At 56.5% G+C, this 56,528-nt stretch carries 55 protein-coding genes and 1 riboswitch (2 of these 56 only partly in view); of the genes, 29 read left to right on the top strand and 26 right to left on the bottom strand.

Going from position 1 to position 56,528, the window contains the following annotated elements:
• Together ACOTXR_RS01150 and mntR are read right to left on the bottom strand one after the other, a co-directional pair.
• Positions 1-1,071, bottom strand: partial view of an anion transporter gene (locus tag ACOTXR_RS01150; protein ID WP_023332471.1) — the 5' portion only. 39 nt of this gene lie to the left of the window's left edge; 1,071 of the gene's 1,110 nt are visible here — the first part of the coding sequence; the start codon lies at positions 1,069-1,071; its stop codon lies off the left edge, out of view.
• Positions 1,068-1,541 carry a manganese-binding transcriptional regulator MntR gene (gene mntR / locus ACOTXR_RS01145; RefSeq protein ID WP_014169260.1) on the bottom strand — a complete coding sequence of 158 codons (474 nt, stop codon included), beginning with the start codon at positions 1,539-1,541 and terminating at the stop codon, positions 1,068-1,070. The genes ACOTXR_RS01150 and mntR overlap by 4 nt, the downstream gene beginning before the upstream one ends.
• 183 nt (positions 1,542-1,724) lie before the next feature.
• Between mntR and mntS the strand changes: the two genes are divergently transcribed.
• Entirely contained in the window at positions 1,725-1,853 is a 129-nt protein-coding gene (gene mntS, locus ACOTXR_RS01140; RefSeq protein WP_014831181.1) for a manganase accumulation protein MntS, read from the top strand.
• Between the two features lie 283 nt (positions 1,854-2,136).
• Positions 2,137-3,720: a phosphoethanolamine transferase gene (locus tag ACOTXR_RS01135; RefSeq protein WP_058690453.1), complete on the top strand. Its 1,584-nt coding sequence runs from the start codon at positions 2,137-2,139 to the stop codon at positions 3,718-3,720.
• 111 nt (positions 3,721-3,831) lie between these two features.
• On the opposite strand, the gene ompX is transcribed toward ACOTXR_RS01135, so the two are convergent.
• Positions 3,832-4,350, bottom strand: coding sequence for an outer membrane protein OmpX (gene ompX, locus ACOTXR_RS01130; protein ID WP_421766969.1), 519 nt, complete (start codon positions 4,348-4,350; stop codon positions 3,832-3,834).
• 355 nt (positions 4,351-4,705) lie between these two features.
• Here ompX and rhtA point away from each other — a divergent pair, with 355 nt between their 5' ends.
• The 6 genes from rhtA to ybiO all read left to right on the top strand — a co-directional run bounded on the left by rhtA (position 4,706) and on the right by ybiO (position 11,311).
• Positions 4,706-5,593 carry a threonine/homoserine exporter RhtA gene (gene rhtA, locus ACOTXR_RS01125; RefSeq protein ID WP_014883109.1) on the top strand — a complete coding sequence of 296 codons (888 nt, stop codon included), beginning with the start codon at positions 4,706-4,708 and terminating at the stop codon, positions 5,591-5,593.
• Between the two features lie 299 nt (positions 5,594-5,892).
• On the top strand, positions 5,893-6,396 hold the full coding sequence (dps, locus tag ACOTXR_RS01120; protein WP_058690454.1) for a DNA starvation/stationary phase protection protein Dps: 504 nt from the start codon (positions 5,893-5,895) through the stop codon (positions 6,394-6,396).
• A gap of 362 nt (positions 6,397-6,758) precedes the next feature.
• Positions 6,759-7,502: a glutamine ABC transporter substrate-binding protein GlnH gene (gene glnH, locus ACOTXR_RS01115; RefSeq protein WP_014883108.1), complete on the top strand. Its 744-nt coding sequence runs from the start codon at positions 6,759-6,761 to the stop codon at positions 7,500-7,502.
• A 93-nt stretch (positions 7,503-7,595) separates the two neighbouring features.
• A complete protein-coding gene (gene glnP / locus ACOTXR_RS01110; RefSeq protein ID WP_003858462.1) occupies positions 7,596-8,255 on the top strand; it encodes a glutamine ABC transporter permease GlnP in 660 nt (219 codons plus the stop codon).
• Entirely contained in the window at positions 8,252-8,974 is a 723-nt protein-coding gene (glnQ, locus tag ACOTXR_RS01105; RefSeq protein WP_058690455.1) for a glutamine ABC transporter ATP-binding protein GlnQ, read from the top strand. The genes glnP and glnQ overlap by 4 nt, the downstream gene beginning before the upstream one ends.
• 123 nt (positions 8,975-9,097) lie before the next feature.
• Positions 9,098-11,311 (top strand): mechanosensitive channel protein, encoded by a 2,214-nt coding sequence (gene ybiO / locus ACOTXR_RS01100; RefSeq protein ID WP_058690456.1) that lies wholly within the window; start codon positions 9,098-9,100, stop codon positions 11,309-11,311.
• A 47-nt stretch (positions 11,312-11,358) separates the two neighbouring features.
• Here the strand turns inward: ybiO and rlmF are convergent, their stop codons facing one another.
• Complete coding sequence (gene rlmF, locus ACOTXR_RS01095; protein ID WP_014883105.1) at positions 11,359-12,270, bottom strand: 23S rRNA (adenine(1618)-N(6))-methyltransferase RlmF; 912 nt, start codon at positions 12,268-12,270, stop codon at positions 11,359-11,361.
• A gap of 243 nt (positions 12,271-12,513) precedes the next feature.
• Between rlmF and mcbA the strand changes: the two genes are divergently transcribed.
• The 3 genes from mcbA to ybiJ all read left to right on the top strand — a co-directional run bounded on the left by mcbA (position 12,514) and on the right by ybiJ (position 13,716).
• On the top strand, positions 12,514-12,780 hold the full coding sequence (mcbA, locus tag ACOTXR_RS01090; RefSeq protein WP_014883104.1) for a DUF1471 family periplasmic protein McbA: 267 nt from the start codon (positions 12,514-12,516) through the stop codon (positions 12,778-12,780).
• A 123-nt stretch (positions 12,781-12,903) separates the two neighbouring features.
• Positions 12,904-13,170 (top strand): DksA/TraR family C4-type zinc finger protein, encoded by a 267-nt coding sequence (locus ACOTXR_RS01085; RefSeq protein WP_014883103.1) that lies wholly within the window; start codon positions 12,904-12,906, stop codon positions 13,168-13,170.
• Between the two features lie 285 nt (positions 13,171-13,455).
• Entirely contained in the window at positions 13,456-13,716 is a 261-nt protein-coding gene (gene ybiJ / locus ACOTXR_RS01080; protein WP_014883102.1) for a DUF1471 family protein YbiJ, read from the top strand.
• Between the two features lie 118 nt (positions 13,717-13,834).
• Here ybiJ and ybiB read toward each other — a convergent pair whose 3' ends face one another.
• On the bottom strand, positions 13,835-14,797 hold the full coding sequence (gene ybiB / locus ACOTXR_RS01075) for a DNA-binding protein YbiB (RefSeq protein ID WP_014883101.1): 963 nt from the start codon (positions 14,795-14,797) through the stop codon (positions 13,835-13,837).
• A gap of 252 nt (positions 14,798-15,049) precedes the next feature.
• Between ybiB and ACOTXR_RS01070 the strand changes: the two genes are divergently transcribed.
• The 5 genes from ACOTXR_RS01070 to ACOTXR_RS01050 all read left to right on the top strand — a co-directional run bounded on the left by ACOTXR_RS01070 (position 15,050) and on the right by ACOTXR_RS01050 (position 20,441).
• On the top strand, positions 15,050-15,586 hold the full coding sequence (locus ACOTXR_RS01070) for a fimbrial protein (RefSeq protein ID WP_023338176.1): 537 nt from the start codon (positions 15,050-15,052) through the stop codon (positions 15,584-15,586).
• Positions 15,587-15,653: 67 nt separating this feature from the next.
• Complete coding sequence (locus ACOTXR_RS01065; RefSeq protein ID WP_047026667.1) at positions 15,654-16,328, top strand: fimbrial biogenesis chaperone; 675 nt, start codon at positions 15,654-15,656, stop codon at positions 16,326-16,328.
• Between the two features lie 74 nt (positions 16,329-16,402).
• Complete coding sequence (locus ACOTXR_RS01060; protein WP_058690458.1) at positions 16,403-18,913, top strand: fimbria/pilus outer membrane usher protein; 2,511 nt, start codon at positions 16,403-16,405, stop codon at positions 18,911-18,913.
• A 20-nt stretch (positions 18,914-18,933) separates the two neighbouring features.
• Positions 18,934-19,923: a fimbrial protein gene (locus tag ACOTXR_RS01055; protein WP_058690459.1), complete on the top strand. Its 990-nt coding sequence runs from the start codon at positions 18,934-18,936 to the stop codon at positions 19,921-19,923.
• Positions 19,924-19,928: 5 nt separating this feature from the next.
• On the top strand, positions 19,929-20,441 hold the full coding sequence (locus tag ACOTXR_RS01050) for a fimbrial protein (RefSeq protein ID WP_078309776.1): 513 nt from the start codon (positions 19,929-19,931) through the stop codon (positions 20,439-20,441).
• On the opposite strand, the gene dinG is transcribed toward ACOTXR_RS01050, so the two are convergent.
• Complete coding sequence (gene dinG, locus ACOTXR_RS01045) at positions 20,428-22,605, bottom strand: ATP-dependent DNA helicase DinG (protein WP_058690460.1); 2,178 nt, start codon at positions 22,603-22,605, stop codon at positions 20,428-20,430. The genes ACOTXR_RS01050 and dinG overlap by 14 nt on opposite strands.
• Positions 22,606-22,702: 97 nt before the next feature.
• On the bottom strand, positions 22,703-24,085 hold the full coding sequence (gene rhlE / locus ACOTXR_RS01040; protein WP_058690461.1) for an ATP-dependent RNA helicase RhlE: 1,383 nt from the start codon (positions 24,083-24,085) through the stop codon (positions 22,703-22,705).
• Between the two features lie 208 nt (positions 24,086-24,293).
• On the opposite strand from rhlE, the gene cecR reads away from it, so the two are divergent.
• From cecR to ACOTXR_RS01015, 5 genes are read left to right on the top strand one after another with little or no spacing between them, the layout of a single operon-like run.
• Positions 24,294-24,971 (top strand): transcriptional regulator CecR, encoded by a 678-nt coding sequence (gene cecR, locus ACOTXR_RS01035; RefSeq protein WP_200923848.1) that lies wholly within the window; start codon positions 24,294-24,296, stop codon positions 24,969-24,971.
• Positions 24,968-25,963 carry a secretion protein HlyD gene (gene hlyD / locus ACOTXR_RS01030; protein ID WP_058690463.1) on the top strand — a complete coding sequence of 332 codons (996 nt, stop codon included), beginning with the start codon at positions 24,968-24,970 and terminating at the stop codon, positions 25,961-25,963. Before cecR ends, hlyD begins: the two co-directional genes overlap by 4 nt.
• Positions 25,956-27,695, top strand: coding sequence for an ATP-binding cassette domain-containing protein (locus tag ACOTXR_RS01025; RefSeq protein WP_058690464.1), 1,740 nt, complete (start codon positions 25,956-25,958; stop codon positions 27,693-27,695). The genes hlyD and ACOTXR_RS01025 overlap by 8 nt, the downstream gene beginning before the upstream one ends.
• Positions 27,685-28,818 carry an ABC transporter permease gene (locus ACOTXR_RS01020; protein WP_014883090.1) on the top strand — a complete coding sequence of 378 codons (1,134 nt, stop codon included), beginning with the start codon at positions 27,685-27,687 and terminating at the stop codon, positions 28,816-28,818. Before ACOTXR_RS01025 ends, ACOTXR_RS01020 begins: the two co-directional genes overlap by 11 nt.
• 9 nt (positions 28,819-28,827) lie before the next feature.
• On the top strand, positions 28,828-29,934 hold the full coding sequence (locus tag ACOTXR_RS01015) for an ABC transporter permease (protein WP_023332455.1): 1,107 nt from the start codon (positions 28,828-28,830) through the stop codon (positions 29,932-29,934).
• Here ACOTXR_RS01015 and ACOTXR_RS01010 read toward each other — a convergent pair.
• Positions 29,896-30,306 (bottom strand): YbhQ family protein, encoded by a 411-nt coding sequence (locus ACOTXR_RS01010; protein WP_014883088.1) that lies wholly within the window; start codon positions 30,304-30,306, stop codon positions 29,896-29,898. The genes ACOTXR_RS01015 and ACOTXR_RS01010 overlap by 39 nt on opposite strands.
• A gap of 133 nt (positions 30,307-30,439) precedes the next feature.
• Here ACOTXR_RS01010 and ACOTXR_RS01005 point away from each other — a divergent pair, with 133 nt between their 5' ends.
• The 3 genes from ACOTXR_RS01005 to ACOTXR_RS00995 are packed head-to-tail and all read left to right on the top strand — an operon-like array spanning position 30,440 to position 33,398.
• On the top strand, positions 30,440-31,201 hold the full coding sequence (locus tag ACOTXR_RS01005; protein ID WP_058690465.1) for an endonuclease/exonuclease/phosphatase family protein: 762 nt from the start codon (positions 30,440-30,442) through the stop codon (positions 31,199-31,201).
• Entirely contained in the window at positions 31,198-32,436 is a 1,239-nt protein-coding gene (gene clsB, locus ACOTXR_RS01000; RefSeq protein ID WP_014883086.1) for a cardiolipin synthase ClsB, read from the top strand. Before ACOTXR_RS01005 ends, clsB begins: the two co-directional genes overlap by 4 nt.
• On the top strand, positions 32,436-33,398 hold the full coding sequence (locus ACOTXR_RS00995; RefSeq protein WP_014883085.1) for a lysylphosphatidylglycerol synthase transmembrane domain-containing protein: 963 nt from the start codon (positions 32,436-32,438) through the stop codon (positions 33,396-33,398). The genes clsB and ACOTXR_RS00995 overlap by 1 nt, the downstream gene beginning before the upstream one ends.
• 89 nt (positions 33,399-33,487) lie before the next feature.
• On the opposite strand, the gene ACOTXR_RS00990 is transcribed toward ACOTXR_RS00995, so the two are convergent.
• The 6 genes from ACOTXR_RS00990 to moaA all read right to left on the bottom strand — a co-directional run bounded on the left by ACOTXR_RS00990 (position 33,488) and on the right by moaA (position 36,967).
• Positions 33,488-34,195: a Bax inhibitor-1/YccA family protein gene (locus ACOTXR_RS00990; protein ID WP_014883084.1), complete on the bottom strand. Its 708-nt coding sequence runs from the start codon at positions 34,193-34,195 to the stop codon at positions 33,488-33,490.
• Positions 34,196-34,259: 64 nt separating this feature from the next.
• Positions 34,260-34,712, bottom strand: coding sequence for a molybdopterin synthase catalytic subunit MoaE (gene moaE, locus ACOTXR_RS00985; protein ID WP_058689832.1), 453 nt, complete (start codon positions 34,710-34,712; stop codon positions 34,260-34,262).
• A gap of 1 nt (position 34,713) precedes the next feature.
• Positions 34,714-34,959, bottom strand: a complete 246-nt coding sequence (gene moaD, locus ACOTXR_RS00980) for a molybdopterin synthase sulfur carrier subunit (protein WP_014883082.1) — start codon at positions 34,957-34,959, stop codon at positions 34,714-34,716.
• Positions 34,952-35,437 (bottom strand): cyclic pyranopterin monophosphate synthase MoaC, encoded by a 486-nt coding sequence (moaC, locus tag ACOTXR_RS00975; RefSeq protein ID WP_023336948.1) that lies wholly within the window; start codon positions 35,435-35,437, stop codon positions 34,952-34,954. The genes moaD and moaC overlap by 8 nt, the downstream gene beginning before the upstream one ends.
• Positions 35,438-35,440: 3 nt before the next feature.
• A complete protein-coding gene (moaB, locus tag ACOTXR_RS00970; protein ID WP_032637144.1) occupies positions 35,441-35,953 on the bottom strand; it encodes a molybdenum cofactor biosynthesis protein B in 513 nt (170 codons plus the stop codon).
• A gap of 24 nt (positions 35,954-35,977) precedes the next feature.
• On the bottom strand, positions 35,978-36,967 hold the full coding sequence (gene moaA, locus ACOTXR_RS00965) for a GTP 3',8-cyclase MoaA (RefSeq protein WP_058689831.1): 990 nt from the start codon (positions 36,965-36,967) through the stop codon (positions 35,978-35,980).
• Positions 36,955-37,089, bottom strand: a riboswitch (molybdenum cofactor riboswitch). (Overlaps the previous gene by 13 nt.)
• Positions 37,090-37,315: 226 nt before the next feature.
• Here moaA and yvcK point away from each other — a divergent pair.
• Positions 37,316-38,224 carry a uridine diphosphate-N-acetylglucosamine-binding protein YvcK gene (gene yvcK / locus ACOTXR_RS00960; RefSeq protein WP_014883078.1) on the top strand — a complete coding sequence of 303 codons (909 nt, stop codon included), beginning with the start codon at positions 37,316-37,318 and terminating at the stop codon, positions 38,222-38,224.
• Positions 38,225-38,297: 73 nt separating this feature from the next.
• Here yvcK and uvrB read toward each other — a convergent pair whose 3' ends face one another.
• A complete protein-coding gene (gene uvrB, locus ACOTXR_RS00955) occupies positions 38,298-40,313 on the bottom strand; it encodes an excinuclease ABC subunit UvrB (RefSeq protein ID WP_014883077.1) in 2,016 nt (671 codons plus the stop codon).
• A gap of 750 nt (positions 40,314-41,063) precedes the next feature.
• On the opposite strand from uvrB, the gene ACOTXR_RS00950 reads away from it, so the two are divergent.
• Positions 41,064-41,786 (top strand): ABC transporter ATP-binding protein, encoded by a 723-nt coding sequence (locus ACOTXR_RS00950; RefSeq protein WP_023332449.1) that lies wholly within the window; start codon positions 41,064-41,066, stop codon positions 41,784-41,786.
• On the opposite strand, the gene bioD is transcribed toward ACOTXR_RS00950, so the two are convergent.
• Genes bioD through bioB form a run of 4 tightly spaced genes read right to left on the bottom strand, consistent with a single transcriptional unit; the run spans position 41,749 to position 45,376 of the window.
• Positions 41,749-42,450, bottom strand: a complete 702-nt coding sequence (bioD, locus tag ACOTXR_RS00945; RefSeq protein ID WP_058689830.1) for a dethiobiotin synthase — start codon at positions 42,448-42,450, stop codon at positions 41,749-41,751. The two genes, ACOTXR_RS00950 and bioD, sit on opposite strands and share 38 nt — an antisense overlap.
• Positions 42,443-43,198, bottom strand: coding sequence for a malonyl-ACP O-methyltransferase BioC (gene bioC / locus ACOTXR_RS00940; protein ID WP_050861546.1), 756 nt, complete (start codon positions 43,196-43,198; stop codon positions 42,443-42,445). Before bioC ends, bioD begins: the two co-directional genes overlap by 8 nt.
• A complete protein-coding gene (gene bioF / locus ACOTXR_RS00935) occupies positions 43,182-44,339 on the bottom strand; it encodes an 8-amino-7-oxononanoate synthase (protein WP_014883073.1) in 1,158 nt (385 codons plus the stop codon). Before bioF ends, bioC begins: the two co-directional genes overlap by 17 nt.
• Positions 44,336-45,376: a biotin synthase BioB gene (gene bioB, locus ACOTXR_RS00930; RefSeq protein ID WP_008501133.1), complete on the bottom strand. Its 1,041-nt coding sequence runs from the start codon at positions 45,374-45,376 to the stop codon at positions 44,336-44,338. Before bioB ends, bioF begins: the two co-directional genes overlap by 4 nt.
• Positions 45,377-45,462: 86 nt before the next feature.
• Between bioB and bioA the strand changes: the two genes are divergently transcribed.
• Both bioA and ACOTXR_RS00920 read left to right on the top strand, forming a co-directional pair.
• Positions 45,463-46,752 carry an adenosylmethionine--8-amino-7-oxononanoate transaminase gene (bioA, locus tag ACOTXR_RS00925; RefSeq protein WP_072205277.1) on the top strand — a complete coding sequence of 430 codons (1,290 nt, stop codon included), beginning with the start codon at positions 45,463-45,465 and terminating at the stop codon, positions 46,750-46,752.
• 48 nt (positions 46,753-46,800) lie between these two features.
• Positions 46,801-47,277 carry a kinase inhibitor gene (locus ACOTXR_RS00920; protein ID WP_058689828.1) on the top strand — a complete coding sequence of 159 codons (477 nt, stop codon included), beginning with the start codon at positions 46,801-46,803 and terminating at the stop codon, positions 47,275-47,277.
• Between the two features lie 83 nt (positions 47,278-47,360).
• On the opposite strand, the gene hutH is transcribed toward ACOTXR_RS00920, so the two are convergent.
• From hutH to hutI, 5 genes are all read right to left on the bottom strand, one after another.
• Positions 47,361-48,881, bottom strand: a complete 1,521-nt coding sequence (gene hutH / locus ACOTXR_RS00915; RefSeq protein ID WP_045281106.1) for a histidine ammonia-lyase — start codon at positions 48,879-48,881, stop codon at positions 47,361-47,363.
• On the bottom strand, positions 48,878-50,566 hold the full coding sequence (hutU, locus tag ACOTXR_RS00910) for a urocanate hydratase (RefSeq protein WP_014883069.1): 1,689 nt from the start codon (positions 50,564-50,566) through the stop codon (positions 48,878-48,880). Before hutU ends, hutH begins: the two co-directional genes overlap by 4 nt.
• A 127-nt stretch (positions 50,567-50,693) precedes the next feature.
• On the bottom strand, positions 50,694-51,428 hold the full coding sequence (locus tag ACOTXR_RS00905; protein WP_014883068.1) for a histidine utilization repressor: 735 nt from the start codon (positions 51,426-51,428) through the stop codon (positions 50,694-50,696).
• Positions 51,429-51,447: 19 nt separating this feature from the next.
• A complete protein-coding gene (hutG, locus tag ACOTXR_RS00900) occupies positions 51,448-52,386 on the bottom strand; it encodes a formimidoylglutamase (protein ID WP_200923846.1) in 939 nt (312 codons plus the stop codon).
• Positions 52,383-53,603, bottom strand: a complete 1,221-nt coding sequence (hutI, locus tag ACOTXR_RS00895; protein ID WP_045281108.1) for an imidazolonepropionase — start codon at positions 53,601-53,603, stop codon at positions 52,383-52,385. The genes hutG and hutI overlap by 4 nt, the downstream gene beginning before the upstream one ends.
• Positions 53,604-53,828: 225 nt before the next feature.
• On the opposite strand from hutI, the gene ACOTXR_RS00890 reads away from it, so the two are divergent.
• A complete protein-coding gene (locus ACOTXR_RS00890; RefSeq protein WP_032637155.1) occupies positions 53,829-55,112 on the top strand; it encodes a putative acyl-CoA thioester hydrolase in 1,284 nt (427 codons plus the stop codon).
• A gap of 52 nt (positions 55,113-55,164) precedes the next feature.
• On the opposite strand, the gene tisB is transcribed toward ACOTXR_RS00890, so the two are convergent.
• Both tisB and pgl read right to left on the bottom strand, forming a co-directional pair.
• Positions 55,165-55,254, bottom strand: coding sequence for a type I toxin-antitoxin system toxin TisB (gene tisB / locus ACOTXR_RS00885; RefSeq protein ID WP_023332440.1), 90 nt, complete (start codon positions 55,252-55,254; stop codon positions 55,165-55,167).
• A gap of 444 nt (positions 55,255-55,698) precedes the next feature.
• A protein-coding gene (pgl, locus tag ACOTXR_RS00880) for a 6-phosphogluconolactonase (protein WP_058689826.1) crosses the window boundary here: on the bottom strand, positions 55,699-56,528 show its 3' portion. The gene runs 166 nt beyond the window's last position; the window shows 830 of its 996 coding nt (coding positions 167-996); its start codon lies beyond the right edge, outside the window — the gene reads right to left on this strand; its stop codon occupies positions 55,699-55,701.

Below are 56,528 nucleotides of genomic sequence, written 5' to 3'. Positions count from 1 at the left end.
CCACACCAGCATGGGGAGGGACCAGAGATGGAAGCGCCACCAGATACGACGATCGCTGGCCATACGCAGGGCAATGAGGTTTGCCAGCGAGCCGGGCAGCAGCCCAAACCCGCCAATGTTCACCGCCCAGGCCAGAAGGGTGTCAGGCGGAACATAGTTGAGCAGCAGAATGGTGGAAGGCACGTTGCTGATAAACTGCGACAGGCCAATGGCCGTCAGCCACAGACCCGGCTGAGACAGCGTGCTGACGCTGTGCAACACGTTTTGCAGCACCGGAAGCTGGATAAGAAGATGCACATCAATAAACATCGCCATAAAGACCAGCAGCAGCGTCCAGTCCACGCTCACCAGCACCCGGCGTGCCAGCACGACAAAGCCTGCGGCGACCAGCAGCACACCCGCCAGCTCAACCTTCAGTTCCAGCGCGATGAGAAAGACGATGTACAACCCGAGGCAGCTCCAGACCAGACGCGGCTGCCACTGCGGGCCCGCGGTTCCGCTATGGTACTGCAGTTTTTTATCCGGAAAAGCAAACCAGCATACCGCCAGTAGCGACAGCATCATCACCAGTGCCAGCGGGGCCATCTGCCAGGTAAAGGCGGCAAACGACAGGCCGGACCGCCCCCAGAGCAGGATATTTTGCGGGTTGCCGATAGGGGTCAACAGAGAACCGGCGTTCACGGCCAGCGCTTCAAAGATGATCAGCCGGCTGACCGGGATCTCGCAAAGCCTGCGTAGCGTCAGCGTGAGGGGCACGATGATAAACAGTGCCACATCGTTGGTCAGAAACGTCGACAGCACCGCAGCGGAGAAGACCATAAACAGCGCCAGCCTGCGCTCGGTGGCAAAACGGCGCACCATTTTACGGCCCAGCACGTCAAAATAGCCGCTCAGCTCAACCCCTTTGGTCAGCATCATTAACCCACTCAGGGTAATGATGGTGCGCCAGTCAATGGCGGCAACCCAGGCGCGGGGCGCAAACGGCACAAAGAGGCTTAACCCTGCGCCAATGATTAATAAGAGATGGAAGAAACGATCGCGTGCCAGGGCATGCAGTCCGGGGATTTTCATTCAGCGGAGGGACCGTATTTAAGGGTAAATTCACGAAACTTCACCAGCGTCTCTTCACTTACGTGGTGCTCCATTCCTTCCGCATCCCGGCGGGCAATCTCCGGGCTAACGCCCAGTACCAGTAAAAAGTTCTCGACCAACTGGTGACGCTCGCGGCTCTCCTGCGCAAGCTTCTCCCCTTCCGGCGTCAGAAATACACCGCGCCAGGGGATCATTTCAATTAAGCCCACCGAAGCCAGACGTTTTAACATTTTAGCCACTGTCGGCTGTGATACCCCCAGTCTGGCGGCCATATCGACCTGCCGCGCTTCCCCGACTTCACGGATCAGATCGGAAATCAGCTCAACATAGTCATCAATCAGTTCACGACGGTGCGCTTCACGGACCTGGCGAAACCCTTCGACATGTTCTTCAACATTCACCAGCTGCGTCGTTTTTCTGATTGTTGGCTTACCTGCGCGACGGTTCATTGTACTTCCTCAGTGGGGTGACGCTTCCAGCGCCCGGTATCGAGAGCGCACATTGTAAACCATCCCTCTGCAAGCACAAAAAATTAACGAAATAGCCATAGCTATACAATATAGCCTGTGCTATATCTGTATGTAATGCAGTCACCCTTCACGGATCGAAGGGATCAAAAATCAGGAGGTCTTATGAACGAATTCAAGAGGTGTATGACCGTGTTTACCCACTCTCCCTTTAAAGTGCGCTTGATGCTGTTGAACATGCTGTGCGATATGTTTAACAACAAACCGCATCAGGACGACAAACCTTCCCACTAAGCGGCGTTGCGGTACGCCGCTTCATCTCTGCGTCACATTCCTGCTGTAAACTGGCTTCCGGCCGCCCTATTCCCGATCTTTTTTACGGATTTGCAATCCTCTTCGCAAAACATCTGTTGAGCAACTGTTGCTATTATTTTGCGCTCGCACTATCTTCTTGCAGCCCTGCACTATTTGCGGCTCGCTGAAGCGGACCCTCATTCCCTTTCTACGCACTGTCAGGCAGGTTATGACCCTTGACGCCAGGGTGAGCACATGGCGTTTTTATCCATGATAGTGACCTATGAATTTAACCCTGATAGATTCTGTCGTTACCCGTAGCCGGGCCTTAAGCCCGTGGACGGCGTTTTATTTTTTGCAGTCATTGCTGATTAACTTTGCACTCGGCTATCCCTTCAGCCTGCTGTATGCGGTGGCGTTCACCTGCATTCTGCATGTGCTGTGGCGGGCCGCTCCGCGCGTGCAAAAAACGCTGATTGGAATCTGTTCGCTGGTCGCTGCCCTCTATTTCCCGTTTGGCCAGGCTTATGGCTCGCCAAACTTTAATACCCTGCTCGCGCTACACTCGACCAATATGGAAGAGTCGACGGAGATCCTGACCATCTTCCCGTGGTACAGTTACGTGGTAGGGCTCTTTATCTTCGCGCTGGGGATTATTGCCCTCCGCCGTCAGTCAGTTGAGGAAAAATCCTGGGGCAAGATCGAAATTCTCTGTCTGGTATTCAGTATTGCCGTGGCGTTCGTCGCCCCCATCCAGAATATTCCCTGGGACGGTAAGTTAAGGCTCATTAACGTAGGCTATCCGGTTTTCCGCTTCGTGAAAGACGTTGTCGTGAATAACAGAGAAGTGCTCGACGAGCAGGCCCGCATGGCTGAACTTTCCAATAAGAAAGACACCTGGAACGTGCTGGCGGTGAAGCCGAAATACCATACCTACGTGGTAGTGATCGGCGAGAGTGCCCGTCGCGACGCAATGGGCGCATTCGGCGGACACTGGAATAACACGCCGTTTGCCAGCTCGGTCAATGGCACCCTGTTTACTGATTATGTCGCGGCCAGTGGCTCGACGCAGAAATCGCTGGGTCTGACGCTAAACCGTGTGGTAGAGGGCAAACCCCAGTACCAGGATAACTTTGTTACCCTGGCAAACCGCGCAGGTTTCCAGACATGGTGGTTCTCTAATCAGGGGCAAATTGGCGAATACGATACGGCCATCGCCAGTATCGCGAAGCGTGCTGACGAAGTGCAGTTCCTGAAGAGCGGTGACTTTGAGGCCGACAAAAATACGAAAGACGAAGCGTTGCTGAAAATGACGGCGCAGGTGTTTGCCACCCCACGCACCCAGCCTCAGCTGATTGTCCTTCACCTGATGGGCTCACACCCCCAGGCCTGCGATCGCACTGACGGGAAATACGCGGATTTCGTGCAGTCCAAAGAGACCTCTTGTTATCTCTACACCATGACGCAAACCGACGACCTGCTCAGCAAGCTGTACGATCAGCTGCGCAATACGGGCGACAGTTTCTCTGTGGTCTATTTCTCGGATCACGGGCTGGCGTTTAAAGAGCGTGGCAAAGAAGTGCAATACCTGGCCCATGACGACAAGTTCCAGCAGAACTTCCAGGTACCGTTTATGGTGCTGTCGAGTGATGATAAAACGCATCGCGTGATTAAAGCGCGCCGTTCGGCGAATGATTTCCTGCAGTTCTTCTCTCAGTGGACGGGGATTAAAGCCGAAGAGATAAAAAATGCGTATCCGTTTATCTCCAACAAGAAAGCGCCCCCAGTGTACGTTACCAACTTCAAGTTACAGAAAGTTGACTATAACCATCTGGGTACGGATATTTTTGATATTAAGAGTAAGTGATTTCTGCCGTCAGACTGATGCCCTCACCCTCACCCTCTCCCACATGGAGAGGGAACAAACAAAAAAAAATCCGCCACATTGGGCGGATTTTTTATTCGATCACCGGAGTGATTAGAAGCGGTAACCTACGCCCGCGATCCAGGTGCCAACGTCAACGTTGCGGATACGGCTCTGCTCATAGGAGAAGTCCAGAGCAACGTCCTGGATTGGGTTGATCTGCAGGCCTGCGCCATAGGAGAAGCCGTAGTCGCTGGTGCTTGCAGTGCGGTTCAGACCCTGGTTTTCGGTCTGCTGGAATTTACCGTAGCCAACACCTACAACACCGTAGATGCTTGCCCAGTCATTCAGACGGTAAGCTGGACCAGCAGTGATACCGTAGTACTGGCCTTTGTTGTACGCGCCGTTTTCAGTACGATCTTTCTCGGTGTAGGTGAAAGAACCGATCACGCCCAGCGGGTTGTTATCCTGCTCGTAACGATACTTCAGGTTGAAACCGTTAGTTTTGTTCATTACGCCCTGCATATCGCTCTGAGCGTAACCACCGGTTACAGTAGAAGTAGCCGCTACAGCGGTACCTGCGGAAACAGCCAGTACAGCGGCCAGTGCTGAAAGACATGCAATTTTTTTCATAACCACCTCAAATGTGCTTCAAGTAAGTCCGTAAGTTTTAAATATATCAAAAAATTTTGCGAAACTCTTTGTGATTCGTGATGTCTAACGAGGTCTTTCCTGTAACAGAACGTTTCCAACCTCAGCTAACTCTTTCAAATCACATGCGATTTTTCCTACAAAACGCCCATATTGCGCGTCTGTGCTGTTACATTCATCCAGATTATTCCTAATCTTTAAGACGATTAATCCAGCAGTAGTTAACCATTTTACGGATTTCATGGGGCTTTTTTTTCAACAGAGTCTCAACCGTCGCTGTATATTTCCTTTACACTGCAACCTTTACTTCATTTGACAGAAGCTGACAGGAGAAAGGATGCCTGGGTTATCCCGCACGTCGTCGGTCTGGTTGCCGGTAGCAGTCATACTCATTGCCATGTTGTCCATTCAAAGCGGTGCCTCGCTGGCAAAATCGCTCTTTCCACTGGTAGGGGCACCCGGGGTGACGGCCCTGCGTATCGTGCTGGGCACGGCGATACTGGTTGCCATTTTCAAACCCTGGCGTCTGCGCTTCAAAAAAGAGCAACGTCTCCCCCTGCTGTTTTATGGTCTGTCCCTTGGGGCGATGAACTATATGTTCTACCTCTCCATCCAGACCATCCCCCTCGGGATCGCCGTCGCACTGGAGTTTACCGGTCCGCTGGCGGTGGCACTTTTCTCTTCCCGTCGTCCGGTGGATTTTATCTGGGTCGTATTAGCGGTGCTGGGCTTATGGTTCCTGTTGCCGCTCGGCCAGAATGTCACTGAGATTGATCTTACGGGTGCCGCGCTGGCTCTCGGAGCCGGTGCCTGCTGGGCCGTTTATATCCTCACCGGGCAGCGCGCTGGCGAAGAACATGGCCCGGCAACGGTCGCCCTGGGTTCCGTGATTGCGGCTATCGTTTTTGTGCCGATCGGTATGGCGCAGGCCACGGCGTCTATCTGGCAATGGTCAGTTATGCCCATTGGGCTGGCGGTCGCAGTGCTCTCAACGGCGCTCCCCTATTCTCTGGAGATGATCGCCCTGACGCGTCTGCCGACACGCATTTTTGGCACCCTGATGAGCATGGAGCCTGCCCTGGCGGCAATCTCCGGAATGGTATTCCTTGGCGAAACGCTGACGTTTACCCAGACGCTGGCACTCTGCTCTATTATTGCAGCCTCAATGGGGTCAACGCTCACCATGCGCCCGGAACCCAAAGTTGAGAAAATCGACATCAACTGATGCCATATATTCTGCATGGCTTTCTGGCCATGCAGAATAAAGGCCAGATCGTCAGGCGTTATAATTTCTTACATACTTTGTCATATTATCGAAATATCCTGCCAGGCCTGTTTTCTCTGTCCTCAATTAAGATTGATCTGTATCAATTCTGAAATAATCTATTTATATCAGTAAATTATATTATCAACCTCCTTCTTGCTATTAAACCGATAGGCACAGCCAGACCGCAGAGAAAAAATCCGGTGCTATACTTAGTTCCGTAATTACCTGGGACATTAACATCAAGAGGATATGAGATTATGAGTACCGCTAAACTGGTGAAAACGAAAGCGTCTAATCTGCTTTATACCCGTAACGATGTATCGGATAGCGACAAAAAAGCGACCATTGAGTTGCTGAATCGCCAGGTGATCCAGTACATCGATCTTTCGCTGATCACCAAACAGGCCCACTGGAATATGCGCGGTGCAAACTTTATTGCCGTTCATGAAATGCTGGATGGCTTCCGCACAGCACTGGTGACACACCTCGATACGATGGCTGAACGTGCCGTACAGTTGGGTGGTGTTGCGCTGGGTACCACGCAGGTGATTAACAGTAAAACGCCACTGAAAAGCTACCCGCTGGATATCCATACCGTGCAGGATCACCTGAAAGAGCTGGCAGACCGTTACGCGATTGTGGCCAATGACGTGCGCAAAGCGATTAGCGAAGCCAAAGATGAGGATACGGCAGATATCTTCACCGCCGCCTCCCGCGATCTGGATCAGTTCCTGTGGTTTATCGAATCTAACATCGAGTAATCCATACGGTTTTTCTATCGAACCCTCGCCTTCCGGTGAGGGTTTTGCACATCTATGGTGCACACTTTTGGCCTGATACGGTGCAAAAGTGAAGAAATTGTAATAATCACCTCACACAACCGTTAATGGAAGATTGTTTTTTCGTCAGAATTTACGCTAAATATCTCCCCGTCAGTTGAGCCAAACGACGCGCACCAAAATGGTGCTCCATCATGGCGCAACACAACATCATTGCCCCGTTTTTTGTGCAATGCATGACTCCATCCCCTTTGCAAAACAACAGCTTGTAAAGTTGGCACGATTTTTTCATTGTGCCTGTCGTTCTCTCAGGGGATCGCCCCGTGGATATAAAAGGAAATGCTATGAAGTCTGTATTAAAAGTTTCACTGGCTGCACTTACCCTGGCTTTTGCGGTGTCCTCTCAGGCTGCCGACAAACTGGTTGTGGCGACCGACACGGCGTTCGTTCCGTTTGAATTCAAACAGGGTGATAAATACGTTGGTTTCGATGTTGATTTGTGGGCCGCTATCGCAAAAGAACTCAAACTGGATTACACCCTGAAGCCAATGGACTTCAGCGGCATCATCCCGGCACTGCAAACCAAAAACGTTGATCTGGCCCTGGCGGGTATCACCATCACCGAAGAGCGTAAAAAAGCGATCGACTTCTCTGACGGTTACTACAAAAGTGGTCTGCTGGTCATGGTCAAAGCCGATAACAATGACGTCAAAAGCGTGAAAGACCTCGACGGTAAAGTTGTCGCAGTGAAGGGCGGTACCGGTTCCGTGGATTACGCAAAAGCGAACATTAAAACCAAAGACCTGCGTCAGTTCCCGAACATCGACAACGCGTACATGGAACTCGGCACCAACCGTGCTGACGCTGTTCTGCACGACACACCGAACATCCTGTACTTCATCAAAACCGCAGGTAACGGCAAGTTCAAAGCGGTAGGCGACTCTCTGGAAGCACAGCAGTACGGTATCGCATTCCCGAAAGGCAGCGACGATCTGCGCACGAAAGTGAACGGCGCGCTGAAAACGCTGAAAGAGAACGGCACGTATAACGAAATCTACAAAAAATGGTTCGGTACTGAGCCTAAATAATTTCACCTGAAATCAGGTTTGTAACGCCCGGTGGCGCTGACGTTTACCGGGCCTACATTTTTCGTTTTTCACCACGGTATACAGGAATACATCATGCAGTTTGACTGGAGCGCCATCTGGCCTGCCATTCCACTCTTGCTTGAAGGCGCTAAAATGACCCTGTGGATTTCGGTCCTGGGTCTGGTGGGCGGGTTGATTATCGGTCTTGTCGCCGGTTTCGCCCGCACCTACGGCGGCTGGATTGCAAACCACATCGCACTGGTTTTCATCGAAGTGATCCGCGGCACCCCGATTGTCGTGCAGGTCATGTTCATCTACTTCGCCCTGCCAATGGCCTTCACCGACCTGCGTATCGATCCGTTCAGCGCAGCCGTCGTGACCATTATGATCAACTCGGGCGCCTACATTGCGGAAATCACCCGCGGTGCGGTGCTGTCGATTCATAAAGGTTTCAGTGAAGCGGGTCTGGCGCTGGGCCTTTCGCGTCGCGAAACGATCCGCCACGTCATTCTTCCGCTGGCGCTGCGTCGCATGCTGCCACCGCTGGGTAACCAGTGGATCATCAGTATTAAAGATACGTCGCTGTTCATCGTTATCGGCGTGGCTGAGCTGACCCGTCAGGGGCAGGAGATCATTGCTGGCAACTTCCGCGCGCTGGAAATCTGGAGTGCGGTAGCCGTTGTCTACCTGATCATTACTCTGGTTCTGAGCTTCGTTCTGCGTCGTCTTGAAAGAAGGATGAAAATCCTGTGATTGAATTTAAAAACGTTTCCAAGCACTTTGGCCCAACCCAGGTGCTGCACAATATTGATCTGAATATTACGCAGGGTGAAGTGGTGGTCATTATCGGACCGTCCGGTTCCGGTAAATCCACTCTGCTGCGCTGTATCAACAAACTGGAAGAGGTCACCAGCGGCGATCTGATTGTCGACGGTCTGAAGGTCAATGACCCGAAAGTGGACGAGCGCCTGATTCGTCAGGAAGCGGGCATGGTGTTCCAGCAGTTCTACCTGTTCCCGCACCTGACGGCGCTGGAAAACGTGATGTTCGGCCCGCTGCGCGTGCGCGGTGTCAGCAAAGCGGCGGCGGAAGCGCTGGCAAAAGATCTGCTGGCAAAAGTGGGTCTGGCAGAACGTGCGCACCACTACCCTTCCGAGCTCTCCGGTGGTCAACAGCAGCGCGTCGCGATTGCCCGCGCGCTGGCAGTGAAGCCGAAGATGATGCTGTTTGATGAGCCAACGTCCGCACTCGACCCGGAGCTGCGCCACGAAGTGCTGAAAGTCATGCAGGACCTGGCAGAGGAAGGGATGACGATGGTTATCGTGACCCACGAAATCGGCTTTGCGGAGAAAGTCGCGTCCCGCCTGATCTTTATCGATAAAGGTCGTATCGCGGAAGACGGTAACCCGCAGGAACTGATTGCTAATCCGCCGAGCCAGCGTTTGCAGGAGTTCCTGCAGCACGTCTCCTGATCTTACGCTTCACGCTGAGCCGGGCTTGCCCGGCTTTTTTACGCCAGATTGTTCCCAAAAACTCCCCTCCTCCCCGCGCCCTCTATACTTATCATTTTGCACGATATTTTGTCGGAGGACGCCGTGCCGTGGTTCCTGCTGCTGTTGATAAGCCTGTTTAGTGCGCCATCCCTCGCCGTGGCGATCCCCGGCGTGACCACCGGAACGACCGCGTCCCAGCAAAGTACGCCGCCCCCGGAACCGGATGTTGAACAAAAAAAAGCGGCTTACGGCGCACTTGCCGACGTGCTTGAAAACGATGCCTCCCGAAAAGAGTTAATCGATCAGCTGCGTAAAGCCGCCGCCACGCCGCCAAAGGAGACCGTTCCTACCCTCACCCCGCCGCAGGTAGAGGAACAAAAAACCGTGCTGGAAAACGTCACCGACGTGAGCCGACGCTTTGGTGAAGCGCTCTCCACACGCTTTGCCCAGCTCTTTCGCAACCTGATGGGATCACCGCATAAGGCATTTAACCCGCAAACCTTTAGCGCCGCCGCCACCCAGTTTTTGATGCTGGCGGGCGCGGTATTTCTTTTTTACTGGCTGGTACGCCTCTGTGCCTGGCCGCTGTACCGCAAGATGGGCTACTGGGGCCGAAAAAAGAACCAGCATAAAAACAGCTGGCTGCACCTCCCCGCCATGATCGCCGGAGCCTTTATTATTGATTTACTGCTGCTGGCGTTGACGCTGTTTGTGGGTCAGGTGCTGGCGGACCGTCTCAATACGGGCAACAAAACCATTGCCTTCCAGCAGGCGCTCTTTCTGAATGCCTTTGCCCTCATCGAATTTTTTAAAGCGGTACTGCGCGTCATCTTTTGCCCGCGCGTGCCTGAACTCCGCCCGTTTACGATCGGTAACGACAGTGCGAAATACTGGGCCGTTCGGCTCAGCGTGCTCAGCGGCCTGATTGGCTACGGCCTGCTGGTTGCGGTGCCGATCATCTCCAACCAGGTCAACGTGCAGTTTGGCGCGCTGGCGAACGTGTTGATCATGCTCTGTATTACCGTCTGGTCGCTGTACCTTATCTTCCACAATAAAAAGGCGATCACGGAGAGTCTGCTGCATCTGGCCGATCGTTCTTTGTCGTTCTTCAGCCTCTTCATTCGCGCCTTCGCGCTGGTGTGGCACTGGCTGGCAAGCGCTTATTTCATCGTGCTGTGCTTCTTCTCGCTGTTCGACCCGGGTAATAGCCTGAAATTTATGATGGGGGCGACGTTCAAAAGCCTGGCGATTATCGGCATCGCGGCATTTGTGTCGGGGCTGTTGTCGCGCTGGATTTCGAAAACCATCACCCTGTCCCCGCACGTACAGCGTAATTATCCGGAACTGCAAAAACGCGTGAACGGCTGGATGTCAGTCTCCCTCAAGGTGGCGCGCATTCTGACCGTCTGCGTGGCGATTATGCTGCTGCTGAATGCGTGGAACCTGTTTGATTTCTGGAACTGGCTGCATAACGGCGCAGGCGAGAAGACCGTTGATATTTTAATTCGTATCGCACTGATTCTGTTTTTCTCCGCCGTTGGGTGGACGCTGCTGGCGAGCCTTATCGAGAACCGTCTGGTGTCCGATATTCACGGCAGACCGCTCCCCAGCGCCCGTGCGCGCACGCTGTTGACCCTTTTCCGCAATGCGCTGGCGGTGATCATCAGTACCATCACCATCATGATTGTGCTGTCGGAAATCGGCGTAAACATCGCTCCGCTGCTGGCAGGTGCCGGTGCGCTGGGACTGGCGATCTCCTTCGGGTCACAAACGCTGGTGAAGGATATTATTACCGGCATTTTTATCCAGTTTGAGAACGGAATGAACACCGGCGATCTGGTAACCATCGGGCCGCTGACCGGCACGGTCGAGCGGATGTCGATTCGTTCGGTGGGCGTGCGTCAGGATACCGGGGCATACCACATTATTCCGTGGTCATCGATCACCACCTTCGCCAACTTTGTGCGCGGCATTGGCTCCGTTGTGGCGAACTACGATGTGGATCGTCATGAGGATGCGGACAAAGCGAAGCAGGCGCTGCGGGACGCCGTTGAAGAGTTAATGCAGATGGAGGATATTCGCGGCCTGGTCATTGGCGAGCCGTCATTTGCCGGGATCGTCGGGCTGACGAATACGGCATTTACGCTTCGCGTGTCGTTCACCACCCAGCCGCTGAAGCAGTGGACGGTGCGCTTTGCGCTCGACAGCATGGTGAAAAAACATTTTGATCTGGCTAACGTGCGGATGCCGGTGCAGACGTATCAGGTACTGCCTTCACCGGCATCGATGCCACCACCGCAGGAGCCGACATTGTAGCCGTGTTGCCGGGTGGCGGCTTCGCCTGACCCGGCCTGCGGGACACCTTATTTGCGGCGTTTGTTGTCATCCATAAACGACCAGGCAATAAAGCGGCTCTGCTTCTGGCCCTGCGCCATCTCTTTTTTCACCACTTTTACCGCGCCCGCTTCGGTGAGGGCCCGGTAGAGTGGCGGCAGGTTATCTCCGCGGGAAACCAGCGTGGTGAACCATTTCACCTGGCGACCAAACTGTTTGCTTTCGGCAATCATCCGCAGGATGAAGGCGACTTCACCGCCCTCGCACCACAGCTCCTGCTGCTGCCCACCAAAGTTCAGCGCGGCATCTTCGGCCTGACCCAGGTTGCGGCGTTTGCGCTCGCTGCCTGCACGGGCCGCTGCCGCCGAATCATGGAATGGCGGATTACACATCGTGGCGTCATAGCTTTCGTTTTTGTGAATGATGCCGTTGAAGATTGACGTCGCCTCCTTCTGGCGACGCAAACGAATGGAACGACTCAGGCCAGCGTTAGCGCTGATTATCGCCTGGGCGCTGGCAAACGCCTCGGCACCGATTTCGCTCCCGGTAAAGCGCCAGTGGTACTCATGCACGCCAATCAGGGGGTAAATCAGGTTTGCCCCGGTACCAATATCCAGGACGGAAGCCTGCTGGGGGATCGCGCCGTCACGATCGTCGGCGAGAAGATCGGCAAGGTGATGAACGTAATCAGCACGGCCCGGAACAGGAGGACAGAGAAAGCCTTCCGGGATATCCCAGTGCGCCACACCGTAAAAATGCGCCAGCAGCGCCTTGTTCAGGGTTTTCACCGCCAGCGGATCGGCAAAGTTAACCGACGGTTCACCCGCGGGGGTCTCGACAATATAGTCCTGCAGCGCCGGACAACTCTGGCACAGTGCGTTCATGTCGTAGCGGCTGCGATGGCGATTTCGTGGGTGCAATCCCGGCTTTTGGGAAGTCATGGCATTCTCCTTTAAACAGCGGCGTAAGATACCTTGTGCTGGCTCTACGGTAAATCTTTCTCTGCAACCCTTAAAAAACCGCCATAAATCAAACACCTTTATGTCTATGATCTGTCAGCAGATTGTCAGCTTTTATCGTTCAAAAAATAAGCAGATCATCATCAAATATTTGCGCTAAATCACACTCGTCAGGCTTCTAAACTTATAGGGAATCACCTGTTGTTTCCTCATGAGGATGTGATTATGAAAAAGTATCTGACCCTTGCTCTTCTCGCCGGTACCCTGGCGAGCGCCTCTTTCTCCGCTATGGCCGTTCAGTCCCTGACCCAAAGCACGGACACCAGCCAGCTGCGCCCGGCCGGTACCGTCTCGGTAAGCCGCGCAAGCAACCTTGACGATCTTCAGGATAAACTGGCTGAAAAAGCTCGCCAGGAAGGCGCTAAAGGCTTCGTGGTGAACTCCGCAGGTGGAGATAACCATATGTACGGCACAGCGACTATCTATAAATAACGTGTTTCCTTTCACCCGACTGCATCTGCCTGCCAGATGCAGTTTGTCTCCCCTCTCACCTTGATTGTGCATTTTTTAACCCCATATTAACGCTATGGCTTAAACCGATATCAGGAGGGCAAGATGGCTTCCGGTTGGGCAAATGATGATGCCGTGAACGAACAGATCAACAGTACGATTGAAGATGCGGTTGCGCGCGCTCGCGGCGAAATTCCGCGCGGCGAAAGTTTAACGGAATGCGAAGAGTGCGGAGAGCCCATTCCTGAGGCGCGGCAAAAAGCCATTCCCGGCGTAAGGTTATGCATAACCTGCCAGCAGGATAAAGATTCAAAAAACGCTTCACATTCGGGATATAATCGCAGAGGATCGAAAGACAGCCAGTTACGCTGACTTTCCTTTACCTAAGTTAACCGCCCGAATGCTTACCTTTACGCTCACGCTTTTTAGCGAACCGCGTAGCAAAATGTGCCATTCAACTTTCTTCTGTAAAGCGTATCAACAAGAAGTGTAAAGCCGTAATTTGAATTTATTAATAATCAATAAGTTATTTGTCATTCAATTTTTTTGATTAACCACGTCAATTCTCTTCGATTTTATCTCTGCAGAAAAAACGTGATACTTATCACATCGACGGAACATCGTCCCCTTAACAGAATAACCTGCGAGAGATTAATTATGAAAACCATCAAATATGCTGTTGCTGCTGTTGCCCTGTCCGCTCTGTCTTTTGGCGCATTCGCTGTAGAGCCTGTTTCATCTACTCAGGCGCAGAGCATGAATAAAATCGGTGTGGTGAGTGCAGAAGGCGCGACCACGCTGGACGGCCTGGAAGCCAAACTGGCTGAGAAAGCGGCTGCTGCCGGTGCAAGCGGATACACCATCACCTCCGCTAACACCAACAACAAGCTGAGCGGTACTGCGGTTATCTACAAATAATCGCCTGAATGAATGCTGTACCCTCACCAAACCCTCTGGTGAGCTGCTCCAACCCTCATTGACCCTGTTGTTTGTTACCCTTGCTTGCCCGTCCGCCACTGGACGGGCTTTTTTTTGCCTAAAATGCCGCCTCAACCCGTTTCATGCCAGCCTCGACCGTGTCAACTTCCCCGGTCGCCAGCAGGCAGCAGGCCATCTGTAACCTGATGGACTGCGGCACCGGCACATTTCCGGCAAGGCACTGTTCAATCCACTTCGCGGTGATGTAGGGATCTTTCGCCTCCGGCAGAATAACGCCGCTGTTCTCTTCCCCACGTTCAAGCGCGATACGCGTCCCAGCCGCGTCGATCAGCATTATTTGCGGGCAGCGCTGCGGATTAGCGTACACCTCGCCTTCCGTCCCATGCATCAGCAACGCGTTGCCGCCAATCTCTTCAAAGAATTTCCCCACGCGCCCCACGTATTCCGGGTGCGAAACGCTGGAAAGGCGCAGCGCGGCATTTTCGGCAAACGGCGTGGCCAGCTTCGCCAGCGTATGCGCGCTGTTACGCACGCCCATTCGCCAGCGCATTGCGAGCTGCTTTTCCAGCGGCGGGCAGAGCGCCTTAACGGGAATATAGACCGGCTGATGGCTATCGAGCTTCGCCTGCGCCTGCCCGGCGTGGAGAGTGGGTTCGATCCCCAGCAGTTCAAAAATCGTTTCTGTCAGCACGCGGGTCGGATCTTCACTCACCCCATGCACCACCACCGGAAAACCCAGCTTATGTAACAGAATAGCCAACAGCGGCGTCAGGTTAGCCTGCTTGCGCGCGCCGTTATAGCTGGGAATGACGATCGGCATCGGTTTTGCCACCGGTGGCGTCAGACGCAGCGTTTGCGCCTGCATCGCCTCATAAAAGCCGCGCATCTCCGCTTCACCTTCTCCCTTAATGCGCAGGGCGATAAGAATGCCGCCGAGTTCGAGATCGGGAACCTCACCGTTGAGCATACGGGTGTAAAGCGCACGCGCTGTCTCATGATCCAGGTCGCGGGCATGGTTTTTTCCACGCCCTACCTCTTTGATAATTTTACGATAATCCACGGCATCTCTCCTGAAAACGTCACCTTGTTAACACTATATCCCCGATGAAACCTGCCAGGTAGCTTTTTATCCCCACCGCCAGAGCCATCTGTTTTACCGAAGAAAAAAATTATGCAAGCACTGATTCAATTATTTGTGATGCCTATAGAAGATTCTTGTCCATCCATTCTTTGATTAAATAACGAACGGAAATCATTGAGGACAACGGGCAAAAACCTTAGGCACGTTTTTACCCACACACCAGGAACTATTATGAACAAGATTGCGTTAGGTCTTTTTATCGCGTCGGTGATTGGCTGCTCGGCATCCGCTTTTGCAGCAACAGACGGTGAAGGACAGATCAACTTTACGGGCGAAATCATCGATTCCGCCTGTCAGGTTGTGAATGGTTTAAGTAACCCGTTGAACGTGACATTAGGCAAAGTCTCCAAGACGGTCTTTACCGGTGCCGGCTCCACCAGCACCGCCACGAAGTTTGATATTGAGTTAAAAAACTGCCCGGAAACCGTTACGGCGGCGGCAATCAACTTCGGTGGAACCCCGGATGCCAATAACAACAGCACCCTGGCGTTAACCCCCGATGCAGATGCCGCAACCGGCGTAGCCATTCAGCTGATCGACTCTTCTGAACAGCCCGTCAGTTTATATACTCCGTCAAAAGAGTATCCGCTGGCCTCCGGCACCGCAGTAAACGATCTGCAGTTTGCCGCGCGATATATTCAAACCGGTGCGACTATTACCGCGGGTCCGGCAAACTCTGTTTCAACATTCACGGTTATTTATAACTGATATTGTTCACCAGGGACTATTTCCTTTTGCAAAAAAGAGATAGTCCCGCCTTATTTTGAGAAAAACTATGCGTCACGGTTATTTACTCAGCACCCTTTTACTGGTAGCTGCAACGGCACATGCAGGCGTTATTATTAACGGCACGCGCCTGGTCTACCAGGGAGGCAAAAAGGAATCCTCTATCGGTATTTCAAACCCAGATGCAACGGATTATCTGGTGCAATCCTGGGCGGATTCTGGCGGTAAAGACCTGGCCAAAGCTCCCTTTCTGATTACGCCGCCACTGTTTCGTCTTGATGCGAAGCAGGAAAACGTTCTGCGCGTCGTACGTACCGGCGGAAATTTGCCTGAAGATCGCGAGTCGATGTTCTGGCTGAATATAAAAGCCATCCCCTCCTCAAAAAAGGTGGCAGGGGTCAATACCCTGCAAATTGCGGTTAACACGCGCATTAAGCTGATGTACCGCCCGGCCTCCGTCAAGGGTAAACCGGAAACGGTCGCGGATCAGCTTGAGTGGCACCGCGAGGGCAATGATTTAGTGGTTAACAACCCGACGCCGTTTTATATGAATTTCCAGTCGGTCACCCTTAACGGTCATAAGGTCGATAAAGCGACCTGGGCCGTACCAAAAACCGAAACCCATTTTGCGTTGCCTGCACATACCGGCGGTTCAACCGTGTCTTGGTCAATTATTACTGATTACGGCAGCATCAGCAAAACGCTCTCTGCATCCGTGCATTAATACCGTACCCAATAACGCACCTTATGATTACCTATTCTTCAACCCCAAGAAGGCAATTGCCTTCCGTTTATCGGATGCTTACGCTGCTGACCCTGCTATGCGGGTTAGCGGCCGTGGGTTTTTCGCAGCAAACGCGGGCGGATGATTATTTTAATCCAGCGTTGTTGGATGTGGATAATCCACAGCAGGGAAAAACCGATCTCTCCATTTATGAAAAAGGCCCGGGACAGGCGCCAGGGAAATATCAGGTCACGATCTTTATCAATAATAATAAAATTGATACCCGCGACGTGACCTTTATATTGCAAAAGCAGGATAATGGAGAAAATTCCCTTCAGCCCTGCTTTACTCTGTCCGATTTAAAAAGCCTGGGTATTAAAACTGACGACTATCCTCAGCTTGCCGTGAAAGGCTCATGCGCGGATTTGCACGCCATACCGGCGGCGATGGCGACATTTCGCGTCAGCAACCAGCAGCTTCTGTTGAGCATTCCGCAGTCCGCGCTCGGTCAGGTTCCCCGTGGCTATATTGACCCAACAGAATTTGATGAGGGGATCACGGCGGGCATCCTCAACTACAGCGCCAGCGCCAGCCAGAGCCACGCCCGTCAGCAGGGCATGCAGGACAACAGCAGCCAGTACGTTAACCTGCGTCCGGGCCTGAACGTCGGCGCGTGGCGCCTGCGCAACTACTCCACCTGGAGTCGCAGCACCAGCGGTCACGAAGAAGAGCAATCCTTTAACTCGGTCTACACCTATGCCCAGCGCGATATCGTGGCGTTAAAAAGCGATCTGACCGTAGGCCAAAGCAGCTCCCCGGCAGACGTATTTGACAGCGTTCCGTATACCGGCGCGCAGCTAAACTCCGACAACGATATGCTGCCGGACAGCGAAAAAGGCTATGCCCCGATCATCCGCGGTACGGCCCACAGTAATGCGCTGGTGGTGGTACGTCAGAACGGCTACGTGATTTATCAAAATACCGTTGCGCCGGGTGCATTTGAAATCAATGACCTGTATCCCACCGGCAGCAGCGGCGATCTCCAGGTCACCGTGAAAGAGACGGACGGCAGCGAACGTCACTTTGTGGTGCCCTACGCCTCCGTTCCGGTCCTCCAGCGCGAAAAGCACCTGAAATACAGCGTCACTGCCGGGCGCTACCGCTCTTATGACAAAGACGTGGAAAAAACGCCCTTCGCTCAGGGAAGTGCCATTTATGGCCTGCCGTACGGATTCACCGCCTACGGTGGCGTACAGCAAAGCAGCCATTATCAGTCACAGGCGCTGGGCACCGGTAAAAACTTTGGCGATCTTGGCGCGTTTTCTGTCGACGTGACGCGCGCCAAAGCGCTGCTCAAAAAACAGCAGGCCAGCAAGGGGCAATCCTGGCGTCTGCGCTACAGCAAAGATTTCGCGGGTACGGGCACAAACTTCGCTCTGGCTGGCTATCGCTACAACAGTAAAGGGTTTTACACCCTCGAAGACACCATGGAGTCCTATACCCGCGCCGATGACTGGTCAGCACCGCAGCAGCGCCGCGCGCGTACCGAGGCCACCATCGATCAAACCCTCGGCGAAGGCTGGGGATCGTTTACGCTGAGCCTGGTCAAAGAGACCTACTGGAACCAGGGTCAGGACATGACCTCGATGAGCGTCAGCTATAACAACAGCTGGAAGGGAATCACCTACAGCATGAGCTATAGCCTCAACAAAAACACCAACAGCCGCGATGACGAGGGCGATTCGGTCAGTAACGATAACCTGTTCGCGCTGAGCGTGTCGGTACCGCTGGATCGCTGGATGAGCAACACCTGGGCCTCCTACAACATGAATAACAATAAAGACGGCACCACGCACACGCTGGGCCTGAACGGGACGGCGCTGGAGGAGAACAACCTTAACTGGAACGTGCAGGAAGGCTATGACTCATCAGAGAACGGTACCTCTACCAGTCTGAACGCCGATTATAAAGCCACCTACGGGGAAGTGAGTGGCGGTTTCAGCCAGGACAAATACCAGCGGACCACCAACGTCGGTCTGCAGGGGGGCATGATAGCCCACGCTAACGGCCTGACGCTGAGCCAGCCGCTGGGCGAGACCATCGCGCTGGTGAAAGCGCCCGGAGCCAGCGGCACGCACATCGCCAACCAGACGGGCGTGGAAACTGACTTCCGCGGCTATACCGTGGTGCCCTTTGTCACCGCCTATCGCCACAACACGATTTCGCTGGATACCGAAACGCTGCCTGACGAGGCTGACGTGACGCACGCTTCGAAGATCGTCACGCCAACCCGCGGTGCGGTGGTGCGGGCAAGCTTCAATACCCGCGTGGGTCATCGCGTCCTGATGACGCTGACGCACAACGGGAAGCCGCTGCCCTTCGGCGCAACGGTCACCACCGAGGATAAGGACAGCGAATTTATCGTCGGCACTGATGGCCAAACCTATCTTTCCGGAATGCCCGATCGCGGCAAGCTTTCCGTCTCATGGGGACAGGAAGCCAGCGACCACTGCGTTGCGGAATACACGCTCACGGATGAAAAAGAGAAAACAGACATTATTAACGCTGCCGCGCAGTGTCAGTAATCAACCGAGCAGGTTCACCTATGCAGCTTGTAAAACAATGCTTTTTCTTACTCATACTGGCAACCGCATCGCTGTTTATGCCGCATGCAAAGGCCACCTGTACGTCACCGGATATGCCAAAAACCATTAACCTGGCCACGGTTTCCGTCTCCACCACGCTTCCCGTCGGCGCGACCATCCCCGGCACCGAACAGACGGTACACGTCGCGGGCCACTGCGATAGTGCTGCAGATAAGGGTCTGGAGATCGTCTCCTGCTACTACGGCTACGGCACGGAAATTCCCGGCCTTTCCGGGGTCTATGAATCCGGAGTGAAGGGGGTTGGCATTGCGCTGATGAACGACAAAGGTCAGCGCATCAGCGGTGCGGGCGGGGTCACCTGCGACTCCCGCGGCACGCCTATTGGCTATGTCTCAACTGACGGCAACCAGACGTTCGATTTTAACGTCACGCTGGAGCTGGTAAAAACGGATACCGCAGTAGAATCCGGTACGCTAAATCAAAGCCAGACCGTTTTTGGCATTGGCGTTTTTGGTCACGAAGGCATCGGTTCACCCAACAATGTTAGCTATGCCGGTAACGTAAACCTTGAAAACGTCACCTGCTCCGTACTGCCAAAAAGCCTGACCGTCAACATGGGCGATTTCCCGGTCAGCGATTTCAATATGGTCGGCACGCTGGCGATGCCCGCAAAGGAGTTCAACATCACGGTGAACTGTAACTCCACCGTTCAGCCGGAATTTAAGGTCACCAGCAGCGACGGCTACGTACCCGGTTATCAGGGGGTGCTTAAGCTCACGCCGGAGGATGGCGTGGCAACGGGGGTCGGGATTGAAATGGTGATCGACAACGAGCTGGCAACGTTCGATACCTACACCCCAACTGAAACCCTGGCCTATGCCAACCAGACGATGGATATCCCGGTCAAGCTGAACTATTTGCAGGTGGCAGATGAAGTCACCCCTGGCCCGGCGAACGCCGTCGCCACCATTACTCTGGCCTATAAGTGATGAAAATGAAGAAACGTCTCTTTGTGCTGGCCGCACTGGCCAGCACGCTCACCTGTCTGGCCCGGGCTGACGATATTCAGCTGCAAATGGTCGGTAACATTTATGCCAACACCTGCCTCGTGGACATCGCCAGCAAGGATTTAACCGTTGATTTAGGCCAGGCGGCTTCCAGTGAATTCCACGACGTGGGGGATACCGGCGCGTGGAAAACCTTCAGCCTGAAGGTGACGCATTGTCCGAAATCCCTCGCCCTGGCGACCGCCTTCTTTTACGGTCAGGCGGATGCTACCCACCCAACCAAATTTGCCAACACGGGCAGCGCGAAGGGGCTGGCGCTGGAGCTGGCGGACAGCCAGGACCATATCCTCATCGCACCGCAGGCCAGCTTTAACGCGCTGATTGACCAGAACGACCATACGGCTACCTTCCCGCTGGCCGCACGCTATTACGCCACCGCTATGCCTGTTACCGCAGGCACGTTCAGCAGCGTCGTTCAGGTGACCTTCACTTACCAGTAGGACCGCGCCCCTTAGCACGGATGCTTTTTCGACGCCCGGCAGCCTGTTTTGCCGGGCGTTTTTTTATCTCCGGTACCGACGGCTGTTCAATCGGGAAGACCGGAAGCGCGTTGAGCAGCCGCTGTCCATAATTTTTGGTCAGCAGACGTTTATCGTAGATCACCACTTCGCCCCAGCAGCCGTGGCTTCGAATCAAACGCCCCACCTGCTGAATCAGGTTAAACGATGCCGCAGGCAGACTCTGCACCTCAAACGGATAGCGGTTAAGGCTTTTCAGCCATTCGCCCTCGGTGATCACCACCGGGCTGTCGATGGGGGGGAAGGCAATTTTATGAATGTGGACCTGCGTCAGGTAGTCGCCTTTCAGGTCAAGACCTTCCGCGAAAGACTGCAATCCCACCAGCACGCTACGCTCGCCGTTATCAATGCGTTTACGGTGGGTTTCCACCAGCCTGTAACGCGGCTGGTCACCTTGCACCAGTAGGAGTAAACGCAGATCGGTGACGTGTTCCAGAAAACGCTGCATGGCGCGTCCACTGGCAAATAACACCAGCATGCCAGGGTATTTTTTACTCTCGACCTGTTCGCGGAAATAGGCCGCCATTTCCGCAATGTGCTGTTCTTCGTTGTCGATCAGCGGCTCAAACGTCATGCGCGGAATGACCAGCTTGCCCTGCTCGCAGTGGTTAAACGGCGAGTCCAGCGCCACAAAGCGGTCACCCGCTTTTTCTTTAAGCCCGCTCATCTCCTGCAAACGAGAAAAACTGTTCAGAGAACGCAGCGTGGCAGAGGTCACCACCACGTGCGGCACGCTGCGCCAGATCAGCTTTTCCAGCTGATCGGCCACGCGGATGCCCACGCAGTGGAAGAAGAGATGCACCTGCCCGTCCCGCACGTCGCGGGTGGCCCATTTGGTGACCGGCGCGCCTGATGCCTGCGCCATCGAGGCCAGCCGCCAGAGTTTGCTCTGCGCTTCGAACATGCCCAGCGCGCGGTTCATCTGTAGCAGAATACGGTGCAGACGCACCACGTCATGCGTGCCGGTTTTCTCGCTCAGATCGTTTAAGAACATCTCCGCCAGCCCGCGCAGCTTTTCAAGGTGCTTTGCCAGCTGCTGACAAATTTCCATCGCCTCTTCCGGCAGTTCGCCCATCGCAAAGCGATGTTCCGCCTCCTGGGCTGCGGGAAGATAAAGGTTGAGGATGTTATTGAGCGAGGAGATCAGGCCGTAAACCTCTTCACAATGCTCGCTTAGCCGTTCCGGCACCGCCAGCGGCGGCGTGGTTTTCGGGCGGAACTGCTCCATGCAGGTTGCCACCAGCTTGCAGAACAGATCCAGCTGCAGGCGGAACCAGGGCGCGGTGATCTCGGCGCTCATCTCCAGCGCGTCCCGAGCCACGTCGGGCAGATGGTGGCCTTCGTCGAGCACCAGCAGCAGATTTTTGGGCTCCGGTAGCACCGCCTCACTCTCCAGCGCGGCCATCACCAGCGCGTGGTTGGCGACAACCACCTCCGCCTCCTGAATTTCGCGCCGGGCGACAAAGAACGGGCACTCGCGGTAGTAGTGGCAGTTGCGGTTCAGACAGCTTGCTTTGTCGGTGCTGAGCCTGCGCCATAAGTCGTCGCTGATGGCCTGGCTGGTGTGATCCCGAAGGCCGTCCCACTTATAGCCGTCGAGTTCGGCTTTGAGTTTTGCACACTGCTCCTGCTCGGCCTTATTGTTCGGCGTCAGCTCGTCATCAAGAAACGCGAGCAGATCCTGTTGATTCGGCTCGCTGCTGGCGAGCGCCGCCAGGTTACGTGGGCACACGTAGCGCCCGCGCCCAAAGGCGGCGGTAAAGCGCAGGTCGGGGATGATTTTGCGCAGCAGCGGCAAATCTTTGCTGAAAATCTGATCCTGCAGGGCCACGTTGGCGGTGCTGACCACCAGCGTTTTGTCCTCTTCCCGCGCGATGGCGATGCCGGGAATGAGATATGACAGGGTTTTCCCGACGCCGGTCGGCGCTTCAATCGCCAGATGTCGCCCGTCGTCCCCGGCAAGCGTTTTTGCCACGTCAGCAATCATCTGCCGCTGCGGCGCTCGGGGGATAAAGTCGGGGATCTGCCGTTGTAGCGCCTTGTACCATGCGCCAATTTGCGCTTTCAGCGCCGCGGTTAAAGCCATCGAAAAACCTGAAATACTGTATAAACAGCCACTATTGTGGCACTTTCTCTTCGCTGCCGCAAAAAGAAAAGCCCGGCTTTACGACCGGGCTTCCAGATTACTGCGGGTTAGCAGGTTTACGCGGGCGGCGTCGACGCTGCCCTTCCCCTGCCGGTTTCCCTTCGCCGCTGCGCCACGGACTTTCGCCGGCCGGTTTGCTGTCGTTGTTGCGACGCGGGGGCTTGCCGGATGATTTCGGCGCGCCGCCTTCAGCACGACGCGGCTGCTGACCGCGACCACCGCCGCCCTGACCACGACCGCCGCCCTGGCGACCGTTCTGAATCGGCTCCGCCTTGATGGACGGATCCACCTCGTAGCCCGGGGTTTCGATGCGTGGGATCTCTTTCTTCAGCAGACGTTCGATGTCGCGCAGCAGCTTGTGTTCATCGACGCAGACCAGTGACAGCGCTTCACCGGTTGCCGCCGCGCGGCCGGTACGACCGATACGGTGAACGTAATCTTCCGGGACGTTTGGCAGCTCGTAGTTTACTACGTGCGGCAGCTCTTCAATGTCCAGACCACGCGCGGCGATGTCGGTTGCCACCAGCACGCGGATGTCGCCAGATTTGAAGTCCGCCAGCGCACGGGTACGCGCACCCTGGCTCTTGTTACCGTGGATGGCGGCACTGCGGATACCGTCTTTATTGAGCTGTTCCGCCAGGTGGTTCGCACCGTGCTTGGTGCGGGTAAAGACCAGCACCTGCTGCCAGTTACCCTGGCCGATCATCTGGGAGAGCAGCTCCCGCTTACGCTTTTTATCAACAAAGTGAACGTGCTGCGTCACCTGCTCAGAGGCGGTGTTGCGACGCGCCACTTCCACTTCCAGCGGGTTATGCAGCAGCTTTTCTGCCAGCGCCTTGATCTCGTCGGAGAAGGTGGCAGAGAACAGCAGGTTCTGACGACGCGCAGGCAGCTTGGCCAGCACGCGACGGATGTCGTGGATAAAGCCCATGTCGAGCATGCGATCGGCTTCGTCCAGCACCAGAATTTCAATCTGATCGAGCTTCACCGCGTTCTGGTGTTCGAGATCCAGCAGACGGCCAGGCGTTGCCACCAGCACGTCCACGCCGCCGCGCAGCTTCATCATCTGCGGGTTGATGCTGACGCCACCGAAAACGACCAGCGAGCGAATGTTGAGATAGCGGCTGTAGTCACGCACATTCTCACCAATCTGCGCCGCCAGCTCACGGGTTGGGGTCAGGATCAGCGCACGAACCGGACGACGGCCTTTGGCGTGCGGCTGGTTTTTTACCAGCAGCTCTAACAGCGGCAACGTAAAGCCCGCGGTTTTACCGGTGCCGGTCTGGGCGCTGGCCATCAGGTCACGCCCCTGAAGAACGACGGGGATCGCCTGCTGCTGGATGGGGGTTGGCTCAACGTAGCCCTGCTCTGCGATGGCACGCAGAATTTCCGGGTTCAGGCCAAGGGAATCAAAAGACATAAAAACTCCGAACCGCCCCGACCATCACAGGTGTAGTTTTCAGGGAGATATAACGAAAAGGGGAAGGACAAAAACCACAATGTCGTGAAGGTGCGGAGTGTAGCAGCTTTTGTGACGTGGCGCATAAAATATCCCAGCACGAACGCTCGACGGTTCAGCAATTCGGGGCTATTTTTAATCAATCGATTGATTAATTTTTAATGCCGCCATGAATACGACCCCAACGACAACCAAAGGTGAACAGGCCAAAAGCCAGCTGATTGCTGCCGCGCTTGCGCAGTTTGGCGAGTATGGCCTGCACGCGACCACGCGAGATATCGCCGCCCAGGCCGGGCAAAACATTGCGGCGATCACCTACTATTTTGGTTCAAAAGAGGATTTGTACCTCGCCTGCGCCCAGTGGATTGCCGATTTTATCGGCACACATTTTCGTCCGCACGTTGAAGAAGCCAGCGAGCTGTTGAGCCAGCCGACGCCGGATCGTGACGCTATCCGGCGGCTTATCCTGAATGCCTGCCATAATATGATCCGCCTGCTGACGCACGACGATACGCTCAACCTGAGTAAGTTTATCTCCCGCGAGCAGCTCTCCCCTACAACTGCCTATCAGCTGGTACACGATCAGGTCATTGCTCCGATGCATACCCACCTGACCCACCTGATCGCCGCCTATACCGGGCGGGACGCCAGCGATACCGTGACCATTTTGCATACCCATGCCCTGCTGGGTGAAATCCTTGCCTTTCGTCTGGGGCGGGAAACCATCCTGTTACGCACCGGCTGGACACAATTCGATGAGGATAAAGCCGCGCAGATTAGCCAGGTTATCACCTGTCATCTCGATCTGATCCTGCAAGGCTTAACGCAAAGGAGCCTGAAGCCATGAAAAAACCTGTCGCCATCATTCTGGTGGTTGTTGTTTTGCTTGCCGCGGGCGTCGGTGGCTGGCTGTGGTATCAGAGCCATCAGGACCGGGACCTGACGCTGTACGGTAATGTGGATATTCGTACCGTGAATATGAGCTTCCGCGTGGGTGGCCGTCTCGCCTCGCTGAGCGTTGACGAAGGCGATGCCATTAAACGCGGGCAGACGCTGGGCATGCTGGATAAAGCCCCCTACGAGAACGCCCTGATGCAGGCCAAAGCCGGCGTTTCCGTTGCCCAGGCGCAATATGACCTGATGCTGGCGGGTTATCGTGACGAAGAGATCGCCCAGGCCGCCGCTGCCGTTAAGCAGGCGAAAGCTGCCTACGACTACGCGCAGAATTTCTATAACCGTCAGCAGGGGCTGTGGAAAAGCCGCACCATTTCAGCCAACGATCTGGAGAATGCGCGTTCATCCCGCGACCAGGCGCAGGCGACGCTGAAATCCGCGCAGGATAAATTAAGCCAGTACACCACCGGTAACCGCCCGCAGGACATTGCCCAGGCCAAAGCCAGCCTTGAACAGGCGCAGGCGCAGCTGGCCCAGGCAGAGCTGGATCTGCATGATACAACCCTCATCGCCCCGTCTGACGGTACGCTGATGACCCGTGCCGTGGAGCCGGGCAGCATGCTCAGCGCGGGCAGCACCGTATTAACGCTCTCCCTGACCCGCCCGGTCTGGGTGCGCGCCTACATTGACGAGCCAAATCTCGGCCAGATGCAGCCGGGCCGCGAGCTGCTGCTCTATACCGATGGTCGTCCGGATAAGCCGTATCACGGCAAAGTCGGCTTTGTCTCCCCCACCGCCGAATTCACCCCGAAAACCGTTGAAACGCCGGACCTGCGTACCGACCTGGTGTACCGTCTGCGCATCATCGTCACCGATGCGGACGACGCGCTGCGTCAGGGCATGCCTGTTACCGTAAAAGTGAACAACGGGGAACGACATGAATGACGCGGTTATCCAGCTCAACAATCTGGTCAAACGCTTCGCAGGGATGGACAAACCGGCGGTCGCCCCGCTGAACTGCACCATTCAGAAAGGCTATGTGACCGGCCTGGTCGGCCCGGACGGCGCAGGCAAAACCACGCTGATGCGGATGCTGGCCGGTTTGCTAAAGCCGGATGAAGGCGCAGCCAGCGTGCTTGGCCTTGACCCTATCAAAGACGACGGCGCGCTCCACGCCATGCTCGGCTATATGCCGCAGAAGTTTGGTCTGTATGAAGATCTGACGGTGATGGAAAACCTGAACCTGTATGCCGACCTGCGCAGCGTGACCGGCGAAACCCGGCAGAAAACCTTCGCCCGCCTGCTTGAGTTCACCTCCCTCGGCCCGTTCACCGGCCGGCTGGCGGGCAAGCTTTCCGGCGGGATGAAGCAAAAGCTGGGGCTGGCCTGTACGCTCGTCGGCGAACCAAAGGTCCTGCTGCTGGACGAGCCCGGCGTCGGCGTGGACCCCATCTCCCGCCGTGAGCTGTGGCAGATGGTGCACGAGCTGGCAGGCGACGGGATGCTGATCCTCTGGAGCACCTCCTACCTCGACGAAGCGGAACAGTGCCGGGACGTGCTGCTGATGAACGAAGGCGAGCTGCTTTATCAGGGCGAGCCAACGACGTTGACGCAGAGCATGGCCGGACGCAGTTTCCTCCTCCACAGCCCGCAGGAGTCCAACCGCAGGCTGCTGCAGCGAGTGCTGAAACTGCCGCAGGTGAGCGACGGGATGATTCAGGGTCGGTCCGTGCGCGTAATCCTCAAAAAGGAGGCCACCGTCGAGGATATTCGCCGCGCGCCTGGCATGCCTGAAATTGAAATGGCAGAGACGGCGCCGCGCTTTGAAGATGCGTTTATCGACCTGCTGGGCGGAGCGGGGACATCGGAATCGCCTCTCGGCGCGATCCTCCACACGGTTGAAGGTACGCCGGGCGAGACGGTGATTGAAGCCAAATCCCTGACCAAAAAGTTCGGCGATTTCGCCGCCACCGATAACGTCAACTTTGCGGTAAAACGCGGCGAGATTTTTGGCCTGCTCGGGCCGAACGGCGCGGGGAAATCCACCACCTTTAAAATGATGTGTGGCCTGCTGGTGCCGACGTCCGGCAAGGCGCTGGTGCTGGATATGGATCTCAAAGTCAGCTCCGGCAAGGCGCGCCAGCATCTGGGCTATATGGCACAGAAATTCTCGTTGTATGGCAACCTGACCGTCGAGCAGAATCTGCGCTTTTTCTCCGGCGTGTACGGCCTGCGCGGGCGCGCGCAGAACGAGAAAATCCGCCGCATGAGCGATGCCTTCGGGTTAACGAATATTGCCTCCCACGCCACCGACGAACTGCCCCTCGGCTTTAAGCAGCGCCTCGCGCTGGCCTGCTCGCTGATGCACGAGCCCGATATTCTTTTCCTCGATGAGCCGACCTCCGGGGTGGATCCCCTCACCCGCCGCGAGTTCTGGCTGCATATCAACAGCATGGTGGAGAAAGGGGTGACGGTGATGGTAACCACCCACTTTATGGATGAGGCGGAATACTGCGACCGCATCGGGCTGGTCTATCGCGGCAAGCTGATTGCCCACGGCACCCCGGACGACCTGAAAAACCAGGCCGCCGACGATGCCGTGCCAGACCCGACCATGGAGCAGGCGTTTATCACCCTCATCCACGACTGGGATAAGGAGAATGCCCATGCGCAGTAACGCCCTTTCCTGGCGCCGGGTGCGCGCGTTATGCATAAAAGAGACGCGGCAGATCGTGCGTGACCCGAGTAGCTGGCTGATTGCGGTGGTGATCCCCCTGCTGCTGCTGTTTATCTTTGGCTACGGCATCAACCTCGACTCCAGCAAGCTGCGGGTCGGCATTTTGCTGGAGCAGCAGAGCGAAGAGGCGCTGGACTTCACCCACGCCATGACCGGCTCGCCGTACATTGACGCCACCATCAGCGATAGCCGGCAAGCGCTGATCCAGAAGATGCAGGCCGGGAAAATTCGCGGGCTGGTGGTCATCCCGGTGGATTTCGCCGCCAATATGGCGCGGGCGAATGCCGACGCGCCGATCCAGGTGATTACCGACGGCAGCGAACCGAACACCGCCAACTTCGTGCAGGGCTACGTGGAGGGGATCTGGCAGCTATGGCAGATGCAGCGCGCCGAAGACCGGGGGGAGACGTTTGAACCGCTCATCGACGTGCAAACGCGCTACTGGTTTAACCCTGCCGCCATCAGCCAGCACTTTATCATTCCGGGCGCGGTGACGATTATCATGACGGTGATTGGCGCGATCCTGACCTCGCTGGTGATCGCCCGCGAGTGGGAGCGTGGCACCATGGAGGCGCTGCTCTCCACAGAAGTGACGCGCGTCGAGCTGCTGCTGTGCAAGCTCATCCCCTACTACTTCCTCGGCATGCTGGCGATGCTGCTCTGCATGCTTGTCGCCGTCTTTATCCTCGGCGTGCCGTACCGCGGCTCGCTGGTGGTGCTGTTCTTTATCACCAGCCTGTTTTTACTCAGCACGCTGGGGATGGGGCTGCTCATCTCCACCATCACCCGCAACCAGTTTAACGCCGCGCAGGTGGCGCTCAACGCCGCCTTTTTACCGTCGATTATGCTGTCCGGGTTTATTTTCCAGATAGACAGTATGCCAGCGGTGATCCGCGCCGTGACCTACATCATTCCGGCGCGTTATTTCGTGAGCACGTTGCAAAGCCTGTTCCTGGCGGGGAATATTCCGGTGGTGCTGATTATCAACACGCTGTTTTTAATGGCGTCAGCGGTGATGTTTATCGGATTGACGTGGTTGAAAACCAAACGGCGTCTGGATTAAGGAGCGAACATGTTTCACCGACTATGGACGTTAATACGAAAAGAGCTGCAATCCCTGCTGCGCGAGCCGCAAACCCGCGCCATTCTGGTTTTGCCGGTGCTGATCCAGGTTTTGCTGTTCCCCTTTGCCGCGACGCTTGAGGTGACCAACGCCACCATCGCCATTTACAACGAAGACAACGGTAAACATTCCGTCGAGCTGACGCAGCGCTTTGCCCGTGCAAAAGCGTTTACCCATATCCTGCTGCTGAAAAGCCCGCAGGAAATCCAGCCGACCATCGATACGCAAAAAGCCCTGCTGCTGGTGCGCTTCCCGGCAGATTTTTCCCGTAACCTGGATACCTTCCAGACCGCGCCGATGCAGCTTATCCTCGACGGGCGCAACTCTAACAGCGCCCAGATTGCGGCCAACTATCTGCAGCAGGTGGTGAAGAATTATCAGCAGGAGCTGATGGACGGCAAACCGAAGCCCAACAACAGCGAGCTGGTGGTGCGTAACTGGTACAACCCGAATCTGGACTACAAATGGTTTGTGGTGCCGTCGCTGATCGCCATGATCACCACCATTGGGGTGATGATCGTCACCTCCCTGTCCGTCGCCCGCGAGCGGGAGCAAGGTACGCTGGATCAACTGCTGGTTTCCCCACTCGCGACCTGGCAAATCTTTGTTGGCAAAGCGGTGCCGGCGCTGATTGTCGCGACATTTCAGGCCACTATCGTGCTGGGCGTGGGAATTTGGGCCTATCAAATCCCGTTTGCCGGTTCGCTGGCGCTGTTTTACTTCACGATGGTGATTTACGGGCTGTCGCTGGTGGGGTTTGGGCTGTTAATTTCGGCGCTGTGCTCGACGCAGCAGCAGGCGTTTATCGGCGTGTTTGTCTTTATGATGCCAGCGATTTTGCTCTCCGGGTACGTTTCCCCTGTCGAGAACATGCCGGTGTGGCTGCAGGACATCACATGGATAAACCCGATACGCCACTTTACGGACATTACCAAGCAGATCTACCTGAAGGATGCGAGTCTGGATATTGTCTGGGGGAGTTTGTGGCCGCTACTGGTCATAGCGGCCACAACGGGGTCAGTGGCGTACGCGATGTTTAGACGCAACATTGCGTAGCTTTTTCTCTTTGGTGAGCAATGAGACCACCGCAGGCCCTGCAAGGATTGCGAGACCCGCCAGGGCCAGCAGCAGGTTGTTTTGCAGCACGCGTGACAGCAGCCAAAGCACAATCATCGCGGCACCAAAGTACCAGGTGGTGGTGAGCTCTTCGAGCACATCACCCACCTCGCGCCAGCGCGCTTCATGGTGGCGCTGTAAGAACAGCATCGACAGCACGGTGACGCCATAGAGGACGCATAGCCCCAGGCCAACACGCACCAGCGTGCCGCTCATCCAGCCCATCACCAGTACGGCCACGACCAGTAAATGCAACATTATCTGCCAGCAACTTAACCCCGTTGCGACACGAACACGTTGTTGCCACTTCATGGCTTATCTCCTGAAGGATTTTTATCTGCTTAATCAGACTACCGCACTTTACGGAAAATTCCGTAACGCCGCATCTTTTTGTGACGCCGACTACACTTTATTTTCATTGGGATAGTCACTCAGGAAGGGGCTTATGACTCAAAAAATGCAGCATTTCTCGCTTAAAGTGCTGACGATAAACATTCATAAAGGCTTCACAGCATTTAATCGCCGCTTCATTTTACCGGAGCTGCGCGACGCGGTTCGCACCGTCAGCGCGGACATTGTCTGCCTGCAGGAGGTGATGGGCGCGCACGAGGTGCATCCCATGCATTTCGAGAACTGGCCCGATACGCCGCACTATGAATTTCTGGCCGACACGATGTGGAGTGATTACGCCTACGGGCGCAACGCGGTCTATCCGGAAGGCCATCACGGGAACGCGGTGCTGTCACGTTTTCCTATCGAACATTATGAGAACCGGGACGTTTCCGTAGGTGAGAGCGAAAAGCGCGGGCTGCTTTACTGCCGCATCGCGCCACCGGCACTCACGGTGCCCATTCATGTCGGTTGCGTGCATCTTGGCCTGCGCGAAGCCCACCGTCAGGCGCAGCTAGAGATGCTGGCTGACTGGACCAATGCGCTTCCCGACGGTGAACCCGTGGTCGTGGCCGGTGATTTTAACGACTGGCGGCAGCGCGCGAACCATCCTCTGAAGGTCAATGCAGGGCTGGAGGAGATTTTTACCCGGGCCCATGGTCGCCCGGCACGGACGTTCCCGGTGCGCTTTCCCCTGCTGCGCCTGGACCGTATCTACGTGAAAAATGCCCATGCCAGCAGCACGACGGCGCTGGCCTTACTTAACTGGCGACATCTGTCCGACCATGCCCCGCTCAGCGCGGAGATCCACTTATGAAATGTTCCTGGCAGGAAGGCAACCGGATCTCGCTGCTGGTCAACGGCGACGAGTATTACCCGGCCGTCTTTAAGGCGATTGATAACGCTAAGCAGAGAGTGATCCTCGAAACCTTTATCTGGTTCGAGGACGACGTGGGCAAACAGTTACACAGCGTACTGCTGCGTGCCGCCCGGCGCGGCGTCAAAATTGAAGCGCTGCTGGACGGCTATGGCTCACCGGACCTCAGCGACGGGTTCGTGAATGAACTGACCGCTGCGGGCGTGGTGTTCCGCTACTACGATCCGGGCCCGCGCCTGTTTGGCATGCGTACCAACCTTTTCCGGCGGATGCACCGCAAAATTGTGGTGGTGGATGAGACGGTGGCGTTTGTCGGCGGCATTAACTACTCCGCTGAACATATGTCCGACTACGGCCCGGAAGCAAAACAGGATTACGCCATTCGCATTGAGGGCCCGGTAGTACAGGACATCGTATTATTCGAACTGGAGAACCTGCCGGGGAAAGAGGCCGTTCGCCGCTGGTGGAAACGCCGCCATCGCCCGGAGGAGAACCGCAAGCCCGGCGAAGCGCAGGCCCTTTTCGTCTGGCGCGATAACGGCGAGCACCGGGACGATATTGAACGCCATTACCTGAAGATGCTCGCCAACGCGAAGCGCGAAGTGATCATTGCTAACGCCTACTTTTTCCCGGGCTATCGCCTGCTGCATGCCATGCGTAATGCGGCCCGGCGCGGCGTACGGGTGAAGCTGATTGTGCAGGGCGAGCCGGATATGCCGATAGTCAAAGTTGGCGCGCGGCTGCTGTATAACTATCTGGTCAAAGGCGGCGTTCAGATCTACGAATATCGCCGTCGACCGCTACATGGCAAAGTCGCGCTGATGGACGATCACTGGGCCACCGTCGGCTCCAGCAACCTGGATCCGCTGAGCTTATCGCTGAATCTCGAAGCTAACCTGATCATCCACGATCGCCAGTTTAATCAGACCCTGCGGGATAATTTGCAGGCCCTGATTGTTAACGACTGCGTGCGCGTGGATGAGTCTATGGTGCCGAAACGCACCTGGTGGAACCTGGGCATCAGCGTAGTGGTGTTCCACTTCCTTCGCCATTTCCCGGCGATGGTCGGCTGGCTGCCAGCGCATACGCCGAAGCTGGCGCAGGTGGACCCGCCGGTACAACCCGAAATGGAAACCCAGGACCGCGTTGAAGCGGAAGATGGAGGCAAACCCTGATGTCGAAATCACATCCGCGCTGGCGGCTGGCGAAAAAAATTCTCACCTGGGTGTTCTTTATTGCGGTCGCCGTGCTGCTGGTAGTGTATGCCCAAAAAGTTGACTGGGAGGAGGTGTGGAAGGTTATCCGCAACTACAACCGGATGGTGCTGCTGGGCGCGACAGGGCTGGTGATCGTGAGCTACCTGATGTACGGCTGCTACGACCTGCTGGGCCGGGCATACTGCGGCCACAAGCTGGCTAAACGCCAGGTGATGCTGGTGTCGTTTATTTGCTACGCCTTCAACCTGACGCTGAGTACCTGGGTCGGGGGGATTGGCATGCGCTATCGCCTCTACTCGCGTCTCGGGCTGCCGGGCGGGACTATAACCCGCATTTTTTCCCTGAGCATCACCACTAACTGGCTGGGCTATATTCTGCTCGGCGGGGTGATTTTCACCATCGGCGTGGTCCAACTGCCCGCGCACTGGTACATCGATGAAGCCACGCTGCGTATTCTCGGCATCGTGCTGCTGCTGATTATCGCTTTTTATCTGTGGGCCTGCGCATTTGCTAAACGCCGTCATATGACCCTCAGAGGGCAGAAACTGGTATTGCCGTCGTGGAAGTTTGCCATGCTGCAGATGGCGGTATCCAGCGCTAACTGGATGGCGATGGGAGCAATTATCTGGCTGTTGATTGGCGAGGACGTGAATTACTTCTTCGTGTTGGGCGTGCTGCTGGTGAGCAGTATCGCCGGGGTTATTGTGCATATCCCGGCGGGGATTGGGGTGCTGGAGGCGGTGTTCATTGCGCTTCTGGCCGGAGAGCATGTTTCTCAGGGAGCGATTATTGCCGCCCTACTCGCCTACCGCATGCTCTATTACTTCCTGCCGCTGGCGCTGGCCACGGTCTGTTATCTGGTGCTGGAGAGTCGGGCGAAGAAACTACGGGCGAAGAATGAGAGGATGTTAGCGAAGTGAATAAGTCGGGTGGCGGCTTCGCCTTACCCGACCTACGGTTCGCGTTTCGTAGGCCGGGTAAGGCGAAGCCGCCACCCGGCAAAACAACCTTAACGACGGTTGCCGAAAATACGCAGCAACATCAGGAACAGGTTGATGAAGTCCAGATAGAGCGTCAGCGCGCCCAGAATCGAGTATTTGCGCAGGTTTGAACTGTCGCGCACGTCGATCTGCTCGCCGATGTTTTTCAGCTTCTGGGTGTCATACGCCGTCAGCCCAACGAAGACCACCACACCGATATAGGTCACGGCCCACATCAGCGCTTCACTCTTCAGCCACAGGTTCACCAGCGACGCCAGCACAATCCCGATCAGCCCCATAAACAGCATGCTGCCGAAACCGCTCAGGTCACGTTTGGTGGTGTAGCCGTAAAGGCTCATCGCGCCGAACATCCCGCCGGTCACCACAAACGTGCTGGCAATGGAGGAATAGGTGTAGACGATGAAAATACTGGAAAGCGTCAGCCCCGTTAGCGCCGAATAGAGCATAAACAGCGTGGTCGCCATCCCCGCACTGAGCTTTTGCACCAGCCCGGAGAGGACAAACACCAGCGCCAGCTGCGCGATAATCAGCCCAAAGAAGGTGATTTTGCTGGAGAAGATAAACATCATCAGTTCAGGCGTGTTCGCCGCATACCACGCGATAAACGCGGTAAGCAGCAGGCCAACTGTCATCCAGCCGTACACCTGAGCCATATACGTCTGCAGGCCGCTACGGGTCTGCTGTACTATTGAATCGGAACGCGGAAATCGGTCCATGATTCACTCCTGATTAAGATTAAGTAGACACACACGTTAAGATTAACACATCCACGTCAACCGACTACCAACGGCTGGCGGCTTGTTTATCACTATCGCGGGATTCCACCCAGCGCACCCCTTCCGGCGTCGCTTCCCGCTTCCAGAACGGCGCTTTAGTTTTGAGGTAATCCATCATGAACTCCCCTGCCGCAAACGCGCTGCCGCGGTGCGCGCTGGTCACGCCCACGAAAACAATCTCTTCGCCTGGCCACATCTCGCCGATGCGGTGGATCACCGTGACGCGCCCGAGCGGCCAGCGGCCACGCGCTTCTTCCACAATGGCCGCCAGCGATTTCTCCGTCATGCCCGGGTAGTGCTCCAGCGTCAGCGCCTTCACGCTGTCACCGAGGTTGTGATTGCGTACCTTGCCGGTGAACGTCACGACCGCGCCGTCTTCGTCACGCTCGGCCAGCCAGTCATATTCTGTCCCCACGTTAAAACGCGCCGGGCTCACCAGAATTCGGGTCTCAGCCATCTTAACCCCCTGTGACCGGCGGAAAGAAGGCCACTTCATCCCCTGCGGTTAGTGGATGGCTGAACTCAACCAGCGTCTGGTTCACGGCGGCCAGCAGCTTACTTTCGTCCAGCGCCAGCGCCCAGCGTTCGCCCTGTGCGGCCAGATGCGCACGCAGGGCGGCGACGTTTTCAAAAGAGCCCTCCAGCGTCAGGCTGTCGGTATTCACCAGCTCGCGCACCTGGGCAAAAAAGAGCACCTTAATCATGGCTGTCCACCTTAAAATCACCGGATTTGCCGCCGCTTTTTGCCAGCAGGCGAACCGGGCCAATCACCATATCTTTCTGCACCGCTTTACACATGTCGTAGATGGTCAGCGCGGCAACGGAGGCTGCCGTCAGGGCTTCCATCTCAACGCCGGTCTTCCCGGTTAAGCGGCACAGGGACTCAATGCGCACCCGATTATGCTCCGGCTGCGCCTGCAGGTTCACTTCCACCTTGCTAAGCATCAGCGGATGGCAAAGGGGAATGAGGTCCCAGGTGCGCTTGGCGGCCTGAATACCGGCGATGCGGGCGGTGGCAAAGACGTCACCCTTGTGGTGGCTGCCGTCGATAATCATCGCCAGCGTTGCCGGCTGCATGGTAACGAACGCTTCCGCGCGCGCCTCGCGCACCGTTTCCGCTTTGGCGGAGACATCCACCATATGCGCTTCGCCGGCGGCGTTAATGTGGGTCAGTTGTGACATAGCTTATTTCTTTAAATGGGGATGGAAATTACATGGACGGGTACGGGCATCCAGCTGCGGGGCGATGATGTTTTCCCATGCGGTACGGCAGGCTTTGGTCGAGCCCGGCATGGCGAAAATCAGGGTGTTGTTGGCCACCCCGGCGACGGCGCGCGACTGCAGCGTGGAGGTACCAATCTCCTCAAAGGAGAGCATGCGGAACACTTCGCCGAAGCCTTCCACTTCGCGGTCAAACAGCGGGATCAGCGCTTCAGGCGCCTGATCGCCTGCGGTAAAACCGGTGCCGCCGGTGATCAATACCACCTGCACTTCATCGCTGGCAATCCACTGCGAAACCTGCGCGCGAATGGCGTAGCGGTTCTCTTTCACAATCGCTTTATCGACGATGTGATGCCCCGCATCATGGGCCGCCTCGCGCAGCCAGTGGCCGGACGTATCATCCTCTTCGCCACGGCGGTTGGAAACGGTAAGAATAGCAATGCGTGTCGGGATAAATTCTGCGCTTACCTGACTCATCTTCTGATTCCTTCTTAAGCCTGATCACCCGCCAATATAAGACAGGTTCTGAGTAATGCCGGTGTTGCCCTGATGCAAGAAGTGGGTCTGTTTTTTGTGCGTCAGCGCTTCAGAAATGCGCGCTTCAAGCGCTTCCTGCTGAGTATCGTCTTCCAGCAGATCGCGCAGATCTACGCCGCCGTCGCCGAAGAGGCAGAGATGGAGCTTGCCCACGGAGGAGACGCGCAGACGGTTACAGCTGGCGCAGAAGTCTTTCTCATAGGGCATGATAAGCCCAATCTCACCCTCGTAATCCGGGTGGCAGAAGACCTGCGCCGGGCCGTCGCTGCGCTGGCGGATCTGGTGGATCCAGCCGCGTTTTAGCAGCTCGTCGCGCAACACCATGCCGGAAATGTGATGGCGGCGGAACAGGTCACTGCCCTCACCGGTTTCCATCAGCTCGATAAAACGCAGCTGGATGGGGCGGGATTTTATCCACGCCAGGAAGGTATCGAGCTGATGATGGTTCACATCACGCATCAGCACCGTATTGACTTTGACTTTCTCGAACCCGGCCGCAAATGCCGCGTCGATGCCGTACATCACCTGGCGGAACTTGTCCTGGCCGGTAATGGCGTGAAACTGGCGGGCATCGAGGCTGTCCACGCTGACGTTGATGGCGGTTAAGCCCGCGTCGCGCCAGGTCGCCACATCACGCGCCATCCGGTAACCGTTGGTGGTCACCGCAATCTGGCGGATATGTTCGTTTTCACGCACGGCGGCAATGATGTCGGGGAAATCACGGCGCAGAGAAGGTTCGCCTCCGGTCAGCCTGACCTTTTCGGTGCCAAGCCCGGAGAACGCACGCGTAACGCGGCGCACCTCATCCACGGAGAGAAAGCCGTTATTGGTGACGCTGCCCGGTTTGTAACCGTCGGGCAGGCAGTAGGTGCAACGGAAGTTGCACACATCGGTAATCGACAGACGTAAGTAATAAAACTTACGCGCGAAAGCATCAGTCAGTTGTGAAGCCATGTACACCTTTCCAGATACGGGAGGCACAGTCATTTCTTTCTGTACCCTGGTGGCAGATCCGCCACGGCCAGAGCGCCATATCTTTCGACACAGGCACAAAGGCTAGAGTGTATGTTTTCAAATTCGAAAACGTGGTTATGGCGATAGTAGCGCGGAAATTCTCACTTCGCCATCATCGCCTTTCGCTATATAATTATGTATATAGCGACTCAATCGTGCATTTTCGCTACAGAATACCTAAAAACCCTCTTTTCGCATTGATATACGTCATTTTGCTTCGTATGAGGCATCGTCTTTTAGGGGTAGTTCAGGTAGTGTTACGCAGATCAAACGTGATAAGGAACGGGTATGCGTAATCGCACTTTTGCGGATCTTGACCGAGTGGTCGCTCTTGGCGGAGGCCACGGTCTGGGCCGGGTGATGTCCTCTTTGTCGTCACTGGGCTCAAGGCTGACAGGGATAGTGACAACCACCGATAATGGCGGCTCAACCGGGCGGATCAGACGTGCCGAAGGCGGCATCGCCTGGGGGGATATGCGCAACTGTCTTAACCAGCTGATTACCGAACCGAGCGTCGCATCAGCGATGTTTGAGTACCGTTTTGGCGGCAACGGGGAACTTTCCGGGCATAACCTTGGAAATTTAATGCTTAAGGCGCTGGATCACCTGAGCGTGCGTCCGCTTGAAGCCATCAACTTGATACGAAATCTGCTGAAAGTGGATGCGTTCCTGATCCCGATGTCTGAACAGCCGGTGGATTTAATGGCCATTGATGCTGACGATCACGAAGTGTACGGCGAAGTGAATATCGACCAGCTTCTGCTGCCGCCAAAAGAGCTGATGACCTACCCGAGCGTACCGGCGACGCGTGAAGCCGTCGAAGCGATTGGCGAAGCGGATTTAATCCTGATTGGCCCGGGCAGTTTTTATACCAGCCTGATGCCGATCCTGCTGGTCAAAGAGCTGGCGCAGGCGCTGCGTCGCACTCCTGCTCCGATGGTTTACATCGGTAATCTGGGGCGTGAGCTGAGCCCGGCGGCGGCAAGCCTGTCGCTGGCAGACAAACTGAGCCTGATGGAGCAGTACGTCGGCAAAAAAATTATCGACGGCGTGGTGGTTGGACCTAAGGTGGATGTCTCCGGTATCGGCGAGCGGGTGGTGATTCAGGAGCCGCTGGAGGCCAGCGATATTAAATACCGCCACGACCGCCATCTACTGCGCGAAGCGCTGGAGAAGGCGATTCAGGCGCTGGGTTAGGTTCGTTTTATGCGGCCTGTTGCCCTCACCCCGGCCCTCTCCCACAGGGAGAGGGAGAAAACACATCACCAACTCACGATGCCGCGATAAACAAATCCCGCAGCTGATGAAGCTGATCGCGGATCTGTGCCGCCTCTTCGAACTCCAGGTTCTGGGCGTGCTGCATCATCTGCGCCTCCAGCTCGTGGATCTTCTGCTGCAGCGCTTTCGGCGTCAGTACGACGGTATCTTCTTCCACCACGGAACGCGCTTTGCCGCGGCCTTTCGCTTTGGTCTTCGCAATGTTCTGACCGAGCGCCAGAATATCCACCACTTTCTTGTTCAGCCCCTGCGGCGTAATGCCGTGCTCTTCGTTATAGCGCTGCTGTTTCTCACGGCGGCGTTCCGTTTCGCCAATCGCTTTCGCCATTGACGGGGTAATTTTATCGCCGTAGAGAATCGCTTTGCCATTGACGTTACGCGCGGCGCGGCCAATGGTCTGGATCAGCGAGCGCTCGGAACGCAGGAAGCCCTCTTTATCCGCGTCCAGAATCGCCACCAGCGAGACTTCCGGCATATCCAGCCCCTCTCGCAACAGGTTGATCCCTACCAGCACGTCAAACTCACCCAGACGCAGATCGCGGATGATCTCCATACGCTCTACGGTATCGATATCCGAGTGCAGATAACGCACCTTCTCACCGTGCTCTTCCAGATACTCGGTCAGGTCTTCCGCCATACGCTTGGTGAGCGTGGTCACCAGCACACGCTCGTTGATGGCGGCACGCTTGCGGATCTCAGAAAGCAGATCGTCCACCTGGGTCGCCACCGGACGCACTTCGATAATCGGATCCAGCAGCCCGGTCGGACGAACCACCTGATCAATCACCTCATCGCCCGATTTCTCCAGCTCGTAGTTGCCCGGCGTGGCCGACACGTAGATAGTCTGCGGCGCCAGCGCCTCAAACTCTTCAAACTTCATCGGACGGTTATCCAGTGCCGACGGCAGACGGAACCCGTACTCCACCAGCGTCTCTTTACGCGCGCGGTCACCGCGGTACATCCCGCCAATCTGCGGAATGGTGACGTGGGATTCGTCTATCACCAGCAAGCCGTCGGCCGGAAGGTAGTCAAACAGCGTCGGCGGCGGCTCACCCGGCCCACGACCGGAGAGGAAACGGGAGTAGTTTTCAATACCGGAGCAGTAGCCGAGCTCGTTCATCATCTCCAGATCGAACTGGGTTCGCTGGCTCAGGCGCTGCTCTTCCAGCAGCTTATTGTTCGCCAGAAGCACCTTACGGCGTTCAGCCAGCTCCACTTTGATCTCTTCCATCGCCTGCACGATACGCTCGCGCGGCGTCACGTAGTGCGTTTTAGGGTAGATGGTAAAACGCTGGATCACCGACTCAACGTGACCGGTTAGCGGGTCAAACAACGATAAACGTTCAACCTCTTCATCAAACAGCTCAACGCGCAGCGCCATATCGTCCGATTCCGCCGGGAAGATGTCGATCACCTCCCCGCGCACGCGGAACGTTCCGCGCTGAAATGCCTGGTCGTTACGGGTGTACTGCAACTCCGCCAGTCGGCGCAAAATCGCACGCTGATCGATGATCATCCCCTGCGTCAGGTGGAGCATCATCTTCAGATAGAGGTCCGGGTCGCCCAGGCCGTAAATCGCCGAAACCGACGCCACCACAACCACATCGCGACGCTCCAGAAGCGCCTTGGTCGCCGACAGTCGCATCTGCTCGATGTGTTCGTTCACTGAGGCATCTTTCTCGATGAAGGTGTCAGAGCTCGGCACATAGGCTTCCGGCTGGTAGTAATCGTAGTAGGAGACGAAATACTCAACGGCGTTCTCCGGGAAGAACTCTTTCATCTCGCCGTAAAGCTGTGCCGCGAGGGTTTTGTTGGGGGCAAGCACCATCGTAGGGCGCTGCAGATCCGCGATCACGTTGGCGATGGTGAACGTTTTACCGGAACCGGTTACCCCCAGCAGCGTCTGGTGCGCAAGCCCATCTTCCAGCCCCTCTTCCAGACGACGGATCGCCTCAGGCTGATCGCCAGATGGACGGAAAGCAGAATTCAGTTTGAACGGTTTACTCATGGGCGACGACCTGATGACGTTATAAGCGGCAGGTGAGTAATTTTACTCGTTGTTGCCAGGAATGCCAGTAAAAAACACTGGATGAAAAACCAGTAGCATGTCAGGATATTTAGCATAGCGGCTTAAGGATTAGCGCGTTAATGGATAAAATTTCGACTCTGACGAGATAAAAAACCAGTCAACGTGGGTTATCCCCAGAACTTTTTCTTTTTTAACATTTGTCAAGCCAGGTAATGAGAGTTTTATGGCAGCGCGTGACACTTTCATTACGGTAATTGCTTTTATCTAAGCAATTAAATTTTAAACGATATTTTCTAAAGCCGCGTTTCGCGTCAATTTGGGCGAAAGCCGCGTCTTCTCTCGCTTATCGCGTGTTTTCTAACTCTAATGCACATGGTTATCCACAGGAATAGTGGATAACTGCTTCCAGCCCGTGCAGAGTGCCGCTCGGCAAATTCCCGGATTTTCCCACGAGACGGCAACAAAAAATTTTTATCGCTATTTTTTGTCGATAAACAGTTGCGTCATTCATAACCACCTGATGTGATCTTGCTCACATTTCCGCCATTTTCCCCTGCACCACGACTCAACACCGCCAGCACCGTCGATGTGCAATTCCCGGTTTCCTTACCCCACTTAGTGGTGGAACATTCTTAAAAAAGCCGCTTTTTTAATCACTTCACGGTTTCTGGCAGGGGTTTTGCACAATCAAAAACCGAGCGTCACCGACACATTTTTAAGGAGAGAAAGATGTTGAGTCTGCGTGCAGTGAATCAGTTTTACGGAAGCCAACATACGCTATGGAACGTGGATTTAGATTTTCCGCAAGGGATGTGTACCGGCGTTGTTGGCCTGCCAGGGATGGGAAAAACCACCCTAATGAATTGCATTGCCGGGAAAGTGCCCGTGGATAGCGGCACCATCATCTGGCATGAAGCGGGTGCGCCGCCGCGTGATTTACTCAGCCAGACGGCCGAACAACGTTCCGGACCGGGGATTGGCTATGTCCCGCAGGACAGGCGGATTTTTTCTCAGCTGACGATTGAGGAAAATTTGCACATTGCCATGCGGGCGATGGATAAATCCGACCCGGCAGCGAAAAGTGAAGTGTACGAGCTCTTTCCCGAACTTTACGCGCTGCGTCAGACGCGAGGCAACGCCCTTTCGCCAGAGGCGCAGTATCAGCTTGCTCTGGCAAATGCGCTGGTCAATCGCCCGCGTATGTTGATTCTGGATGAACCTATGCACGGTGCCGGCCAGGGCTTTGCCCATAAGCTTGCACAACTGCTGGTACGGCTAAACCGGGAGCTTGGGATGACGGTGCTGCTGGCAGAACAGCAGCTGTCGTTTATCCGCCGGGTTGCGGATCGGTTTTGCATGCTCTATCGCGGACGTAACGTGGCACAGGGCCACGTTAACGAACTCAACGATGAGCTTATTGCCCACTGGATGTCGCTGGAAGCAAGACGCTGAGGTCAAGATACTGACCGGTTTCGGCCTGTTCGGCATCGTCTGCAAGCCAGGGGATCTCCCCCAGGAATGGTGCGGGGAGCACCCGTTTGAGGGTCGTCAGATACTCATGGTGTCGCTTGCCCGGCGTGACCACGTCGTTGGCTATCCAGCCCGCGAGACGCAGCCCTGCCTGCTGAACGGCCTGCGCCGTCAACATGGCGTGGTTAATACAGCCGAGCTTGATGCCGACAACGAGTATGACCGGGAGTTGCTCGGCCTGCACCCAGTCAGCAAACGTCTGGTCCTGAGAGAGCGGCGTAAACCACCCGCCTGCACCTTCCACCAGCACCCAGTCGGCCTGGCTTTCCAGGGTTCGTAACCCGGCAGAGAGCACGGCAAAATCAATCGGACGGCCTTCATCAGCGCTGATAATGTGCGGCGAGGTCGGCTCGGCAAAGGTATACGGGTTCACCGCTGAATAGGCGAGTTCGAGCGTGCTGTTACGCTGAAGCGCCAGCGCGTCGGTGTTACGTAACCCCTCCGCCGTCATCTCGCTGCCGGAAGCCACAGGCTTATACCCGGCGGTGTTTTTCCAAAGCTTTCGCGCCGCCTGCAAAAGGGCAGCGCTGGCAACCGTCTTGCCCACTTCCGTATCCGTCCCGGTGACAAAATAACGTTCAGTCACGTTCAATAATCCCATGAAAAAGTTGATAAGAGAGCGGGAACTGGCCCCGCTGCTGCGGCCAGGCCAGCTCAAGGCGCTGCAGCTGGCCCCGGGTCAGCGGTTTTTTCTCGCGCCCGGCATGCAGATGCGTGGCGCCAATGCCCTTCAGCGAGCGCATCGCGCTTAAAGCATCGCTAAAATCGAGAGTGATGGTCTGCACCGTACTGCGATAGCGCCAGCCTGCCAGGGCCTGCGTAACCTGCTCATATGACAAAAAGCGGTTGGCGTGCGGCTGTTCATCCACCGCCTGCCATGCCTGATTGAGCTCAGGTAACGAGCTTTCCAGTAGCGTGGTAAACGCCACCTTGCCGCCCGGGCAGGCGACGCGATAAAGCTCGCTCAACGCCTGCGGCAGGCTGCTGCACCACTGCACCGCCAGATGGCTCCAGACCAGATCGAATTGCGCGTCCGCCAGCGGAATCGCCTCGATGTCCGCCACCAGATAACGATGCGCAGCCTGCTGCTGGCGCGCCTCATCCAGCATAGCGGGAGACAGGTCGATGGCCGTCACGTGACTTCCCGCCTCGCGCCAGAGTCGGCTATTCCCGCCGGGGCCGCACCCGGCGTCAAGCACCTGGGTAAAGCGCCTCTCGCCGAGCAACGTCATCAGCCCCTGTGCGCTCTGGCGCTGCAGTTCATCGTGCTGTGAATAGCTGCGCGCGGCCCGGCCGAACGCCGCCGCAATGGCCTGCTTATTGACTGGCAACATGCAGCGCCTCCAGCAGTGCAGCAATATCCTCGGTCTCGTGCGCCGCCGTCAGCGTGAGCCGCAGACGCGCCGTGCCCGGCGGTACGGTGGGTGGACGAATAGCCGTGACCCACATCTCCCGATCGCGCAGCGTTTGTGCCAGGGAGAGCGCCTGCGCGTTTTCCCCTACGATCACCGGCTGGATGGCACTTTGCGAATCAGTACTGCGGAAAGGAAGCGCCGCCAGTCCCTGACGGAAGCGGCAGATATGCTCTGCCAGCCGCTGGCGACGTTCCTCACCTTCTGCGCTACGAATGACGGCCAGGGACGCAGACAACGCCACGGCCTGCGCCGGTGGCATGCTGGTGCTGTAGATCAGGTGCCGGGCAAACTGCAGCAGATAGTCTGCAACGGACTCGCTGCACAGTACGGCGGCGCCACTCACGCCAAAACCTTTGCCGAAAGTGACGATCAGCAGCTCCGGTCTGACGCCTTGCTGGTGAACACTTCCCCGCCCTTCATCACCCGTCACGCCGATACCGTGGGCATCGTCGACCAGCAGCCAGGCATGTTGCTGTCTGGCAGCCTCGTGCAGTACGGCAAGCGGTGCGCTGTCGCCGTCCATGCTGAATACCCCTTCCGTGACCACCAGCTGTTGTCCCTCGCACGGTTTATCCAGCAGCGCAGCGAGTTGCCCCGCATCGTTATGGGCAAAGCGGCGCAGCTGAGCCGGACTCAAACTTGCCGCTTCCAGCAGCGAGGCATGGCTTAAGCGGTCGGCGACAATGCGGTCGTCCTTCCCCATCAGGGCGGTAATCACCGCCTGATTGGCGGCAAAACCCGAAATAAACAACAGCGCGCGCGGGTAGCCCAGCCAGTCGGCAAGCGCCTCCTCCAGCGCCTGATGTGCCGGGGTGTAGCCGCTAACGTGCCCCGATCCACCGCTGCCCACGCCAAACCGCTCTGCCCCCTGCTGCCAGGCGCGAACAATAGCCGGATGCTGGCTAAGACCGAGATAATCGTTACTGGAGAAGTTACGGTAACGCCGACTGTCGCGGGTCAGAAAACGGCCTGCGCCGTTTTCGACCACCTTGCGTACGCGAAACGCATCAGTCGCCCGACGCTCGTCGAGCGCCGACTGGATACGTGCCTGCCAGGTCATACTGCTGCCGCGTTGTAGAACTGGTCGGTGTCGGCATTGAAAATCTGCTGCTCCAGCTGCTGCTGTTGCTCGTTATCGCCCGTCAGCACCTCGGTCTGATGCGGGTTCAGCCCCAGCTTGCGGAACAGCTGAACATCTTTGTCTTCCTCCGGGTTCGGCGTGGTCAGCAGCTTGCAGCCGTAGAAGATGGAGTTGGCCCCGGCCATAAAGCACATTGCCTGGGTCTGCTCGTTCATCTGCTCACGGCCCGCAGAAAGGCGTACATAAGAGGTCGGCATCATGATGCGCGCCACCGCGATAGTGCGAATAAAATCAAACGCGTCCACGTCCTCGTTATCCGCCAGCGGCGTGCCTTTGACCTTCACCAGCATGTTAATCGGGACGCTTTCCGGCGGCGTTGGCAGGTTCGCCAGCTGCAGCAGCAGACCCGCACGATCTTTCACCGTTTCACCTAAGCCCACGATACCGCCGGAACAGACTTTGATCCCCGCGTCACGCACTTTGTCCAGCGTATCCAGACGCTCCTGATAGGTGCGCGTGGTGATGATGTTGCCGTAAAACTCCGGCGAGGTATCGAGGTTGTGGTTGTAGTAATCCAGTCCTGCCGCCGAGAGGCGCTGCGCCTGTTCTTCGTTCAGCGTTCCGAGCGTCATACAGGCTTCGAGGCCCATCTCCTTCACCCCTTTCACCATCTGCTCCAGATACGGCATATCGCGATCGTGCGGGTTCTTCCACGCCGCCCCCATGCAGAAGCGGGTCGAGCCGGCGTTTTTCGCCTTACGCGCGGAATCGAGCACCTGCTCTACTTCCATCAGGCGTTCGGATTCAAGACCGGTTTTATAGCGTGCGCTCTGTGGGCAATATTTGCAGTCTTCAGGACAGGCGCCGGTCTTGATCGACAGCAGCGTGCTGACCTGAACATGGCGCGGATCGAAGTGCTGACGATGCACCTGTTGGGCTTCAAACATCAGCTCAAGGAAAGGTTTATTGAATAATTCAGTAACTTGCGACATCGTCCAGCGTGCGTGGTGAGCCATCGGGCTTCTCCAAAGGGTTTTGTTAATTTTCGGTTCGGTTTATACTCGTAAACCTAAAACTTTTCAAAATGGTTTACAAGTCGATTATGACCCAGGACGATCTCGCCTTCGACAAGCAGCATATCTGGCACCCTTACACCTCCACCACCCGCCCTCTTCCCATCTATCCGGTGGCCTCGGCCCACGGCTGCGAGCTGCACCTTGCCAGCGGCGAACAGCTCGTCGACGGGATGTCCTCCTGGTGGGCGGCCATTCACGGGTATAACCACCCGCGCCTGAATACGGCGATGAAGGCCCAGATTGACCAGATGTCGCACGTCATGTTTGGCGGGATCACCCATCAACCGGCGGTGGATTTGTGCCGTCGCCTGGTGGCAATGACCCCTGAATCGCTGGAGTGTGTCTTCCTGGCCGATTCCGGCTCCGTGGCGGTGGAAGTGGCGATGAAAATGGCGCTGCAGTACTGGCACGCCAGAGGCGAAACGCGCCAGCGCTTCCTCACGTTCCGCAACGGCTATCATGGTGATACCTTCGGGGCGATGTCGGTCTGTGACCCGGATAACTCCATGCACAGCCTGTGGAAAGGGTATCTGCCGGAAAACCTCTTCGCGCCTGCCCCGCAAAGCCGCTTCGACGACGAGTGGAACGAGATGGACATGGTTGGCTTCGCGCGACTCATGGCGGCACATCGTCATGATATCGCCGCCGTGATCCTGGAGCCGATTGTGCAGGGCGCAGGCGGAATGCGGATGTATCATCCGGAATGGCTGAAGCGTATTCGCAAGATGTGCGACCGCGAGGGCATTCTGCTGATTGCCGATGAAATCGCCACCGGCTTTGGCCGCACCGGGAAGCTGTTTGCCTGCGAGCATGCGGGTATCGCCCCGGATATTTTATGCCTGGGCAAAGCGCTGACTGGCGGCACCATGACGCTCTCGGCCACCCTCACGACCCGTCATGTTGCCGACACCATCAGCGACGGCGACGCGGGCTGCTTTATGCACGGTCCGACGTTTATGGGCAACCCTCTGGCCTGCGCCGTCGCAAGTGAAAGCCTCGCCATACTGGAGAGCGGCGAGTGGCAGACGCAGGTCGCGGCGATTGAAGCGCAGCTGAAAGACGAGCTGAGCGCCGCCTCGGGTGCCCATTTTGTGGCGGACGTGCGCGTGCTGGGCGCCATCGGGGTAATTGAAACCACGCATCCGGTGAATATGGCGGCGCTGCAGCGCTTCTTCGTTGAGCAGGGCGTCTGGGTGCGGCCTTTCGGCAAGCTGATCTACCTGATGCCGCCGTATATCATCACTGCTGAGCAGCTGCGTAAGCTCACCGCTGCGGTAGTCGACGCGGTCAACATACCTGCGCATTTCACGATTTAGCCCTATGCGTTACACTTCGAGAACGAGTGATTAACGAGGGTAAACCGTATGAAAATCATCAGCAAAGATCTGCGCGACGGCGAAAAGCTGCCGGAACGCCACGTTTTCAACGGCATGGGGTATCAGGGCGATAATATCTCCCCGCACCTGGCGTGGGATGAGGTTCCGGCTGGCACGAAAAGCTTTGTCGTGACCTGTTACGACCCGGATGCACCAACCGGCTCCGGTTGGTGGCACTGGATCGTAGCAAACCTGCCTGCCGACACGCGCGTGCTGCCGCAGGGTTCCGGCTCCGGCCTGGTCGCCCTGCCGGAAGGCGCTATTCAGACGCGCACTGACTTTGGTAAAGCGGGCTACGGCGGCGCGGCGCCACCAAAAGGGGAAACCCACCGCTATATCTTTACGGTGCATGCGCTGGATGTGGACAAGATTGAGATCGATGAAGGCGCGAGTGGCGCGATGGTAGGCTTTAACGTGCATTTCCATTCGCTTGGTAGCGCGTCGATTACGGCGATGTATTCGTAAAAAAAGCCGGGTGGCGGCTACGCCTTACCCGGCCTGGATTTTGCACTCGTAGGCCCGGTAAGCGCAGCGCCACCGGGCACGAATCACAGCACGGAAGGTAGCAGCCCTACCAGCCGTCCCTCTTCCAGAAGCTGCATCGCTTTATCAATGTCCGGCGCAAAGAAGCGGTCGTCATCGTAATGCGATACGTGCTCACGAAGCGCCTGACGCGCCTGCTCCAGCAGCGGGCTGGATTTCAGCCCTTCACGCAAATCAATACCCTGACTTGCCGCCAGCCATTCCACCGCCAGCACGCCGCGGGTGTTGGCGGCCATCTCCCAGAGACGACGTCCGGCAGCCGGGGCCATCGAGACGTGGTCCTCCTGGTTCGCCGAGGTTGGCAGGCTGTCGACGCTGTGCGGGTGCGACAGCGCTTTGTTTTCACTCGCCAGCGCGGCAGCCGTCACCTGGGCAATCATAAAGCCCGAGTTGACCCCGCCGTTACGCACCAGGAACGGTGGCAGCTGCGACATATGTTTATCCATCATCAGCGCGATACGGCGTTCTGACAACGCGCCAATTTCGGCAATGGCCAGGGCGATATTATCCGCCGCCATCGCCACCGGCTCGGCGTGGAAGTTACCGCCGGAGACCACCTCGTTTTCCTGGGCGAAGACCAGCGGGTTATCGGATACCGCGTTGGCCTCTATCAGCAGTACCTCTGCGGCCTGGCGCAGCTGCGTCAGGCACGCGCCCATCACCTGCGGCTGGCAGCGCAGAGAGTACGGATCCTGCACTTTTTCACAGTTGTGGTGTGAATCCGCAATTTCGCTGGTGTCGGTGAGCACGTGGCGATACATGGCGGCGGCGTCAATTTGGCCGCGCTGGCCGCGCACCTCGTGGATACGAGCGTCGAACGGGCGACGCGAACCCAGCACGGCTTCAGTAGTGAGCGCGCCGCACACCACCGCCGAGGCAAACAGATCCTCCGCTTCAAACAGGCCGCGCAGCGCGAAGGCGGTCGACGCCTGCGTGCCGTTCAGCAGCGCCAGCCCCTCCTTCGCCGCCAGGGTGATCGGGGCTAAACCGGCTTTTTTCAGCGCCTCTTTGGCAGGAAGCCATTCGCCCTGCCAGCGTGCCTGCCCTTCCCCCAATAGAAGCAGCGACATATGCGCCAGCGGCGCAAGATCGCCGGAGGCGCCGACGGAACCTTTCGCCGGGATCCACGGATAGACGTCGGCATTAACCAGCGCCATCAGCGCCTGGATCACGCTCAGGCGAATGCCGGAGAAACCGCGCGCCAGGCTGTTGATTTTAAGCACCATCATCAGACGGACAATCTCGTCATCCAGCGGCTGGCCGACCCCCGCCGCGTGAGACAGCACCAGTGAACGCTGTAAGTTTTCCAGATCGTGCGTTGCAATGCGCGTTTGTGCCAGCAGACCAAAGCCGGTGTTGATCCCGTAAGCCGTGCGCCCTTCGGCAACAATGGCCTCCACGCAGGCAACGCTGTCGTTAATGGCGGCGTGAGCACTTTCATCAAGCGAGAGCGTAACCGGCTGACGCCAGACGTTTCGCAGCTGTTTAAGCGTCAGGGAACCGGGCGTAAGTGTTAAAGCGTTCATTCATGATTTCCTTGTGTGGCAGGGATCATCGGCAGGTTTAGCCCCTGCTCTTTGGCACAGTCAATAGCAATCTCGTAACCCGCGTCCGCGTGACGCATCACGCCTGTGGCCGGGTCGTTGTGCAGCACGCGAGCGATACGCGCGGCGGCTTCATCGGTACCGTCACAAACGATAACCATCCCCGAGTGCTGGGAGAAGCCCATTCCCACGCCACCGCCGTGGTGCAGCGAGACCCAGGTCGCGCCGCTGGCGGTATTAAGCAGGGCATTCAGCAGCGGCCAGTCTGAAACGGCATCCGAGCCGTCGCGCATGGCTTCCGTTTCACGGTTAGGGCTGGCAACGGAGCCGGAGTCCAGGTGGTCGCGACCAATGACAATCGGTGCGGAGACTTCGCCGCTGCGCACCATTTCATTGAAGGCCAGACCCAGTTTTTGCCGCCACTCCAGACCGACCCAGCAGATACGCGCCGGCAGGCCCTGGAAGTTAATGCGCTCGCGGGCCATATCCAGCCAGTGGTGGAGATGTTCGTCATCCGCGACGATCTCTTTCACTTTGGCATCGGTTTTGTAGATATCCTCCGGGTCACCGGACAGGGCAACCCAGCGGAACGGCCCAATGCCGCGACAGAACAGCGGGCGAATATAGGCAGGCACGAAGCCCGGGAAGTCGAAAGCGTTCGTCACGCCCATCTCTTTCGCCATCTGACGGATGTTATTGCCGTAATCGAAGGTCGGAATGCCCATCTTGCTGAAGGCCAGCATCGCGGAGACGTGTTCAGCCATCGAACGTTTCGCGGCGAGAACCGTGCCTTCCGGGTCGGTTTCCGCTTTTTGCTGATATTCTTCCCACGTCCAGCCGTTTGGCAGGTAACCGTGCAGCGGGTCATGGGCGCTAGTCTGGTCGGTGACGAGATCCGGGCGAACGCCGCGGGCGACAAGTTCAGGCAGAATCTCTGCCGCGTTGCCGCACAGGGCGATCGACACCGCTTTGCCTTCCGAGGTGTATTTTTTGATGCGCGCCAGCGCATCGTCGAGGTTATCAGCCTGCTCGTCGACGTAGCGGGTACGCAGACGGAAATCAATGCGGCTCTGCTGGCACTCAATGTTAAGCGAGCAGGCTCCAGCAAGCGTGGCAGCCAGTGGCTGCGCGCCGCCCATACCGCCGAGACCGGCAGTCAATACCCAGCGGCCTTTCAGCGAGCCGTTATAGTGCTGGCGGCCGGCTTCCACGAAGGTTTCGTAAGTGCCTTGCACAATCCCCTGGCTGCCAATGTAGATCCAGCTCCCGGCGGTCATCTGACCATACATCGCCAGCCCTTTGGCATCCAGCTCGTTGAAGTGTTCCCACGTCGCCCAGTGCGGCACCAGGTTAGAGTTGGCGATCAGCACGCGTGGCGCGTTTTTATGGGTTTTGAATACGCCGACCGGCTTGCCGGACTGTACCAGCAGGGTTTCGTCGTGTTCGAGATGAGTCAGGGATTTTACAATTGCGTCATAGCATTCCCAGTTACGCGCGGCGCGGCCTATGCCGCCGTAGACCACCAGCTCGTGGGGGTTCTCCGCCACCTCAGGGTCGAGGTTATTCATCAACATGCGCAGCGGGGCTTCGGTGAGCCAGCTTTTGGCAGTAAGCGTGGTGCCGCGCGCGGCGCGGACATCCTGCTGGCGGTATTTACCTGACGACATTGTGTGCTCCTCATAAAGGACAGATGATGCATTTAGATATACTTGTATAGACAAGCACACACAAGGTCAGTTTTAACAAAAAAGATACAATTTTGTTATATTGCGTTAGCGATCACGCTTATAAAACTTATGACATAAAGTGGCCCTGCAGCCGGTAACGGTTACCCGGGAAAAGCAGCCTGGCATGGGAGACAATCTGCGATGATGACCAGGTTCGACGGCGGATCAGCAGGCACGGATCGTGCTCTTTAATGCGCAACCGTTCACACTCCTGCGGCGTGGCGCGCACAGCCTCCACAATGTGTTCCCCTTCCGTCAGCGGTGCGACCAGCGAGAGGTACGCATGCGGCGTGGTTTGGGTGTAATCCTGGCTCAGATACTCCGGTATCCGCTCTGCGTTAACGCAGCGATCTTCAATCTGTACCGGAATGTCGTTCTCAAAATGCACCATCACGGAGTGGAAGATGCGGCTCCCTTCTTTAACATTCAGCTCGGCGGCCTGCTCGGCGCTCGCCTCGGTCTCTTCGAGCACCAGCACCTCGCAGCGGTGCTGATGATTTCGCGAGTGTATCTCATCGGCAATACTGCGGATTTCAAACAGCGCCGACTGACCTTTGGGTTCCGCCACGAAAGTGCCGACCCCCTGCAGGCGCACCAGAAGACCTTCATCGGTCAGTTCGCGCAGCGCCCGGTTGATGGTCATCCGGCTAAATCCAAATTGCGCCACCAGTTCGGCCTCGGACGGAATACGATCGTGAGGGCGCCAGACACCGGTAGCAATTTTTTCGCTGATAGCCTGCTTCACCTTTTCGTAGAAAGGCGCAGGAGGGCTCGACTGCGCCAGGGGCGAGCGTGAAAACATCATGACTCCTTAACTCGGGTTATGCCCACCAGTGAGCAATTTGCCAGGCCAGACGAGCGGCAAGCTTCGCGCCCTGTCCGTCCCTGTCGTACTGCGGGTTAAACTCTACCAGATCGGCGGCCTGCAGCTTACCGCTGCGACAGATTTGTTCGATAACCGGCAGAAGATCCAGCGCCGGTACCCCTAACGCCGCAGGGGCGGATACGGCAGGCATTTCGCTCGCCGGCAGAACGTCGAGGTCAATAGTCAGGTAGACCCGATCGGCCTGCGCTAGCACCTTTTCCAGCGCAGATAACGCATCGCGTCTGAAATGCCAGTCTTCCACCAGCGTGACGTTCAGGCGTTCCGCTTCATCCCAGAGTGCCTGCGTGTTGGCTGCCCGGCTGACGCCAAAGCAGGCGTAGCGAAACGCCCGACCGTGGTCCTCGCAGTAATGGGCCAGTTGACGAAACGGGGTACCGGATGTTGCACGCTCGGTCTTGCGCAGATCGAGATGGGCATCAAGATTAATCACCGCCACGCGCTCGTTCGGGAAGGCATCGAGAATGCCCCGACCATGCGCCCAGGCGGTCTCGTGCCCGCCGCCAAAGATGAGCGTGCGCATCCCGGACTGCTGGCAGGCCGTCACCGCATCGCTTAAAACCCGCTGTGCCGCTTCAAGTTCATCACCTTCGACATACACGGATCCCATATCCGCAAGCCGTTCGTGTCCCTGATGGCTGGCCATATTCGCCAGCGCGTTGCGCAGGATATCAGGGGCCTGTACGGCGCCAGACCTGCCCTGATTGCGTTTAACCCCTGCATCGCATTCAAACCCGATCAGCGCGATGCCAGAGGAAAGCGGCGTAAACTGCGCCTGCTGCTGTATCGTCTGAAAAATACGCTTTGCATTGCTGGCCTCGGCGCTGTCGTCACGCCCCTGCCAGACCGTTTCGGCTACGGGCCGCCATAACCTCATACTGCCTCCCCACGGAAAATACGCTGATACAACGGATTGCGACCCGGTTCATAGACCATCTCAACCGGATGGTCAGCATCCCAGACGATAAAATCGGCCACATACCCCGCCTGCAATTGCCCGTGGGTTGCGCCGCGACCCAGCGCCTGCGCGGCGTGTCGCGTGACGCCAGCCCAGGCCTCTTCAGGGGTCAGGCCAAACTGGACGCAGGCCATATTCATCGCCAGGTGCAGGCTCGCAAACGGGCTGGTGCCGGGGTTATAGTCGGTGGCCACCGCCATCGGCACTCCCTGTTTTCTGAGCTGTTCAACCGGCGGACGCTGGCGCTCCTGAAGGAAATAGAACGCGCCGGGGAGCAATACCGCCACCGTACCGCTTTGCGCCATCGCCTGAATGCCAGCGTCGTCGAGATATTCGATATGATCCGCTGACAGCCCTTTATACTGGCTGACCAGCGCCGCACCGCCCTGATTAGACAGCTGCTCAACATGCCCTTTCACCGGAATACCCAGCGCGGTGGCGGCCTGGAAAAGGCGCTCGGTTTGCGACGGGGTAAAGCCGACGTTTTCACAAAACACATCTACCGCTTCAAATAACGCTTTTTGCCACAGCGTGGGCATGATCTGCTCGCAGACCAGCGTGAGATACGCATCCGGATCCTGTCGGTATTCCGCAGGGACGGCATGTGCCGCCAGAAGCGTCGGGCTAATCTCGACCAGATTACTCAGACTAAGCTGGCGAGCAACCAGCAACATTTTCTCTTCGGCATCCGCGTTAAGTCCGTATCCCGATTTAATTTCTATGGTCGTCACGCCTTCATTCATGAGACGCTCTAGCCGCTGCTGCGCCAGCTTCAACAGGGTTTCCGGCGAACTGTTGCGTGTCGCCGTCACGGTGGCGTTAATCCCGCCGCCCTGCGCGCTGATGGTTTGATAAGAGACACCGTTCAGGCGCTGCTCCCACTCTGCCGCGCGGTCGCCGCCAAACACAAGATGGGTATGGCAATCAATCAGCCCCGGCGTCACCAGACGCCCCTGTAGATCGATGCAGTGACGGTGTCCGGAAGGAATGTCAGATTCAGGGATCACGGCCAGGATGGTTTGACCGCGCACGACCAGGGCGTGTTGCGCTTTCAGACCATAAGGTGCGGAGGCATCGGGAACCATCGTTGCCAGTCGCGCATTTCGCCATATTACATCGTCAGGATGAAGCTGCATGGGCATTCCACTTGTCATAGGTTGTATAGACATTTATTTTCATCCGCCGTCTGCTGTCAACCGTTCTGGTAGAAAATGTTATTTATTTGTGATGACTTTCCCGCCTCCCGCGGGTAAAAAATGCAACTTTTACCCTTTTTATCTTCCCGTTTCGCTCAACTTAGTATAAAAAAGCAGGCTATTTCGTCTATCCCGTTTAAGACTTGCATACCCAGGAGCTCCACCTTGAACATTTCCAGGATTTCCCGTCTGGCGTTAGCGCTCGCCTTTGGCGTGACCTTATCCGCATGCAGTTCAACACCACCGGATCAGCTGCCTTCTGAGCAGGTAGCACCGGGCACCGCGTCCCGCCCGATTTTGTCCGCTGATGAAGCGAAGAACTTCGACCGTGCCCACTACTTCTCAGCGATGGATCCTAACGCTGCGCCGTGGACACCGTCTTCTATTAACCTGCCGAAACAGCCTGACTTCGTGGTTGGACCGGCTGGCGCCCAGGGCGTAACGCACACGTCCATTCAGGCAGCGGTTGACGCGGCCATTACCAAACACAGCGCCTCTCGCCAGTACATCGCGATCCTGCCGGGCGAATACGAAGGCACCGTGTATGTTCCGGCCGCACCAGGCAGCATCACCCTTTACGGTCTGGGCGAAAAAGCAATCGACGTGAAAATTGGCCTGGCGATTGATTCCGAAATCGACAGCACCACCTGGCGTCGCCTGGTGAACCCGGCCGGTAAATATATGCCAGGTAAACCGGCGTGGTACATGTTTGATAACTGCCAGAGCAAGCGTTCCGCTACCGTTGGCCTGATGTGCTCGGCGGTATTCTGGTCCCAAAATAATGGTCTGCAGCTGCAAAACCTGACCATTCAAAATACCCTCGGCGACAGCGTCGATGCCGGTACTCACCAGGCCGTCGCGCTGCGTAGTGATGGCGATAAGGTGCAGATTAACAACGTCAACATTCTGGGCCGTCAGAATACCTTCTTCGTGACCAACAGCGATGTTAAGAACACGCTGCAGAACAACCGCCTGACCCGTACGCTGGTAACCAACAGCTACGTTGAAGGTGACGTGGATCTGGTGTCCGGTCGCGGCGCGGTGGTATTTGAAAACACCGATTTCCGCGTGGTGAACTCGCGCACTCAGCAGGAAGGTTACGTGTTTGCGCCAGCAACACAGTCTAACCTGTTCTACGGCTTCCTGGCCGTTAACAGCCGCTTTAACGCTGCCGGTGACGGCGTGGCACAGCTGGGTCGCTCCCTGGATGTGGACTCTGCCACTAACGGTCAGGTCGTGATCCGCGACAGCGTGATCAACGAAGGCTTTAACATGGCGAAGCCGTGGGCTGATGCCGCGATCTCCAAACGTCCGTTCTCCGGCAATACCGGTGCGGTGGATGATAAAGGGAACGTCCAGCGCAATCTGAATGACGCGAACTTCAACCGCATGTGGGAATACAACAACCGCGGTCTGGGTAGCAAGGTGGTTGCAGAGCCGAAGCAGTAAGATGAGAGTAAAAGGGGGATTTTAATCCCCCTTTTTACTGCGACTGAATGCGTCAGGCACCAAACTTAAGATACGCATCCAATAGTTGCATAATCGCAACCATGAGTTGCAGGAACAGAATTGCCCATTCCACACCGCTCATACGCCACTCCTTTGGTATAGAGCACTTCTCCTCTGCCTTACCTTTCCGCTGCCTGTCACCAGAGGTGTGTTGGCTATGTTTTGATGTGCTCCGCAGTTTAGGCACTGTCGGCACCACCCGACAGCCAGGACTTAAAAAGGATCCTGAATTGCGGAACTGCAACACATCAAACCAACGAACAGAATGATATCAAACCATTACTGTATATAAAAACAGTTATGGAGAGTTTAGGAATCTATAAAGAAAAAACAAATATCTCATTGATTATATTAATTATTTTTGCGCACCACCGCTTGAGAACGTCTTTTCTTCATTGGTGATGATTTTACATCGTCTTAAGTCAACATTATGATAATCAGGTTGGTTACGTTTTGATGTGCTCTACCCGGCTACCACCGGGCATAAAAAAACCTCGCATTCGCGAGGTTTTTTGTTTCAGGCCACTTAGTGAGCGTTGACCAGGACCCACATCGGACCCTGGCCTACGGCGTAGCGTCCTTTTTCTTCCAGCAGACCCTGTACGCCTTTGATTTCATACAGCGCGATATGGTGGGATTTCTGCCCTGCCGCAATCAGGTATTTACCGCTGTGATCGATATTAAAGCCACGCGGCTGAGTTTCCGTTGGCTGGAAACCTTCAATGGCCAGCACGCTGCCATCTTCGGAGACGCTAAAGACGGTAATCAGGCTGGAGGTACGGTCGCAGGCATACAGATGACGACCGTCAGGCGTAATGTGGATATCCGCCGCCCAGCGGGTGTCAGAGAAGTCAGACGGCATCATATCCAGCGTCTGCACGCATTCGATCTGACCGTTTGGATCTTTCAGCTCCCACACGTCTACCGAACTGTTCAGTTCGTTTACCACATAGGCATACTGCTGGTTCGGGTGGAAGACCATATGGCGTGGGCCTGCGCCCTCAACGGTAGTCACTTCAGCCGGGTTTTGCGCCACCAGGTGACCATCGTCGCTCAGGGTAAACAGGCAGATGCGATCCTGCTTCAGTGCGGGCACCCACAGCGTGCGGTTGTCCGGAGAGATATTCGCCGAGTGACATCCTTCCAGCCCTTCCACCACGTCGACAGTGTCGACCGGAATGCCGTCGTCAAGGCGGGTCACGCTGACGCAGCCCGCATTGTAAGAGCCGCTAAAGATGAAACGCCCTTTATGATCGGTCGAGATGTGGGTCGGGCTGCCCGGCAGCGGCGCTTCGGCAGTGTAGGTCAGCGCACCGTCGTCCGGCGAGATGCGGTAGGCCAGCACCCGGAACTCAG

It is taken from the genome of Enterobacter cloacae complex sp. IR53030 (genome assembly GCF_049238365.1).
In the GTDB taxonomy this organism is placed as follows: domain Bacteria; phylum Pseudomonadota; class Gammaproteobacteria; order Enterobacterales; family Enterobacteriaceae; genus Enterobacter; species Enterobacter kobei.
This window is presented reverse-complemented; position numbering and strand designations above follow the sequence as displayed.

Coding starts and splice junctions, on each gene's coding strand:
- mntR (WP_014169260.1), bottom strand. CDS start 1,541: ATGAACCGTCGCGCAGGTAAGCCAACAATCAGAAAAACGACGCAGCTG.
- mntS (WP_014831181.1), top strand. CDS start 1,725: ATGAACGAATTCAAGAGGTGTATGACCGTGTTTACCCACTCTCCCTTT.
- ACOTXR_RS01135 (WP_058690453.1), top strand. CDS start 2,137: ATGAATTTAACCCTGATAGATTCTGTCGTTACCCGTAGCCGGGCCTTA.
- ompX (WP_421766969.1), bottom strand. CDS start 4,350: ATGAAAAAAATTGCATGTCTTTCAGCACTGGCCGCTGTACTGGCTGTT.
- rhtA (WP_014883109.1), top strand. CDS start 4,706: ATGCCTGGGTTATCCCGCACGTCGTCGGTCTGGTTGCCGGTAGCAGTC.
- dps (WP_058690454.1), top strand. CDS start 5,893: ATGAGTACCGCTAAACTGGTGAAAACGAAAGCGTCTAATCTGCTTTAT.
- glnH (WP_014883108.1), top strand. CDS start 6,759: ATGAAGTCTGTATTAAAAGTTTCACTGGCTGCACTTACCCTGGCTTTT.
- glnP (WP_003858462.1), top strand. CDS start 7,596: ATGCAGTTTGACTGGAGCGCCATCTGGCCTGCCATTCCACTCTTGCTT.
- rlmF (WP_014883105.1), bottom strand. CDS start 12,270: ATGACTTCCCAAAAGCCGGGATTGCACCCACGAAATCGCCATCGCAGC.
- mcbA (WP_014883104.1), top strand. CDS start 12,514: ATGAAAAAGTATCTGACCCTTGCTCTTCTCGCCGGTACCCTGGCGAGC.
- ACOTXR_RS01085 (WP_014883103.1), top strand. CDS start 12,904: ATGGCTTCCGGTTGGGCAAATGATGATGCCGTGAACGAACAGATCAAC.
- ybiJ (WP_014883102.1), top strand. CDS start 13,456: ATGAAAACCATCAAATATGCTGTTGCTGCTGTTGCCCTGTCCGCTCTG.
- ACOTXR_RS01070 (WP_023338176.1), top strand. CDS start 15,050: ATGAACAAGATTGCGTTAGGTCTTTTTATCGCGTCGGTGATTGGCTGC.
- ACOTXR_RS01065 (WP_047026667.1), top strand. CDS start 15,654: ATGCGTCACGGTTATTTACTCAGCACCCTTTTACTGGTAGCTGCAACG.
- ACOTXR_RS01060 (WP_058690458.1), top strand. CDS start 16,403: ATGCTTACGCTGCTGACCCTGCTATGCGGGTTAGCGGCCGTGGGTTTT.
- ACOTXR_RS01055 (WP_058690459.1), top strand. CDS start 18,934: ATGCAGCTTGTAAAACAATGCTTTTTCTTACTCATACTGGCAACCGCA.
- ACOTXR_RS01050 (WP_078309776.1), top strand. CDS start 19,929: ATGAAGAAACGTCTCTTTGTGCTGGCCGCACTGGCCAGCACGCTCACC.
- dinG (WP_058690460.1), bottom strand. CDS start 22,605: ATGGCTTTAACCGCGGCGCTGAAAGCGCAAATTGGCGCATGGTACAAG.
- rhlE (WP_058690461.1), bottom strand. CDS start 24,085: ATGTCTTTTGATTCCCTTGGCCTGAACCCGGAAATTCTGCGTGCCATC.
- cecR (WP_200923848.1), top strand. CDS start 24,294: ATGAATACGACCCCAACGACAACCAAAGGTGAACAGGCCAAAAGCCAG.
- hlyD (WP_058690463.1), top strand. CDS start 24,968: ATGAAAAAACCTGTCGCCATCATTCTGGTGGTTGTTGTTTTGCTTGCC.
- ACOTXR_RS01025 (WP_058690464.1), top strand. CDS start 25,956: ATGAATGACGCGGTTATCCAGCTCAACAATCTGGTCAAACGCTTCGCA.
- ACOTXR_RS01020 (WP_014883090.1), top strand. CDS start 27,685: ATGCGCAGTAACGCCCTTTCCTGGCGCCGGGTGCGCGCGTTATGCATA.
- ACOTXR_RS01015 (WP_023332455.1), top strand. CDS start 28,828: ATGTTTCACCGACTATGGACGTTAATACGAAAAGAGCTGCAATCCCTG.
- ACOTXR_RS01010 (WP_014883088.1), bottom strand. CDS start 30,306: ATGAAGTGGCAACAACGTGTTCGTGTCGCAACGGGGTTAAGTTGCTGG.
- ACOTXR_RS01005 (WP_058690465.1), top strand. CDS start 30,440: ATGACTCAAAAAATGCAGCATTTCTCGCTTAAAGTGCTGACGATAAAC.
- clsB (WP_014883086.1), top strand. CDS start 31,198: ATGAAATGTTCCTGGCAGGAAGGCAACCGGATCTCGCTGCTGGTCAAC.
- ACOTXR_RS00995 (WP_014883085.1), top strand. CDS start 32,436: ATGTCGAAATCACATCCGCGCTGGCGGCTGGCGAAAAAAATTCTCACC.
- ACOTXR_RS00990 (WP_014883084.1), bottom strand. CDS start 34,195: ATGGACCGATTTCCGCGTTCCGATTCAATAGTACAGCAGACCCGTAGC.
- moaE (WP_058689832.1), bottom strand. CDS start 34,712: ATGGCTGAGACCCGAATTCTGGTGAGCCCGGCGCGTTTTAACGTGGGG.
- moaD (WP_014883082.1), bottom strand. CDS start 34,959: ATGATTAAGGTGCTCTTTTTTGCCCAGGTGCGCGAGCTGGTGAATACC.
- moaC (WP_023336948.1), bottom strand. CDS start 35,437: ATGTCACAACTGACCCACATTAACGCCGCCGGCGAAGCGCATATGGTG.
- moaB (WP_032637144.1), bottom strand. CDS start 35,953: ATGAGTCAGGTAAGCGCAGAATTTATCCCGACACGCATTGCTATTCTT.
- moaA (WP_058689831.1), bottom strand. CDS start 36,967: ATGGCTTCACAACTGACTGATGCTTTCGCGCGTAAGTTTTATTACTTA.
- yvcK (WP_014883078.1), top strand. CDS start 37,316: ATGCGTAATCGCACTTTTGCGGATCTTGACCGAGTGGTCGCTCTTGGC.
- uvrB (WP_014883077.1), bottom strand. CDS start 40,313: ATGAGTAAACCGTTCAAACTGAATTCTGCTTTCCGTCCATCTGGCGAT.
- ACOTXR_RS00950 (WP_023332449.1), top strand. CDS start 41,064: ATGTTGAGTCTGCGTGCAGTGAATCAGTTTTACGGAAGCCAACATACG.
- bioC (WP_050861546.1), bottom strand. CDS start 43,198: ATGTTGCCAGTCAATAAGCAGGCCATTGCGGCGGCGTTCGGCCGGGCC.
- bioF (WP_014883073.1), bottom strand. CDS start 44,339: ATGACCTGGCAGGCACGTATCCAGTCGGCGCTCGACGAGCGTCGGGCG.
- bioB (WP_008501133.1), bottom strand. CDS start 45,376: ATGGCTCACCACGCACGCTGGACGATGTCGCAAGTTACTGAATTATTC.
- bioA (WP_072205277.1), top strand. CDS start 45,463: ATGACCCAGGACGATCTCGCCTTCGACAAGCAGCATATCTGGCACCCT.
- ACOTXR_RS00920 (WP_058689828.1), top strand. CDS start 46,801: ATGAAAATCATCAGCAAAGATCTGCGCGACGGCGAAAAGCTGCCGGAA.
- hutH (WP_045281106.1), bottom strand. CDS start 48,881: ATGAACGCTTTAACACTTACGCCCGGTTCCCTGACGCTTAAACAGCTG.
- hutU (WP_014883069.1), bottom strand. CDS start 50,566: ATGTCGTCAGGTAAATACCGCCAGCAGGATGTCCGCGCCGCGCGCGGC.
- ACOTXR_RS00905 (WP_014883068.1), bottom strand. CDS start 51,428: ATGTTTTCACGCTCGCCCCTGGCGCAGTCGAGCCCTCCTGCGCCTTTC.
- hutG (WP_200923846.1), bottom strand. CDS start 52,386: ATGAGGTTATGGCGGCCCGTAGCCGAAACGGTCTGGCAGGGGCGTGAC.
- hutI (WP_045281108.1), bottom strand. CDS start 53,603: ATGCAGCTTCATCCTGACGATGTAATATGGCGAAATGCGCGACTGGCA.
- tisB (WP_023332440.1), bottom strand. CDS start 55,254: ATGAGCGGTGTGGAATGGGCAATTCTGTTCCTGCAACTCATGGTTGCG.